This window comes from Glycomyces sp. L485 (assembly GCF_022548875.1).
GTDB lineage: Bacteria > Actinomycetota > Actinomycetes > Mycobacteriales > Micromonosporaceae > Glycomyces.
In genome coordinates this window covers 291-56,260 of the sequence record NZ_JAKZEW010000018.1, presented here as the reverse complement: position 1 = coordinate 56,260, position 55,970 = coordinate 291, and the positions used below count along the sequence as shown (strand labels likewise).

The following is a 55,970-nucleotide window of genomic DNA, read 5'->3' as shown; positions in this document are numbered from 1 at the left end:
CGCTCGCAACGACCACTAGGCGGGTCGGATCTCGGCCCGCACAGACAAAGAAACGAAAGGAACATGAACACCATGATCAAGACCACCACCGCTGCCGCCTTCGCGGCCGCCGGCATCGCCGCTCTCGGAGGCGCCGCGCCCGCCATGGCCCAGGTCTCCCCGGGCGATCTCAGCCTGGTGAACCTGGACGCTTCCGACGCCGCTCAGCTGCAGGTCTGCGGTCAGAACGTGCTGGCGCAGCCCGGCGGCCAGGACTGCGACAACTCGGGCTCGGACGGCGGCGACGGTTCCGGTGTCGACGCCGGCGATCTCAGCCTGGTGAACCTGGACGCATCCGACGCCGCGCACTGGCAGGTCTGCGGCCAGAACGTTCTGGCTCAGCCGAACGGCCAGGACTGCGACAACTCCGACGGCGCGGGCAGCGGCTCGGGCACCGACGCGGGCGACCTGTCGCTGATCAACGCGGACGGATCGGACGCCGCGCAGTGGCAGATCTGCGGCCAGAACGTGCTCACCCAGGTGGACGGCCAGGACTGCGCCAACGCTGAGCAGAACGACGGCCCCGGCAAGCCGTCCAAGGGCGTCGACCAAGGCGACTTCTAGCGTCCGCATTCGCCGTCCGAGTCGGGAACCAGTTCTGTTAGGTCAGAGATCCATGCGATACAAGATTGTTGCCGCGGTTGGACTCGCGGCCGCCGCGGTCGTCCCAGCCTCGGCCGCGGCCTCGACGCCCGATTGGCTGACGGTCGCGTCAGTGGAGACGGGCCCGACGCCGGTGTCGGAGCTGTGCGGCGAGGAGTCCGCAGGTCCGGCCGTCGATCCGGCCTGCCGCAGCGTCTTCGACAGCGGCCGAACCGGTCCCGAGGCGTTCGACCGGGAAGTGCCCGAGGTCTCGGAGGCCCCCGGTGGCATGTCGCCGGTGGCCGACGTCGACCTGAGGAACTTCGCCCGCTGGAAGGTGTGCGGGGTCTCTGTCGGTTCCTCCGGCGGCGTTCAGGATTGCGACAATTCCGTCAGCGACGAGCGTGAACCGGTGGGATCCGACAGCGGGGTCTCACTGGTGAACGTGGACGCCACCGGCGCCTTCCATTGGAGCGTATGCGGCGTCACGGTGTTCGGGCACGAGACAACGACCGCCTGCTGACCCGAGAACAGATCTTCATACCGTTCATACCCAACGGCCGGGACCCTCAGAGGGTCCCGGCCGCCCTTTCGCGTATCAGAGGCTCCAGCGCTCCCCGGCGTCCAGCCGCACCTCGCGTTCGTCAGAGCCGGGCACGGCCACCCGTACGCGGGCCAGAGCCGTGGCCTCGAGTTCGAGTTCGGTGACTTCGCCCGCGGCCCAGCACAGCCGCCGGACGGTGACGCCGCCGCGGGCCCGCAGCCCTTCGACCGCACCGTCCGGCCAGGCGCTCGGCAGCGCCGGCAGCAGCTCGATGAGCGGCACGCCGTCCTTCGAGCGGTGCGACTGCACGAGCATCTCGGCGATCGCGGCGGTCGTCCCGAAGTTGCCGTCGATCTGGAACGGCGGGTGCGCGCACAACAGCGACGCGTAGACCCCGCCGTCGGCGTACTCCACTTCGGACGTGCGGAAGCCGACCGGCGTGAGGAACTCCCCGAGCAGCGCGTGCGCCCGGTCGCCGTCGCGAAGCCGCGCCCACAGTGCCGTCTTCCACGCCAGCGACCACCCGGTCCCGGCGTCGCCGCGAGCCTCCAGGCTCCGCTTCGCCGCCTCCTGCAGCTCAGGCGAGTCCGCGAACGACGTGCCCGGGTAGAGCCCGTACAGGTGCGAGACGTGCCGGTGGTGCACCTCGGCCTCCTCGCGTTCGTCGGCCCACTCCAGGACCCGGCCGTCCGCGCCGATCTTCACCTCGGTCAGGCGCGGCAGCGCTTCCTTGACCTCGGCGACCACGGCGAGGCTCTCGCCGTGGACGGTCTCGGCCACGACGTCGGCGGCTTCGAGCACGAACTCGAACAGCTCGCGCACGAGCGTCGCGTCCATCGCCGTCGTCTCGTCGATCGCCGAGTTGCCCTCCGGCGTGACGAACTCGTTCTCCGGGCTCGACGCCGGACTCGTCACGAGCCGTCCGTCCGCGCCTTCGCTGAGCCGGTCGAGCGCGAACCGCGCGGCGCCGAGGACGACCGGGAATCGGTCGGCGAGGAACTCCTCGTCGCGCGAGAACCGCCAGTGCTCGGCGAGGTGCATGCACAGCCACAGGCCCGCCATCGGCCAGGCCGCCCAGCACGACCTGTCTCCGACCGGCGTGGTCAGCCGCCAGAAGTCGGTGTTGTGGTGGCAGCACCAGCCGCTGGCGCCGTAGAGCTCCCGCGCGGTCCCGGTCCCGGTGCGCGCCAAGTCGTCGACGAGGTCGAACAGAGGCCCGTGGAACTCCGGCAGCGCGCACGTCTCGGCCGGCCAGTAGTTCATCTCCACATTGATGTTGGTCGTGTAGTCGCAGCTCCAAGGCGGCGTTACCTCGTCGTTCCAGATGCCCTGGAGGTTCGCCGCCTGCGTGCCCGGTCGCGACGACGCGGCCAGGAGATACCGGCCGAACTGGAAGGCCAGAACCCCGAGCGCCTCGTCGGCCTCCCCGGCCGCGCGCCGCCGCAGCCGTTCGTCCGTCGCCGCCGTCGGGGAACCGCCGTCGATGGTGAGCCGCACCCGGTCCATGACCTCGCGGTGCGCCGCGACGTGGTCGTCGAAGACGGTCTTCCAGCCGTTCGCGGCGGCGTGGCGCGACTCGCGCTGCACGGTCGGCAGCAATTCATTCGCGTCGATCCCGGAGCGCATCGCCAAGAACACCACGGCTTCGCGGCAGCCGGTGAACCGGTAGCCGCCGTCCCGGGGCGCCAGATCGCCGTCGCAGCGCAGCTGCGCGTTCAGGCAGATGCCGAGCGTCCCGGTCTGATCGGAATAGTCCGGCACGCCGTCGGCGACGCTGCGGGGCGCGTGGCCGGTGAAGGTGAACTCGTCGAAGTCGGCGAGCGTCGAGCCGCTGCGGTGCGGCCATTCGAAGTCCAGTGACAGCTCGAACGCCTCGTCCGCGCTCCAGCGCAGCGCCAGCACCCCGAAACGCTCCGAGGCCAGCGCCTCGCAGCGCACCCGCCCCCGCTCCACGGTGGCGACGCCGTCGTGCAGATCCAGTTCGCGCCGTTCGGGTTCGGCGTCGTCTGAGTGGACGATGCGCAGCGCCCCGGCAGGCTGGTACGCCTGCACGTTCGCGCCCTGCATCCGGGTCAGCAGCTGGTCGGCGGCGAAGTGGTCGCCTCGGCGAACCGCCTCTGCGGCCTCGGCGGCGATGCCCGCGACCCCTGCTGGCACGGCCCAATCTCCCGTGCCCGACCAGAATCCGTCTTCGTTCAGAGTGATCCGGGGTCCGACGAGCATCGCGCCGATGCGGCCGTTGCCGATCGGCAGTCCCTCGTGCCAGGCCCGCGGGGCGCCGTCATAGGTCAGTTTCAGGTCGTCCGACATGCCTCAAGGATTTCACTCCGGAGCCCTCCGGGCGCACCGGGCGGACCACTCCCCATCATCCGAACAGCTCGTTATTCAAACGCAATGCAACCTCATGTGTCTCTCTCGCGTTCACATACTGCCCACATCGAACCCGGCACGTTTGATCCAACGGCAGATCGATAACGGAGAACCCAAACGTGAAAATCAAGCAACCCTTCAAGAGGCTCGGAACGCTGGCCGCAGCAGGAGCGGTCGGAGTGGCAGGAACCCTGATGTTGGCCACCGCCGCGGAGGCCGACGACCACACCATCCCCCTCAACGAAGCCCACAAGGACCAGACCGCGGACTCCGAAGAGTTCGAGCAGCTCTGCGGCGAGGACGAGCACATCCCGGCCGACAAACCCGCCGACTTCGACGGATGGGTCTTCGTCCTGCCCGACAACGGGGACTTCGTCTCAGTGACCGCTACATTCAGCGATGGTGAAGGTTCCACGACGACGGTTGACGCCGAGCTCGTCCCCACCGGCAAGCCAAGCGACCCGAACTACAAGCATGCATACATCGGCCTGCCTGCCGGCTGGATCCTGCTCGACGCCGACGCCGAGGCGGAGACCTCGGCGAAGTTCTTCAACGTCACGCACGCCTGCCCCGGCGAGCCCACCGACGTCGAGACCTCGCCCACGCCCGAGGAGTCCGAGACGCCCGGCGAAGAGACCACTTCCCCCGGCGACGACGAGACCAGCCCCGGCGAAGCCTCGACCACGCCGACCGCCACGCTGCCCACGACCGGCAGCCCGCTGACCGTCACCCTGGTCGCGGCCGCCGCGCTGGCCGGTGCCGGTGCCGTCCTGTTCCTCGTCATGCGTCGTCGTCAGGCCGCACAGGACTGGTAGCAGGGGTTTCACGAATCCCTGCGGCCGTTACCGAAACGTTATGCAACCGAGTGAAGCGCTCCCGCGTTTAGCAACTGTCTCAGGGAAGACATCCCCAGGACTACCGCCCGCTGCTTGACGGTGCGGTCCTTGTCGAGCCCCCGGAATCCTGCCACCGGGGGCTCGGCCCAAGACGCCCCGGAACCGCCCCCCTGGTTCCGGGGCGTCATTTCGTCTCAGATCGCCTCGCACCCAACCAAGGGGCACTCGCCATTCCGCCGCGAACACGGTAGATTACCGGCAGATTCATCGCCGAATCCGATCATCCACCGCTCCCGAGGTGCCAGCTGCCCGGCATCCAAAGCACCTTTCAAGGAGATGCCCGCCTATGGCAACCGAAGAGAAGTCGCGTCCCGCACAGGGCGCGCTCGACCGCTACTTCCGCCTCAGCGAGAACCGGACTTCCTGGAAACGCGAAATCCTCGCCGGCACCACCACCTTCCTGGCGATGGCCTACATCCTGGCCGCCAACCCCGGAATCCTCAGCTTCGGTCTCGCCGAGGCGCTCGGCGAGGGCGATGTCGACGCGGGCTTCGCCACCGGGCTCGTCCCCGACCCCGGCTCGATCTTCACCGCGACAGCTCTCGCCGCCGCGCTCGGGTGCCTGGTCATGGGCCTGTGGGCCCGCTATCCGATCGCGCTCGCACCCGGCATGGGCCTGAACGCGTTCTTCGCCTTCAGCGTCGTGCTCACCATGGGAATCCCTTGGCAGACCGCCCTTGTCGGCACCTTCGTCTCCGGCCTCATCTTCTTCGTCCTCGCGGTCACCGGTGTACGCGAGACGATCATCAACGCCATTCCGGCGCAGTTGAAACTGGCCACCGGGGCCGGCATCGGCCTGTTCATCGCCTTCATCGGACTCCAGGGCGGAGGGATCGTCACAGGCGACGGCGCAACCCTCGTCGCCCTCGGCGACTTCACCTCCGCGCCGGTCCTGCTGACGCTGTTCGGCCTGGTCGCCACCGCCGTCTTCCTGATCCTCGGCTGGAAGGGCGGGGTCCTGTACGGGATGCTCGCGACCCTCGTCCTCGGTGTCGCCACCGGCCACATCCCGCTGGAGCTCCCGGACTCCTCGCCGAATCTCGACGCCTTCGGCGCGGTCTTCTCCGGCATCGACGACGCCTTCACGACGAAGATGATCATCGTCGTCCTCACGATGCTGTTCGTCGACTTCTTCGACACCGCCGGGACTCTGTTCGCCGTCGCCGGACAGGCGGGGATGCTCAAGGACGGCAAGCTCCCTCGCGCCGGCCGCGCGCTGGCGGCCGACTCGATCGCCACGATGGGCGGCGCCGTGCTCGGCACCTCCACGACGACTTCGTACATCGAGTCCTCGGCGGGAGTGTCGGTGGGCGGGCGCACCGGGCTGACCGCGGTCACCACCGCCTTCTGGTTCCTGATCTCGCTGTTCGCCTTCCCGGTGTTCACACTGGTGGCGGGCTACGGCGAGGTCACCGCCCCGGCGCTCATCATCGTGGGCGTGCTCATGGCCAAGCAGCTCGGCGGCATCGACTGGGCCAAGCTCGAATACGCCATTCCGGCGTTCATCACGGTCGTCGCGATGCCGCTGACCTACTCGATCGCGAACGGCATCGCCCTAGGCCTGCTGTTCTACCCGATCACCATGATCGCCAAGGGCCGCTGGAGAGAGGTCCACCCGATCACCTACGGCCTCATGGTGGTCTTCCTCGGCTACTTCTTCTTCCTGGTCGAGTAGTACCCGGACACCGCGGCGGCCCGGCTCCGATGGAGCCGGGCCGCCGCGGTGTCCGCTATGCGGCGCGCCTGAGCGCGTCGGTGAACTTCAAGCGCGAGCCGGTGTGCAGGATGCTGCGCTTGTAGAGGGTCGCGCCGAGGACCAGCGCGCCGAGCGCGCTGACCACGAGCAGACCGATCGACACGGTCACCTCCCAGACCGGAGCCTCGGCGACGGCCATGCGGGTCGGCATCGCGATGGCCGAGAACGGCGGCACGATCGACAGGCCCCGCGCGATCAAGCTGTCGGGGGCGTTGAGCAGGAAGATCGAGCCGAGATAGGCGATCATCAGCGCGGTGGTGAGCGGTGCGAGCACCGACCCGGCCTCCTCCTGGCGCGAGACGAGGGACCCGACGCCGCCGGCGAGCGTGCCGTAGAGCGCGAACGCCAGCACCCACCAGCCGAGCGTCGACAGCGCCGCGGTGGCCGTCCCCTCCGGCAGGTCGGGCAGGAGTCCGGTCGCGGCCGAGACGCCGAGGCCGGTGGCGATGATGGCGACGAGGTTCACCGCCGCCACCACGCCGAGCCCGATGACCTTGCCGCCCAGCAGTTGCCACGGCTTGAGGCTGGTCAGCAGGATCTCCACGATCCGGCTGGACTTCTCCTCGACGACGCCCATCGCGATGTACTGCACCGGCATCATGAGCATGAAGAACATGACGACCGAGATGATCATGCCGGTGAAGTAGTCTAGCGCGCTGTCGACTTCGGCGTCCGACAAGGTGACCGTCTCCAGCGGTTCGGTGGCCAGCGCCTGCTGGATTTGGCTCTGGTCGAGTCCGGCGTCCTCCAGTCGCGTCTGGACCGCCGCGGACTGGTAGACCGATTCGAGGACGGCCCGGAGTTCGCGGTCGGCGCCGCTTTCGACGTAGAGCCTGCCGTCTGCGACGGCTGCGTCGACCTCTGCGTCGCGGACGGCCGTTTCGGCTTCGTCGACGGATCCGTAGACGGTGAGCTCGTAGTCGGGGTTGGCCTCGAGTTGCTGCTCCATCGCCGCGGCCTCATCGCCGGCGAGGCCGATCCTGGTGGTGTCGTCGCCGGAGAGGATCGTCGGAAGGGCGGCGAGGACGCCGACGACGAGGATGGTGACGGCGACGCTGATGATGTTGGCCTTGGACAGGCCGCGCACGCGGATCTCGCGGCCGGCGACGAGCCAGAGGCCGCGCAGGTTCGACGTCTCGGTGTTCTTGGGGCTCATCGGGCGACCGCCTCTCGGAAGATCTCGGCGATGGTGGGCTGGTCGTAGGCGAAGTGCGTGACGCGGCCCGCGCCCATGGCGGCCTGGAGTACGGCCTGGTCGTCGGCGTCTTCGACGAGGTAGTCGTCGCCGTCGCGCACGACGGTCCCGGGGAGGGCCGCGGTCAGGTCCTCGGCGGTCTCGACGCTGACGCGCAGCTGCCTGGTCTCGCGCTTCTTGAGCTCGGTGACGGTGCCGGAGGCGATGATGCGCCCGGAGGCGATGATGGCCACGGAGTCGCAGAGCCGCTCGATGAGGTCGAGCTGGTGGCTGGAGAACAGGACGGGGGCGCCGTCCACGGCCCGCTGCTTGAGGGCGGTGCCCATGACGTCGACGGCGAGGGGGTCGAGGCCGGAGAACGGCTCGTCGAGGATGAGCAGTTCGGGGTCGTGGACGAGGGAGACGGCGAGCTGGACGCGCTGCTGGTTGCCCAGCGACAGGTCCTGGACGTGGTCGTCGGCGCGGTCGGTGAGATCGAGCTGTTCGAGCAGGTCGGCGCTGGACCGCTTCGCTTCGGCGCGGCTCATGCCGTGGAGTTCGCCGAAGTAGGCGATCTGCTCGCCGACCTTCATCTTGGGGTAGAGGCCGCGTTCTTCGGGCATGTATCCGACGCGGACGGTCTTTCCGGGGAGTAGGGGCGAGCCGTTCCACAGGGCCCGGCCCTCGTCGGTGGCGAGCACGCCCATGGCGATGCGCATGGTGGTGGTCTTGCCGGCGCCGTTGGCGCCGACGAATCCGACCACTTCACCGGGTTCGGCGGACAGCGACACCCCGTCGAGGGCAACGGTGTCGCCGAACCTCTTCTTGAGGTCCTGTATTTCGAGCATGTATTCACCCTAAAGTGACGGCAGGGCCCGCACGTCCCCCAAGCGAAGGATTCCCTTCACACCCGTCTCCTTCCCGAGGACGACTTGCATGTCGGCTTGTCACGGAGCGGCTTCGCGCACCGCGGCTCGAGGCTTGGCGTCGATCTCGGCTCATTCGGGGAATCGGACTTGCGTGAAGGATTTTCGCCATAGCATCGGCGCTGAAAGCGCGATTCGAGACCACTGGGAGGATCTATGGCAAGGCTGCCGGCCAGGAGAGGGTCGACGGAGCGGGTGGAACCGATCTCCTACTTCGACGACTTCCCGGCCTACATGAACCGCATGATGGGTTCGTTCTTGCCGTCCATGGACGTCACCGAGCAGGCGTGGACGCCGCTGGCGGACGTGAGCGAGAACGACAAGGAGTACCACGTCGACATCGAGGTTCCAGGCGTCGATCGCGACGAGATCGCGATCGAGATGGAAGGCCAGGAGCTCACCGTGAGCGGCGAGTACCGCAGAGAGTCGCACATGGAGGGCAATGCCCGCCACTCGACTCGGCGCAGCGGCCAGTTCGAGTACGCCGTGCGCCTGCCGCACGGCGTCGACGCGGACAAGTCCAGCGCCGTGCTGGAGCACGGCGTGCTGTGCCTCACCATCCCGAAGACGACGTCTCCGGGCCACAAGAAGATCAAGATCAAGTGAGCACGAAAGCCCGCGGGACCCCGCGGGCTTTCCTCGTGCCCGCAGGCGCCTGTGGCGTCCGCGCCGCACGCGGCCGCCGTCGCTATCCGACGGCGAACTCGTCGATCGCGGCGAGTTCGTCGTCGCCGAATTCGAGGCCGGCGACGGCGCCGACATTGTCCTCGAGCTGAGCGACGCTGCTGGCCCCGATGATGACGCTGGTCATGCGCTCATCGCGCAGCGCCCAGGCCAGAGCGGTCTGGGCCAGCGACTGGTCGCGGCCGGCCGCGACCGCGTTCAGGCCCTTGATGCGCGCGAGCGCGGCCTCGTCGAGGCGGTCCTTGAGCCAGACGTTGGTGTCCATCCGCGAACCCTCGGGGATCCCGTCGAGATAGCGGTTCGTGAGCAGTCCTTGAGCCAAGGGGCTGAACGCGATGCACCCGGCGCCGACCTCTTCGAGGGCGTCGAGGAGCCCGTCGCGCTCGGTCCAGCGGTTGAACATCGAGTACGACGGCTGGTCGATGAGCAGAGGGGTCCCGAGGTCTGCCAGGATCGCCGCGGCCTCGCGCACCTGCTCGGCGTTGTAATTCGAGACGCCGACGTACAGGGCCTTGCCCGAGCGCACGATCGAGTCGAGCGCACCCATGGTCTCCTCGAGCGGTGTGCCCGGGTCGGGCCGGTGGTGGTAGAAGATGTCGACGTAGTCCAAGCCCATCCGCGCGAGCGACTGGTCGAGCGAGGCGACGAGGTACTTGCGCGAGCCGTGGTCGCCGTAGGGGCCGGGCCACATGTCGTAGCCGGCCTTGGAGGAGATCACCAGCTGGTCGCGGAACGGCCGGAAGTCGGCGGCCATGTGGCGGCCGAGGTTCTCCTCGGCCGAGCCGTAGGGCGGCCCGTAGTTGTTCGCCAGGTCGAAATGCGTCACCCCCAGGTCGAACGCCCGGCGCAGGATGTCGCGCTGGGTCTCGAAGGGCCGGGTGTGCCCGAAGTTCTGCCACAGGCCGAGCGAGATGGCGGGCAGCTTCAGGCCGCTGCGCCCCGAGCGGCGGTACGGCATGGACTCGTAGCGGTCGTCCGCGGGAAGGTAGTTCACGACCGACAGCGTATCCGCATCAGGCGTGCGGATCGAACTTGTAGCCGAGCCCCCGGACTGTCACCAGGTGCCTCGGTTTGCCCGGCTCGGGCTCGATCTTGGAGCGCAGGCGCTTGACGTGGACGTCGAGGGTCTTGGTGTCGCCGACGTAGTTGGCCCCCCAGACGCGGTCGATGAGCTGGCCGCGGGTGAGGACCCTCCCCGCGTTGCGCAGCAGCATCTCCAGCAGCTCGAACTCCTTGAGCGGCAGCTGGACGTCGCCGCCGCCGACCGAGACGGTGTGCCGGTCGACGTCCATGCGGACCGGTCCGGCCTCCAGGACGGTCACGATCGGGTCGTCGGGCTCGGCCGAGCGGCGCAGGACCGCCCGGATGCGCGCGACAAGCTCGCGCGAGGAGTACGGCTTGGTGATGTAGTCGTCGGCGCCCAGCTCCAGACCCACCACTTTATCCACTTCCGAGTCCCGTGCGGTGACCATGATGATCGGTACGTTCGAGTTCGCCCGCAGCTCCCGGCACACCTCGGTCCCGGACTTCTCGGGAAGCATGAGGTCGAGCAGGACCACGTCCGCGCCGGTGCGCTCGTACTCCTTGATGGCGGCGTCGCCGTCGGCGGCGACGGACACCTCGAAGCCCTCCTTGCGAAGCATGTAGGACAGGGCGTCGGAGAACGATTCCTCGTCTTCAACTACGAGCACGCGGGTCACGGGTCAACCTTCCCTAGCAGACTTCGTCGGATTTGTTGATTTCAACCGGCTCCGGTGCCTTGGTGTCGGCCGGTAGGGAACGCGCAGGCAACATCAAGGTAAACACTGAACCAGTATCGGGCATACTGGACACCTCTACACGACCCCCGTGATTCACCGCGACGTGTTTGACGATAGCCAATCCGAGACCGGTGCCGCCAGTGGCTCGCGAACGGGCCGCGTCGACCCGGTAGAACCGCTCGAAGATCCGGTCCAGCTCCTCCGGCGCAATGCCGATCCCCTCGTCGCGCACACCGACGCAGACCGTCTGCGACTTGGCCACCGAGCCGCTCGGCCGGCACAGCGACGTCGTCACCTCGACCGACGTGCCCTCGGGTGAATACGCGATGGCGTTGTCCACGAGATTCTTCATCGCCGTCACCAACTGCGACTCCGAACCGAGCACTTCGAGCCCCCAGACGCCGTTCACCTTGAGCTCGATGTCCTTCTTCTCGGCGGCGATCCGCGTCTGGTCGAAGGCCTCGGCGATGATCCGGTCGACCGACACCGGCTCGGGGTCGGGCAGCTTCTCGGCGCCCTGGAGGCGCGAGAGCTCCAGCAGATCGCTGATGAGATGACTCATGCGCGCCGACTCGGTCTGGATGCGGTCGGCGAAGCGGGCCGCCGCGTCGGGGTCCTCGGAGGCGTCCTTGAGCGCCTCGGCCAGGATCTGCATCGCCCCGACCGGAGTCTTGAGCTCGTGGCTGATGTTCGCCACGAAGTCGCGCCGCACCCGCTCGACGCGGTGCAGCTCGGAGATGTCCTGGAGCTCGACCACAGCGATGCCGTCGGCCAGCGGAGTGATGCGCGCCCGCACCGCCGAAGGCTCACCCATCCCCGGGGGAGTGACGTCCAGCTCCGCGTCGCGGAAGCGGCCCGAGCGCCTGGCCTGGGCCAGCAGCGCCCGCAGCGTCAACGACGTGATCTCGGCGTCGTCGACCAGGCCCAGGTCGCGGGCCGCGACGTTGGCGTACAGGACTCGATTGGCCTCGTCGACCAGGCACACGCCGGTGCGCAGCAGGTCGATCGCCGCCGCCCAGGGCCTGCGGTCACGCGGGACGCTCGCACTGTGGCGCGGCGACGGCTTGCGGGCCTTGCCCAGCGCGAACGCCGCCGAGGCGGCGCCGAAAGCCGCGCCGGCGGCCAGGCCCGCCAGCGCGCGTGCGGTGGTCTTGCGGAGTTTCGACCGGCGAGGGCTCGCATCGTTGTTCGGCACGATTCCAGCCTAAACGCGAATCGGCCCGGCGTCGAACGCCGGGCCGATGAGGCAGTCACCCTCCGTTAACCTTCGCGGAAGGGAAACAGCAGGTTACTTCTTGCCCTGGGCGGCGACGGCCGCGGCGGCCGCGGCGGCGGCCTCGGGGTCGAGGTACTCGCCGCCGGGGACGGTCGGCTTGAGCGTCTCCTCGTCGAGCTCGTAGCGCAGCGGCATGCCCGTGGGGATGTTCAGGCCGACGATGTCCTCGTCCGAGACGCCGTCGAGGTGCTTGACCAGCGCGCGCAGCGAGTTGCCGTGCGCGGCGACCAGCACGGTCCGGCCGGCCTTGAGGTCGGGGACGATGCCGTCGTACCAGTACGGGAGCATCCGCTCGAGCACGTCCTTGAGGCACTCGGTCTCGGGCCGGATCTCGGGCGCGAGATCGGCATAGCGCGGGTCGTGGGCCTGCGAGAACTCCGAGTCGGCCTCGATGGGCGGCGGCGGGGTGTCGTAGGAGCGGCGCCAGGTCGTGAACTGCTCCTCGCCGAACTCGGCGAGCGTCTCGGCCTTGTTCTTGCCCTGAAGGGCGCCGTAGTGGCGCTCGTTGAGCCGCCAGTGGCGCTTGACGGGGATCCAGGAGCGGCCGGCCTCGGAGAGGGCGAGCTCGGCGGAGTTGATGGCGCGGCGCAGCACCGAGGTGTGGACGACGTCGGGAAGCAGGTCGGCCTCGGCAAGGAGCTGCCCGCCGCGGCGGGCCTCCTCCTCGCCGGCGGCGGTGAGCTTGACGTCGACCCAGCCGGTGAACAGGTTCTTGGCATTCCATTCGCTTTCGCCGTGGCGAAGCAGCACGAGAGTAGCGGTCATACCCCTATCCTGCCGCGCCGCCGCAGGCAGCGGGGCCGCCTCGCCCACGCGATGTGTCCGGCGTCGCTCTCGGTCCTTGGTGTCGAAAGCGGCGAAACAGTGATTAGCATCGATACCAGGGGGTACACCTCACATGCAGACAATGGACGATCGGCCGCCGCGCGATCCTCAGGCGGACCGGTCGATTCCCCCGCGCATGACCTTGAGGAGACGACAATGGTCTTGCACCGCACTCGCTACTACCCGATGGCAGTCCAGATCCTGACGGTGATCTTCGCCGTCATCGCGACGATCATCCTGGTCTACCTGCTCCTGGTCCTCCTGGACGCCAACCCTGCGAACCCGCTGGTGGACTTCATCGGAGCGATCGCCGACTGGTTCGCCTGGCTGTTCCACGACATGTTCACCGTGGACAACGCCAAGCTCCAGGCGCTCATCGACTACGGCCTCGCCGCGCTGGCCTATCTCGTCCTGGGAGGCTTGGTCCGTGCCCTGGGCCGCCGCACCATCGACTGATTCGCCTCCAGTGACTCCGACCCGACTGTCTCCGGTGCCGGGCCCGTCGGCTGCCCACCGCGGAACGCCGCGCGGTAGACGAGGGCTCCGGCGACCGGGCCCAGCGCCAGGACCAGCACGCGCGCGCAACCAATTGATCCGCTGCTAGGTGGTCCAAGCCGCCAGCACTTGTTCGGCGCCCCACACCAGGTCAGCGGCGACGCCGTCTTCCACACCGGAGAGGCTGACCACCGCCAGTCCGGTTGCGCCTGGCTCGGCGCCGGGGACCCTGGCCGAACCCTTCATGAGTTCGGCGAAGTCGAGGCGGCCGAACGGTGTGCCGAGCCACTTGACAGATCCAGTGTAGAAGACCTGATTGGCGCCCGACTCCCTGTCGACTCCTACGAGGTCGATCTCCGGGTCGAAATTCCGGGGCCACCACCCGCCGACATGAGTGGCCGCCGGCCAAGGGAATCCGTCATCTGCGCCGGCCCGAACCAACGCCTCCCGCACCAGCGGCTCGATGGCCCGGCCTCTCCAACTGCGCCACTGGCGCTGGAACCGGCCGAAGGCGAGATCGGAACGGCCGCGCCGAGCGTCGGCGTGGGAGTCGACGAGCGTGGACAGATAGAGCCGAAGGTAGCTGTCGGCGATGCGGTAGAGACGTCCGGCGTTGCTGCGTACCGTTGAGACCGGCTCGTCCGCGGCGACGGCCCCTTTCTCGACCAGCCGATGCAGGACCGGTGTCAGCGAGCCCGAACTCACCGGGCTGGCCGGTCCCGCTCCGGCAGCGGTGGCGATGTTCTTGAAAGTCCGCGACCCGTGACCGATGGCGGTGAGCACCCGGCGGGTCTGATCAGGGGAGGGGAATTCAGAGGAGACCATTTGGGCGCCGATCGTGAACAGCGGGCTCTCAGGGAATTCGCACTGATCGGCGACGTAGTCCTCAGGTGCCGTCCCTGGGGTCCACGTCCTGCAGAGTCCAGGGAATCCTCCGGTGATGAGATGCGCGTCGAGCGCATCCGAGCCGGTCAGCTCGGTGATCGTCCCGACCTCCATGGGATTCAGCGGCTGGACCACCATGGAATCGGCTCGGCCGTAGAACGGCCGATCGTAACCGAGGAATGCCTTCATCATGTGCAGGTCGCTTCCGACGAGCACGAGGAGCAGTGGTTTGTTCTTGAGTCGGCGATCCCATTCGGTCTGGAGCACCCCCTCCAAGCGGGAGTCTTGTTGAAACAGCCAAGGTAGCTCGTCGATGACGAGGATGGAAGGAACATCGTCGGGGATGGCGAGCGACAGAAGCCGGAAGGTCTCATGCCAGCTGTTCGGGGTGACCCTCGGCAAGTCGTCGGCTCCGGGTAGGTCGGAGTCACGGACGGCATCGAGGAGATCGATCATCGACTGGACCGGACTGTTTCCCTGGTCCGCCTGGAAGAAGGCGTGTGGAATGCCGGAGGTCTGGCAGAAGTGCTCCACGAGACGCGATTTCCCCACCTGGCGACGTCCGCGTATCGCCACGGCGAGTCCATCGCCGAGGCGTTCGATCTCCTCGATCCGGCGCCGCAGCGTCTTGAGTTCGAGGTGTCGACCTATAAACGGACTTTTGATCATATTTTCTCCTGACATAGAAATTTTCTACGTAGAAACATTCTACGTCAAAACGATCTATGTCAGATCGTCCTTCGCCAGTCCGATGGCGGCGTGGACCTGCTCGACTCTCCTGGTGGAGGCGCAAAGCTGCATCCGCCGTACCCTGGATTCAGCTTCGTTCGAACTCGGCCACTCGTCGAGGTCGCAGGTCTTCACCGGCGTTGAACGAAACCTTGATGGCCCTGGCCTGCAGCTCAATTTTCATCCCCTGAACACGCCACTTGGCTAGTGAGATGTGTCCCGCGGTTTGAGGTGTTCGAAGGCCTGGAGGTTGCGGGTGGATTCACCGCGGGAGAGGCGCCAGCGCCATTCCTCTTTGATGGAGGTGGCGAAGCCGAGTTCGAGGATGACGTTGAACGCTTCATCGGCGGCTTCGAGGACGGAGCCGAGGACGCGGTCGAGTTCTTCGGCGTTGACCGAGGCGAGTGGGAGGCGGCCGACGAGGTGGATGTCGCCGTCCTCGTCGATCGCGAAGGCGACGGCGTAGAGCTTGCCGTTGCGGCGCAAGAGCTCGGCCCAGACCGCTTCGTGGTTCTCCTCGGGGCGGCGGGAGACGAAGGCCTCCACGCGCAGAGCGTGGTCTTCGACCACGAGGGAGCACGGGGTCGCCAGTTTGCGTTGGCCCGGCAGCGCGAGCGTCACCGAGCGGGGACCGTCGGCCTGGTACTCCAGGCCGGTCTCGTCGAGCGCGGCGGTCAGGTTCGCGATCACTTCTTCCCCAAGCCTCTGGTCATAATCGAGCGAGCATCTGAGCCAATGATTCCCCGAGATCTCGTCGTTTGTGGTAACCGCGATTCGAGATCAACTCGACTGCTTCGTTCGCCAACTCGATGGCCGACCTCGTGCATCTCGAACGCCGTCCGAAGCCGTTCGGCCGGCGACAAAGCATCCATGCCGCCAGCCTATACGCGTTCAGGGTCTCAGGGTCAGAGCGTGCGCTCGCATGAGGGCCGCCCGCGTATAGGCCGTGTGCAGTCCGTCTGCGGTTGCCCTCCATGAGAACGCGGCGGCGTGGCTCCTCGTGCCTGCGGCGAGGCGTTCTCTCAGGTCGGCGTCGCCGAGGATCTTGCGCAGCGCCCCGGCCCAGTCGTCGGCCGAGTGCGAGTCGACCAGCAGGCCGGACTTGGCCTCGGCGACGGCGGTGGGGAGTCCGCCGACCTTCGCCGCCACGACCGGCGTGCCGCTGGCCTGGGCTTCGAGGGCCACCAGGCCGAACGACTCGTTGTAGCTGGGTACCGCCACGACGTCGGCGGCCCGGTAGACCTGCGCGAGCGCCGCTCCCGAGCGAGGGGTCCGCCATTGCACCTGGTCGCCCAGGCCGAGCTCCGAGGTGAGCTTCGGCAGCCAGTACAGGTCGGTGTTCGACGGCCCGCCCACGAACACGGGCACGATGCGCGCGGCCAGCGCCGGGTCGGTCTCGCGCAGCCGCGCGATCCCGCGCAGCAGCACGTCGGGGGCCTTCGCCGGCTGGATCCGGCCCACGAACGCCACGACGAGCGCGCCTTGGGGGAGGTTCAGCGACTCCCGGGCCGAGCGCCGGTCGCCGGGGGAGAAGACGTCCAGGTCCACGCCCGGGTGGACGACGTCGACGCGCCGTGCGTCGGCTTGGTAGTGGTTCTGGAGCTCCGCCGCCTCGGCGGCGGTGTTGGCGATGAGGAGGTCGGCCTCTGCGGCGACCTGCTCCTCGCCGATGACGCGCGTGTGCGGCTCGGGGCGGTCTCCCTCGGCGAGCTGCGCGTTCTTGACCTTCGCGAGCGTGTGGAAGGTCTGCACCAGCGGCACGCCCCAGCGTTCGGAGGCCACCCATCCGGCCTGCCCCGACAGCCAGTAGTGCGCGTGGATGAGGTCGTAGTGCCCCGCCGGGTTGTGCGCCTCGGCCCTCAGCAGCCCGCCGGTGAAGGCGCACAGCTGGGTCGGCAGGTCGTTCTTCGACAGGCCCTCGAAGGGCCCCGCGGGCAGGTGGTGGACGAGCACGCCCGGCGCCGCTTCTGTGGTCGGCGGTTCCTCGGAGCTGGTGGCGCGCGTGAAGATCTCGACCTCCACTCCGGCGCGGGCGAGTTCCCGCGCGGTGTTGAGGACGTAGACGTTCATCCCTCCGGCGTCGCCGGTCCCCGGCTGGGCGAGGGGGGAGGTGTGGACCGAGACCATCGCGACGCGGCGGACGCCTCGTTGCCGACATCGGGCCCGGAATGCCGGAGTTCGCCTGTTCTTCAATTGCTCGTCCTCTCTGCGTGCCGTTCTCTGGCACAACGCGCAAGGCCTTCGTAATCCTTCCGTCCGATCCCCGACGAAGGCAAGCGCCGTCCGCCTGGAAGTGACCAACCCGTCAGTTCCTCCAGGTCAGCGGGATCGTTTACATGAGGTGACGGCAAGCCAGAAATATGTTCGCGACACGGGGCGGAATGAGCCTCAAATCCGGGCAAGTCGTCCATGATGGGGATACTTGTCATCACGAGGGGGGAGACAACACTATGAGCACGGCCACCGTGCCAGCCGCGAGGCAGCCCACGATGTCGCCGACGCCGAAATTCGGCGCCGCGCACTCGCTTCGCCGCTTGCCCGTCCAGGAGCGCAGCGCCGCTCGCGTCCGCAGGATGCTCGACGCCGCCGCCGACCTGATCGAGGAAGTCGGCTACGACCGCCTGTCGACCACGGCCATCGCCCAACGCGCCGATGTCGCCATCGGATCGGTCTACCAGTTCTTCGGCGACAAGCGCTCGCTCGCCGAGGTCCTCAGCCAGCGCTACATCGACCTGTACTTCGAGCGCCTCACGGCCCGCTTCGACTCCGAGCCGCCCGCCGACTGGCGCGCCGGTGTCGAGGCCGCCGTCGGCGAGTACGTCCACATGTACCGCACCGCGCCCGGCTTCCGGGTCCTGCACCTGGCCGACGCCATCGACCCCGGCGGCAAGGACGGCGGCATCGCCACAGGCGGCGACCACATCGCCGAGAAGATGCGCGCCGGACTGGAGCAGCGCTTCGGGATCGGCGGCGACCAGCGGCTGTCCGAGACCGTCACCGTCGCCGTCGAGACCGGCCAGGCCCTGGTCAGGCTCGCGTTCAGGCGCGACGCCGAGGGCGACGCCTCGGCGATCGCAGAGGCGAAACGGGTCATCTGCGAGTACGTCGCACGACGTCTGTCGTAGAGCACTCAATGCGCGTGCGCCGAGACGTGAGACCGCGCCGGGCCGACTACTCTTCTCAGTAGTCGACCCGGTGCGGCCTTTCGGAACCTGAGGAGTGGCATGGCGAACACGACAGCCGACCTGAAGACGGTGCTGCGGATCCGCCCCTTCAGACGCCTGTGGACCGTTCTCGGTCTCGCCTCCTTCGGCGACTGGCTCGCCCTGTTCGCCACCGCCGGCTTCGCCCAGTCCCTGTTCGACGACCTCGCCGCCAAAGGCGTCGCGTTCTCCGGCGTCATCGTCCTGCGCCTGCTCCCCTCGCTGCTGTTCGGGCCAATCGCCGGGGTCTTCGCCGACCGCTTCGACCGCCGCAAGACCATGGCCGCCTGCGACGCCGCCCGGTTCGCCCTCCTCGCCTCCGTCCCCACCGTCTACCTCACCACCGGCTCGGTCCCGCTGACGGTCACCTGGCTGGCCATCGCCCAGATCCTCATCGAGATCGCCGTCATGATCTGGATGCCCGCGAAGGAGGCGGCCGTCCCCAACCTCCTGCCGCCCTCCAAATACGAGGCCGCCAACCAGCTCACCCTCGCCACCACCTACGGCATCGCCCCGCCGCTGGCCTTCGGCGTCCTCGCGATCCTCGAACGCGGCGCGAACGTCTGGTCCAACCTCGGCACCTGGGCCGAGCCGATGGTCCTAGCCCTGTACATCGACGCGGCCATGTTCGGCACCCTCGCCATCACCGTCTTCTTCTTCATCCCCCAGATCTCCGGGAGAGACGGCACCATCAAGGTCAAGACCGGCACCATGTGGTCCGACTTCGTCGAAGGCTGGACCTACCTGCGCGGCCGTGAACGCGTGCGGGGCCTCGTCCTCGGCATGCTAGGCGCCTTCAGCGGCGCCGGAATCCTCATCGGCGTCGGCACCATCTACGCAGGCACCGTAGGCGCCGGCGACGCCGCGTTCTACCTCCTCGCCGCCTTCCTCTTCCTCGGCCTCGGCCTCGGCATCGCCCTCGGCCCCAAGCTCGTCCGCGACCTCTCCCGCCTGCGCTGGTTCGGCATGAGCATCGTCCTTGCCGGCGCCGGCCTCGCCGTCGACTCGGTCGCCCCCTGGCTGTGGGTCTCCCTGGTCGGCTCGGTCATCATCGGCCTCGGCGCCGGCATGGCCTTCCTCGCCGGGATCACCCTCCTCCAGCGCGAGGTCGAAGACGACATCCGCGGCCGCATGTTCGCCTTCATCGGCGTCAGCGCCCGCGTCATCCTCATGGTCTCCATGACCGTCGCCGCGCCCCTCGCCGGCTGGCAGGCCGCCCGCCGGCTCGACCTCGGCGTCACCACCGTCGAGGTCTCCATGAGTCGCGTCCTCCTGTTCGCCGCCGCCGCCCTCGTCGCCTGGCTCGGCGTCGCGGCCTTCCGCTCCATGGACGACAAGCCCGGCGTCCCCGTCCTCGCCGACCTGTGGTCCTCCCTGCGTGGGCGCCCCCTCAGCGCACCGGTTGCCACCTCCTCCAGGGGCTTCTTCGTCGTCTTCGAAGGCGGCGAGGGCGCCGGCAAGTCGACCCAGGCCGTCAAGCTGGCCGCCTGGCTCAAGCTCCGCGGCTACGAGGCCGTCCTCACCCGCGAACCCGGCGCCACCGACATCGGCATGCGCATCCGCACTCTCCTGCTCGACTCCGGCGGCGACGCCGCCCCCGCACCCCGCGCCGAAGCGCTCCTGTACGCCGCCGACCGCGCCCAGCACGTCGACAAGGTCATCCGGCCCGCCCTCGAACGCGGCGCCGTCGTCGTCTCCGACCGCTACGTCGACTCCTCGATCGCCTACCAGGGCTCCGGGCGCAGTCTCGGCAAGGACGAGATCGCGTGGGTCTCCGCCTGGGCCACCGGCGGTCTCAAACCCGACCTGACCGTCGTCCTCGACGTCGAGCCCGAGCAGGGCCTACTGCGCGCCAAGGCCGGCGGCACCGGCGACCGCCTCGAACAAGAGAACCTCGACTTCCATGAGCGGGTCCGCCAGACCTTCCTCGACCAAGCCGCGGCCCACCCCGACCGCTACCTCGTCGTCACCTCGGGAGGCGCGCCCGACGAGATCGCCGCCACCGTGCGCGAAGCCGTCGCAGCCCGCCTCGACATCCGCTCCGAGACCTCCCGCACCGAGACCAGCTGGCCCGGCCTCGACCACGACAAGCCCGACAACGCGTGGAACAGCGTCGCCGAGGAGGCCGGACGGCCATGATCGGAGGCGTCTTCGACGAGCTCGTCGGCCAGACCGAGGCCCGGCGGATCCTAGCCGACGCCACGCGCGGCGACGGCATGACCCACGCGTGGCTGTTCACCGGCCCGCCCGGCTCCGGCCGCTCCACCGCCGCCGTCTCCTTCGCGGCCGCCCTCCAATGCGAGAGCGGCGGCTGCGGCGAATGCCACGCCTGCCGCACCACCCTCGGCGGCTCGCACCCCGACGTCACACGTGTCATCCCCGAAGGGCTCTCGCTCGGCGTCGACCAGGTCCGCAGCCTCATTCTTGAAGCAGGACGCGCGCCCACCTCGGGGCGCTGGCAGATCCTCATCATCGAAGACGCCGACCGGCTCACCGAGGCGGCCGCGAACGCCCTGCTCAAGGCCGTTGAAGAGCCGCCCTCCCGGACGGCGTTCCTGCTGTGCGCGCCCTCGACCAACCCCGCCGAGATCTCGGTGACGATCCGCTCGCGCTGCCGCGTGCTCGTCCTGCGCCAACCACCCGCCGGGGCCATCGCCGACCTCCTCGTCGCCCGCGACGGCCTGGACCGGCACGAGGCAGAGATGTACGCCGCCGCGGCCCAAGGCCACGTCGGTCGCGCCAGGCGCCTCGCCACCGACCCCGAGGCCCGCGCCAAACGCCACGACGTCCTCCAGATCCCCCGGCGCCTCACAGGACTCGGCGCCTGCTTCACCGCCGCCGTCGAACTCATCGAGGCCGCCGAGACCGAAGCCGCCGGCACCTACACCGAGCGGTCCACCGCCGAGAAGGAGGCTCTGGAGACCGCGCTCGGCAAGGGCGGCACCGGCAAGGGCGCCTCGAAGGCCTCCCGCGGCTCGGCCGCCGCCATGAAGGAGCTGGAGAAGCGCCAGAAGACCCGCGACACCCGCGCGAAGCGCGACTCGCTGGACCGGGCCCTGGTCGATCTCGCCGCGTTCTACCGTGATGCTCTCGCCGCCGGATTCGGCGCCCGAGTACCCGCGATCCACCCGGACATGGCGGACACCACCAGAGCCGCCGCGACGAAGCTCAGCGCCGAGTCGCTGCTGCGCCGCATTGACGCGATCCTGGAGTGCCGCAAAGCCATCGAAGCGAACGTGCGCCCTCGCATCGCCGTCGAGGCGATGATGACCAGGCTTTGGCAAGCGTTAGAGCCGGGCCGGGTTCCCGGCCGGCAGCGGACGAGGTTCACTCTCAAGGGATCCAAGCTCGCGAATCTCAAGAAGCGATACGCGGACACCTCGGTGCGACAGGGATCGGGGGACACCGCGCTGATCATCCAGCCGAAGTCGTCGACTCATCGAAGTGTCCGGCCTGCTGAGCCAGGTACCGGCCGTAGGACCGGAGCAGCTGGCGGTAGTGCTCGGGGTCCGGGGCCTCGCCGGGGCGCGTCAGGGCCAACTGGAAGATGTAGGACACGAGACCGTCGCCGGGGTAGCTGAAGCCGTCGGTGACGCTGTCGTTCAGCCAGTCCAGCCAGGGCTTGAGCGCGTCGCGAACGGCCTGGGTGACGTGCTCGGCATAGTCCCGTTGGGCGGTTGGGCCCTCGAAGCCGGGCCGGCGTTCCACTTCCTCTCTGATCGCATTGGCGACAGCCAGCGTCAGCCCCTGCTTGAACTTGGAGTCGACCACCCAGTCCGGCAGCGGATACCGGGCCTGCAACGTCCCTTTCCCATAGGGAATTGTTCGATCATGGCTCATCACGCGCTCTTCCGTTTGCGCGCCGTCGCCTTCTTCGCCGCCTTCTTGCGCGCCGTCGCTTTCTTCGCCGTCTTCTTGCGAGTGGCCGCCTTCTTCGCCGGCCTCCGCTTGCCCTCCTTCGCCTCGACGCTCTGCTTCAGCGCGTCCATCAGATTGATGACATTCGCCTTCGGCTTCTCCTTCGACGACTTGGCTACTTCTGTGCGGCCGTCCTTCTTGGCGACGATGAGGTCCTGCAGGGCCTCCTGGTAGGTGTCGCTGTACTCCTCGGGTCGGAAGTCGCCGGTCATGGTGTCGATGAGCGTGCCCGCCATGTCCAACTCCTGCTGCCGCGCTTCGCCGCCGAGGTCGCCGACCTCGGGCCGGCGGATCTCGTCGGGCCAGAGCATCGTGTGCAGCACCAGTACCTCGTCGCGGGGCCGGAGGGCGGCGAGGCTCTCCCGCCGCCGCAAAGTGACTTTCACGATGGCGATCTTGCCCGAGTCGAGCAGCGCCTCGTGCAGCAGCGAGTACGGCTTGGCCGCGGCCTTGCCGGGCTCGACATAATATGACTTCTCATAATGGATCGGATCGATCTGCTCGCCGCTCACGAACTGGACTACCTCGATCGTCTTCGACGAGCTCACCGGCAGGTCCTCGAGGTCGTCCTCGTCGAGAAGGACCACCTCCCCGTCCTCGGCCTCCACGCCCTTGACGATCCCCTCGGGCTCGACGGCCTCATCGTCGAGTTCGCAGATCTTCTGGTAGCGGATCCTGCCCCCGTCGGCCGCGTGGTACTGGTGCATCGAGATGTCGTGGCTGCTCGTCGCGGAGCGCAGGCTGACCGGGATGCTCACCAGCCCGAACGCGATCGAACCCTTCCAGATCGCCGGCATGCCCACAGCATGACACCGACAGTAGCCGAGCGTGTTCTATACGTGATCTTTCCTCGTTTGTTGCGGCCGACTACCGGGTATCTCCCGCGCATGACGCGGGGCGACAAGCTGGACAGATACCGGGCGAAACGGGACCTGTCGAAGTCCGGCGAACCTTCGGGCGGACGCAAGGTGGGCAAGGGCGACCGATTCGTGATCCAGCGCCACAAGGCGTCAAGACTGCACTTCGACTTCCGGCTGCAGGTCGAGGACGTGCTCGTATCCTGGGCCGTGCCGAAGGGGCCCTCGCTCGACCCCTCGGACAAGCGGCTCGCAATCCATACCGAGGACCATCCGCTGGACTACGCCGAGTTCGAGGGCCGGATACCGGAGGGCGAGTACGGCGGCGGCACCGTCGTCGTCTGGGACGCCGGCACCTACCGCAACCTCACCGAGAAGCGTGGGAAAGCGGTCCCGATGGCCGACGCAGTCGATCACGGCCACGTCGTGGTGTGGCTGGACGGCGAGAAGCTCACCGGCGGCTTCGCGCTGTCGAGGATGGGCGAGGACGAGGAGTGGCTGCTGGTCAAGCTCGACGACGAGGGCGCCGACCGGCGTCGCAAGCCAGCCAAGACGCAGCTCGAGTCGGTGCTGTCCGGGCGCACCAACCAGGACTTCGCGGACCAATGACCGGATTTCAGCAGCCTATGCTCGCGACGCTCACCGAGCGCCGGTTCTCGAACGCGGACTGGCTGTTCGAGCGGAAACTCGACGGCATGCGCGCCCTGGCAGTCCGGGATCGGGGCACGCCGCAGCTGTGGTCGCGCAACGAGCGGCGTCTCGACGAGCGATTCCCGGAGCTCGTCGACGCACTGGGCGAACTCGGCGGCCCCCGGTTCGTCGCCGACGGCGAGATCGTCGCGTTCGACGGCAAGCTGATGAGTTTCGCACGCCTCCAGGCGCGCATCCACCTCACCGGCGCCGCACGCATCGCCGCGACCGGTGTCGACGTCTACTACTACCTGTTCGACCTGTTGTCCTACGACGGGAGAGACCTGACCCGGCTGCCGCTGCGGGACCGCAAGCGGTTCCTGAGGGACGCGTTCGACTTCCGCGACCCGCTGCGGTACACCGCCTACCGCAACACCGAAGGCGAGGCGTACTTCGAGGACGCCTGCAGCAGAGGCTGGGAGGGGCTGATCGCCAAGCGCGCGAACTCGCCGTACCGCAGCGGCCGGTCGAAGGCCTGGCTCAAGTTCAAGTGCGTGCGAGACCAGGAGTTCGTGGTCGGCGGCTTCACCGAGCCCCAGGGCTCGCGCACCGGCTTCGGGGCGCTGCTCGTCGGCTATCACGAAGGCCGTGGCGAGCTGCGGTACGCGGGCAAGGTCGGCACCGGGTACGACGAGCGAACCCTGCGCGAACTGCGCGAGCGGATGGACCGACTGGCCCGGGACGAGAGCCCGTTCGCCGACCCGGTCCGCGAGAGGGGCGCACACTGGATCCACCCGGAGGTGGTGGTGCAGGTCGGTTTCGGCGAATGGACCGCCGACGGCATGCTGCGCCATCCGCGATACCGAGGGGAGCGCCCGGACAAGCCGGCCGAGGACGTGGTGAGGGAGACGATCTGACATGGCGCCACCGACGATCCACGTGGCCGAACGCGACATCAAGGTGTCCAACCTCGATAAAGAGCTGTTTCCTGAAGACCATTTCAGCAAGGGCGACATGCTCCTCCATTATTGGGCGGTCGCCGAGGCGATGGTCCCGCATCTGGCCGGACGCCCGCTGACCATGCGCCGCTACCCGGACGGGATCGGGACCGACGGGTTCTTCCAGAAGGACGCGTCCGAGTACTTCCCCGACTGGATCGAGATCGTCGAGGTGCCGCATCGGCGCGCCGAAGGCGCCGTCCGGTACGTCGTGTGCGACGACGCCGCGACGCTGCTGTACCTGGCGAACCAGGCCACCATCGAGTTCCACATCTGGACCTCGACGGTGGACGCACTCGGTTACCCAGACCGCTTGGTGATGGACCTGGACCCGCCCTCAGGCGTCTCGGCGGCCACGCTCCGCTCGGTCGCCAGGCGGGCGAGAGACCTGTGCACCGAGCTCGGACTGACGCCGTTCGTGCAGGCCACAGGCGGACGTGGCTTTCACGTGGTCGCGCCGCTCGACCGCTCGGCCGATTTCGCGGTCGTGCGCGAGCTGGCCGGCGGCATCGCCGAACACCTCGCCGCGGACGACCCCGACCTGCTCACGACCGCGCAGCGCAAGAATCGACGCGGTGACCGGATCTTCCTCGACGTCAACCGCAACGGCTTCGGGCAGACGTTCGTAGCGCCGTACTCGCTGCGTGCCAGGCCCGGCGCCTCGGTCGCGACTCCGCTGGACTGGGGGGAACTGAGCCGCTTCACGCCGAACGGCTTCACCGCGGCGTCGATCAGCAGGCGCCTCGCGCAGAAGACCGACCCGTGGGCGGACATGGACGAACACGCCGCCGCCCCGGCCTCCGCCCTAGAGCGTCTGGAGGCCATGGGCGGCGAATCCGGGAATGTGGGCTTACCGGACCTGCGGCAGCGGGGGGGGCGGCAACGGTCTCCGAGTCAAGAATCAAGAGAGGAATTCACTGCGTCCACAGGTGGTGGATGAACGCGTCGGTCGCTTTCGGCGGCTGCCCGGTTCGCTGCCACCGGTACCACCCGGCCTCATCCACCACGCGCACGCAGAAGTCCCCGTCGACCTCGAACGGTTCTGAGACGCAGCGGAAGTCGTCGCGGAACTCTCCGCCGTGCCAGTACCAGACCCGCAGCCCCGTCAGCCCCGGGACGTCCGAGGCCGGGTACGGCTTGCGCACCGGCGGCGCGTCCGGGTCGGTCAGCCGGTCGATGAGGTAGCCCGGCGGGGGAGTTGAGGTGTCCGGGTTCGGCTCGGCCTGCTGCACCCACACGTCCTCGGCCGGAACGAGGCTCGCGTAGGCGTCCCCGTCGCCGTCCACGGCCCGGTAGTAGTCGGCCTCGGTTATCAGCGGCACCAGCAGTTGGCCCTCGCGTGTCACCGGGTCGTCGGCCCGCAGGTCGAACTGCCATCCGCTCCCGGGCGCCCCGCTCACCACCCTGGCGGAGTGCATGTCGAAGACCCGTATCGCCGGAACGGGGACCAGCACCGGCGGCGGGTCGGGGATGTCGAAGGCGTTGTCGGCAAGGCCCACCAATACTCCTGGCAAATCAGACAATCGCGCATAGAACAGCGCTCGCGAGCGCTGGAATAAGGATAGGCGGTTGGCACACTCTGGGGATTCAGGACCCTGGTGGCTGCCATAGAGTCGTATCCATAAGCACGGAGCACTTCTCACGAAGCACTGATCGAAAGAGGACAGAACGATGAGCGAGTACGACGACACCGCGGTCGACGCCGACGTCGAGACCGACGAGTACGGCGCCGAAGAGGACACCTACGAGACGGTCGAGACGTTCGACCTCGACGGCGACGGCGTCGAGGACGCGACCTTCGAGGCCGACGGCAACACCTATGTGGACTCCAACCACGACGGCGTGGCGGACGCCGTCGCGATCGACACCGACGGAGACGGCGTCTCGGACGAGCTCCATCTGGACATGGACGGCAACGGCACCTTCGAGTCCGAGGCCATGGACACCAACGGCGACACCTACATCGACACGATCGCCTCCGACACCTCCGGCGACGGCCTCGTGGACCAGGTCAGCTCCGACACTGATGGCGACGGCTGGATCGACCAGGTCGCCTCCGACACCACCGGCGACGGCTACGCCGACACCATCATCTCCGACACCGACGGCGACGGCTACGTCGACGAGGTCAGCATCGACTCCGACGGCGACGGCTACGCCAACACCGTGATGACCGACACCACCGGCGACGGCTACCTCGACCAGGTCGAGACGACCCCCGAGGCCTACAACCCGAACCCGGGCGACCCGAACGCCCCCTCCGGCACCGACGGCAACTTCCAGTCGGCCACCGGCGAAGCCCTGTAGCAAGAGCCTCCTGTGGTCGGCGAACCGCAGACCCCTGGGACTCGCGTCAGTTCAACCGAAGAGCGATGAGGCCGGATGCACGATGCGCATCCGGCCTTTCGACTGCCCTGGTTCAGCCGGTGCCGCGCAGCAGCGACATCGCCTCGGCGCGAGTCCTCGCATCCGACTGCATGAGGCCCCGCACCGCCGAGGTCACCGTCGTCGAGCCCTGCTTGCGGATGCCGCGCATCGACATGCACGTGTGCTCGCATTCGACGACGACGATGACGCCGCTCGCTTCGAGCGACTTGTACAACTGGTCGGAGATCTGGCTCGTCAGCCGCTCCTGTACCTGCGGCCGCCGCGAGTACACCTCGACGAGCCGGGCCAGCTTCGAGAGCCCGGCGACCCGCCCGGCGGCGCCGGGGATGTAGCCGACGTGCGCGACCCCGGTGAACGGCAGCAGGTGGTGCTCGCAGAACGACTGCACCTCGATATCGCGCACGAGGATGAGCTCGTTGTGGTCCTCGTCGAACGCGGTCTTCAGGACTTGGTCGGGGTCGACGCGGAGCCCGGCGAACAGTTCGGCGTAGGCGCGGGCGACGCGCCGCGGGGTCTCCTTGAGGCCCTCCCGGTCGGGGTCCTCGCCTACGGCGGTGAGGATTTCGCGGACGGCGGCTTCGATGCGGGGCAGGTCGACCGCGGCCTCGACGGGACTGCCGTTGATGCGGCCGTCGAGGAGGCGGGCGGCCAGGTGGTCGAGTTCAGCCATCGAACAAGCTTACGACTGCGGCTCGGCTTCTTCGGTGGGCTCGGTCACGCTGATGGGTTTCGACCCGTTCGGCGTCGACACGGGCGGCTTTCCCGAAGGCTTGCGGCTGGAGGTGCCGTTGTACGGCGACATCGGCGGGCGCTTCTCGACGCGCTCGGCGATCACGGCCAGGTCCTCCTGGTTGAGCGTCTCCTTTTCGAGCAGCTCGACGACCATCTGGTCGAGCACGTCGCGGTACTCGGTGAGGATCGCGTAAGCCTCGTCGTGGGCGATCTCGATGAGGGCCCTGACCTCGGCGTCGATCGTCGCGGCGATATCGTCGGAGTAGTCACGGGCGTGGCCGTACTCCTTGCCGAGGAACGGCTCGGAGTCGGCCGAGCCGTACTTGACGGCGCCGAGCTTGGCGGACATGCCGTACTCGGTGACCATCGCGCGGGCGACCTTGGTGGCCTTCTCGATGTCGTTCTGCGCGCCGGTGGTCGGGTCGTGGTAGACCAGCTCCTCGGCGGCCCGCCCGCCGAGGGCGTAGGCGAGGGTGTCGATCATCTCCGAACGCGACTGCGAGTACTTGTCCTCGGTGGGCAGCACCAGCGTGTGCCCGAGGCTGCGACCGCGCGGCAGGATCGTGAGCTTGTGGACGGGCGCCGCGTGCGGCAGCGCGTGGGCGACCAGGGCGTGACCGGACTCGTGGTAGGCGGTCATCTTCTTCTCTTCTTCGCCCATGACGCGGCCCTTGCGCTCGGGGCCGGCGATGACGCGGTCGATGGCCTCTTCGAGCGAGTCGTTCGAGATGGCCTTCTCGTTGCGCCTCGCCGTCAGCAGCGCCGCTTCGTTGATGACGTTCTCGAGGTCGGCACCGGAGAATCCGGGGGTGCGGCGAGCGATGGTGTCGAACTTGACATCGGGGACGAACGGCTTGCCCTTGGCGTGGACGGACAGGATCGCCGCGCGGCCCTCCTTGTCGGGGGCGTCCACGGGGATCTGGCGGTCGAAGCGGCCCGGACGCAGCAGCGCGGGGTCGAGGATGTCGGGGCGGTTGGTGGCGGCGATGAGGATGACGCCGCCGCGGGTGTCGAAGCCGTCCATCTCGACGAGCAGCTGGTTGAGGGTCTGCTCGCGCTCGTCGTGGCCGCCGCCCATGCCGGCGCCGCGGTGGCGGCCGACGGCGTCGATCTCGTCGACGAAGACGATCGCGGGGGAGTTCTCCTTCGCCTGCGTGAACAGGTCACGCACGCGGGAGGCGCCGACGCCGACGAACATCTCCACGAAGTCCGAACCCGAGATGGAGTAGAACGGCACGCCGGCCTCGCCGGCGACGGCGCGGGCCAGCAGGGTCTTGCCGGTGCCGGGAGGGCCGAACAGCAGGACGCCCTTGGGGATCTTCGCGCCGAGCTCCTGGTACTTCTTGGGGTCCTCCAGGAAGTCCTTGATCTCCTTGAGTTCCTCGACGGCCTCGTCGGAGCCGGCGACGTCGTCGAAGGTGGTCTTCGGGGTGTCCTTGGAGACCATCTTGGCCTTGGACTTGCCGAAGCTGAGGACGCGCGAGCCGCCGCCCTGCATCTGTGACATGAAGAACAGCAGAAGCAGGACGATGAGGACGATCGGCAGGAGGCTCAGCAGGAACGAGACGAACACCGACGTCTCGTTGACTTCGGTGTTGAAGTCGACGTTGCCCTCTTCGAGGGTCTGGGCGACCGTCTCGGTCATGCCCGAGGGCACGTAGGCCTCGATCTGGTCGCCGCTGCCCAGATCCAGCTGGACCAGCTGCTCCTTGTCGAGGATGGTGGCCTCAGAGACGTTTCCGGAGTTGATCTCGCTGAGGACCTCGGAGGTCGTCGCCTCCTCGTAGTCGGAGCCGCCGGAGAAGAACGTGCCGATGAGTACCGCGATCACTGCGATGAGCAGGATCCAGACCAACGGTCTCCGGAAAAACCGCTTCCGCTCAGGTGTGGGTTTCCCGGCGTCGACCACTCGCTTCCTCCTGCGTTCATCGCGATTTCGCATAATCGACCACTAGGGGTCGGTAATTCGAAAGTACACGGCAGGGGCCTGGCACGTCCGTTCAGAGCCGCTGGACCGCCGCGCATTGTGATCCGTAATTACTACCACGGGCGGATTGACTTCGCCCACCCAAGCCAGCGCCGCCGGGAGGCGGGTGGCACCCTTGTTACATGACGTCGGAGCTAGCCAGCCCAGCATCAGTGCCGTCCCAAGCCGCCGAGGCCGCGGTGTTCGACCCGGATTCGTGGTACGCCGAGGAGATCGAGCGCACCATCATCACCGAGGACGAGCTCCGTGCCAAGGTCGCTGAACTAGCCGACCAGGTGTCCCGCGACTTCGCCGACACGGACGAGCTGCTGCTCGTGGGCGTGTTCAAGGGCGCGGTCATGTTCATGGCCGACTTCGCCAGGGCCTTGAGCGTCCCGGTGAAGATGGAGTTCATGGCCCTGTCCTCGTACGGGAACTCGACGAGCTCGTCTGGCACGGTGCGGATCCTCAAGGACATCGACTCGGACGTGACCGGGAAGCACATCGTGGTCGTCGAGGACATCATCGACTCCGGGCTGACCCTGTCGTGGCTGCTCAAGTACCTCGAGGGCCTGAATCCGGCGTCGGTGCGCGTCGTCGCGATGCTCCGCAAGCCGGGCATGCAGCGCGCGGACATCGAGGTCTCCTACCTGGGCTTCGACATCCCGAACGAGTTCGTCGTCGGCTACGGCCTGGACTACGCCGAGCGCTACCGGGAGCTGCCGTTCATCGGGGTGCTCAAGCCCGAGGTCTACCGGAAGCCCTGAGCTTCCCGTCACGTCTGGACACCTCTACGCCCCCCGGCAGGAACGCCGGCCCCTGGCCGTGCCAGGCCGTCACGAGCGCGTCGAGCGCGCCGAGATGATGGTGGTTCAGGTCCGCGCCGTTCACTCCCAGCTGAAAAATCCACGTCCTGAGGACCCGCTGCCGCAGTGGTGCGGGGAGCTCGGCGAGCCGGTCGGTGCGGAGCACGCCCTCGCCGTCGAGGCATTCGCCGTGGACGGCGGCCGCCTCGGCGTCGAGCAGGTCGTTGTCCGCGGCAACGAGCGCCGCGGTGCGGGCGAGGTTCGCGACGATGTCGTCCCCGAGAGTGCCGGTGAGGATCTCCATCGACTGCCGCAGCGCCGAGCGCTTGAACCGCGGGTCGGCGTTGTGCGGGTCGGTCCACGGCTTGAGCCCGCGCTCCTCGCACACGGCGTGGGTGTCGGCGCGGGCGATGTCGAGCAGCGGTCTGCGGTAGCGTCCGCGCACCGCCCGCATGCCCGCGATGCCTCTGGGCCCGGCGCCGCGGGTGAGCGCGAGCAGGACCGTCTCGGCCTGGTCGTCCCTGGTGTGCCCCAGCAGGATCGTCCGCGCGCCGTGGCGTTCGGCGGCCCAGTCCAGTGCGGCGTAGCGCGCCTGCCTGGCCGCGGCCTCCGGCCCGCCCGAGCCCAGGACCCGAGCCGTCGCGGTCTCCGAGGGGTCGAGCCCGACCGCGCGTCCCCACTCTGCGACGTCGGCGGCCCGCTCGGCCGATCCCTCCTGGAGACCGTGGTCGACGGTCACGAGTCCGGCCCGGAGCCCGGCTCTCGGGGCGACGAAGGCGAGCGTGTCGGCGAGCGCCAGCGAGTCCGGCCCGCCCGAGCAGGCGGAGAGCACGAGTGAGCCGCGCGGCAGGTCGGTGAGGGCGTCGCGTACGGCCGTGCGCATTCGCGCGACCGCTTCCGGCAGCCTGGCCATGTCAGTTCTTCGCTTCTAGGACGCGCGCGATCCACGCCTCGGGCCGGTCGATCTCGGCCTCGGTCGGCAGGTGCTCGGGACGTTCCCACACCCGGTTGAACCCGGCGACGCCCCGTTCGGCGACGATCTGGTCGACGAAGCGGCGCCCGGCGGCGTACTGCCGCATCTTCGCGTCCATGCCGAGCAGCTGTCGTAGGAACCGCTGGAGCGCGCCGGGGTGGGCCCGGCGGCGGTCGAACCGCCGCCGCAGGAGCGCGACGTGGTCGATGTGCTGCTGCCCGACGCCGTCCATGACCGATTCGGCGTGGCCTTCGAGGAGGGTCATGAGCGCCTGGATCCGCGTGATGACGTCGCGCTGCTCGGGGCTGGTCATCGCCGCGACGACGTCGGAGTTCGGCAGGTCGCCGACCGGCGGTTCGCCGGAGGCCTCCTCGCGGGCGGCACTGAGGGCGCGACGCACGGCCCGGCCGAGCTGCGAGGTCGAGGACTCCTCAGGTTCGGCGGCGTCGAAGAAGGTGTGGATGAGCCCGTGGAAGTGGGCCCGCATCCACGGCACGGCGGTGAACTGGGCGAGGTGCGCGGCCTCGTGGACGGCGATCCACAGCCGGAACTCGCGGGAGGGGAGCCGAAGACGCCGTTCGACCTCGACGATGTTCGGGGCCACGAACAGCAGCCGTCCGGATTCGGTGGAGAACGTCTCGAACTGGCCGAGCACTCGTGAGGACAGGAACGCCAGCACGGCCCCGGCCTGGACGCCGGTGACCTTCGCGGCGGTGCCGAGCTGCCGTTCGGGGTCGGCCTCGGCGTCGGCGGCGCCGAGCTCGACGAGCAGCCGCCGGAGCCCGGCGATGTTGGCGTGGCTCCAGCGGACCCGGTCGACGACGTCTACCGGCGCCTCGAAGCCGGGCGTCAGTCCGGTGTAGTCGGTGACGAGGTCGATGGCGTTGCGCGCGTGTCGGTGCAGGTCTGCGACGACGTCGAGCGCCCCTTCGGGGCTCATGCGGGGGCCGCCACGGCTGAAGGCGCGTGAGCACGAGGCGGCGGTGCGCCAGTCGACGGACGGCAGCATCGGATTGCTCACGGGCGGTGCCATCGGTCCAGCCTATCCAGAGCGCAGTCGCCTCGCCACCGTCACGCGCACTGCGCGTGGGAATCATGCGGATCCGGACGCACGAGACAAATTCATGCATCGAAAATCTTGAAACTTGTGACGTTGTGATGTCAAGTTCTTGCTACATCGGCAAATTCTTGCAAAAGCATGTGCAGAACTTCAAACGGAGGCGAGACCGGCCGCCGCTCGCACTGCCCACCGCCATGCAGGCGAGCTCGGCGCCTGGAGCCCGGCCTCAAGCCCCGAGCTGTCGACACGCCGGCAGGCCGGATCGCCGAGTGCGAGTACACGAAGATCGACGACTCCGGAGTCGTCGCGTGGGCGCGGGACCGTGGCCGTCCCCGAGGAAGGCCGCGCGATCGTCAGCGATCCGCGGAGCTAGCAGCCGCACTGCGAGACCGAGGCGGTCACCTCGTCCATCGCGGTCTCCACCGCCGACCCGTTCGCGTGGTCGTTGCTGATGATCGAGTACACGACCAGCCTCCCGTCGGCGGTCGTGAGCGACCCGGTCAGCGACGACACGCCGCTGAGGGTTCCGGTCTTCCCCCGTACGACGCCGTTGGCGTCGGTGGCGGTGCCGAAGCGGTCGAGCAGCGACCCCGAGTAGCCCGCCACCGGCAGCGCCTCGAACACCAGGCTCGCCTTCGAGCCCGCCGCTCCGATGAGCAGCTGGGTGAACGCGTTTGCCGTCATGCGGTTCGTCGACGACATGCCCGAGCCGTCGTTGAGGACCAGGCCCGTCGTGTCCACGCCCATCGACTCCAGCGTCGCCATGTGGGCCCGGCCTAGGGCGTCCCAGGTCATCTCGCCCTCTACGGCCAGCGCCGTCTGAAATGCGACCGCGTCGGCCAGTTCGTTGTCCGAGGAGAGGACCAAGGCGTCCACCAGGGCCGCGACCGGCTCGGAGTGGACCGCGGCGAGCTCGGCCGCGCCCTCGGCGGCGGTGCCGTCGGCGACCTCGTCGGCGCCGAGCAGCTCGGCGAAGACCTCCCCGACCCTCGCGGCCGGGTCCGGATAGTGCGGCGTGTAGTGGACCGTGTTGTCGATGCGCCCGCCGTCGAGCATCATCGGCGCGGCCGGGGCGGTGTAGAGGTTCAGGTCCGCCTTGGATACGCCGTCGGCGTTGACCGAGTCGGAGAAGAGGCTGGTGTCCAGGTAGAGGGTGCTGGGGGCGTCACCGCCGCGGGCATCCAGGACCGCGTCGGCGAGATCGGTGAGGCTGGCGCCCCCGCCGTAGTAGCCCTCGCCGTCGACGGTGAGGGCGACGTCGCCGCCGCCGACCAGCACGACCGAGTCGTCGTCGGGGCCCTCGACCACGGTCGTCGGGATGCGGTACTCGGGGCCGAGGTGCTCGAACGCGGCGACGGCCGTGACCACCTTCATGGAGGACGCGGGCGTCATCGCCTCCGAGCCGTCGCGCTCGTACAGGACCTCGCCGGTGACCGCGTCGGCGAAGACCGAGGAGAGGTCTCCGGAGAAGCGCGGGTCGTCCAGCAGGTCGGGGAGGACCGAGGCGAGGTCGGGGACGGGCGCGTTCCGGTCGGTGCCTGCCAAGACCTCGGCGGGCTCGGCCGGCGGGTACGCCTCGGGCGGCGCGAACGTCCCCTTCTCGGGCTCGGCCGCGGCCCCGATCTGCCAGACGAGGCCTCCGGCCGCGGCTACGGTGGCCACGACTGCGAAGATCGAGAAGACCCATGTCAGTGCTTTGTGGCGGCGTCTGCTCCGCGCGCTCGGGGGTGCTCCCTCAGGTCGTGCGTGTGGCGTAGTACTCGCGACTCTGGGGTCGTCGTTGTCACTGAGGGCCATGCACAGAGACTAGGCCATCAAGAGCACTGTAATCACGCCTGGAGGAAGGTCGGCCGATGGAGTTCGACGTAACGGTGGAGATCCCGAAAGGGAGCGCCAACAAGTACGAAATCGACCACGAGACCGGACGGATCCGCCTCGACCGGACCCTGTTCACCGCGACGGTGTACCCGGCCGACTACGGTTTCATCGATGACACCCTCGGGCAGGACGGCGACCCGCTGGACGCCCTGGTGATGGTGGAGCCCACGTTTCCCGGCTGCGTGATCCGCTCGCGGGCGATCGGCATGTTCCGCATGCGCGATGAGAAGGGCGTCGACGACAAGGTCCTGTGCGTCCCGGCCGACGACCCGCGCAAGGACAAGTACAAGGACATCGCGGACGTGCCGGAGTTCGACCGCCTGGAGATCCAGCACTTCTTCACGGTCTACAAGGACTTGGAGCCGGGCAAGAGCGTCGAGGGCGCGACCTGGACCGGCCGGGCCGAGGCCGAGGAAGAGGTGCGCCGCTCGTTCGAGCGCGCGAAGTCCGCTGGATACTACGACAACCACTGACGAGTGATCGCTGAGCGGCCCGGGCGTGCCCGGGCCGCTTCCCTCATGTCCTGAGGACGTCGAGGAGCCACGGCTTGGAGCGCGTGGCGGGCTCGGAGAGCTCGACCTTCCAGCCGCGGGAGGCGAGGAAGTCGCCCAGTTCGGCGGGGGTGGTCGGCTGGACGGTGCTGGCGAGGAGCGCGCGGGCGACCTCGCCGCGGGTGGCCTTGGCCATGTGGGTTACGACCGTGCGCTTGCCGGAGGCGTCCTCCTTGAAGACTCGGACGGAGACGCCACGGTCCTTCGGGCCCCACACCTGGGTGTAGGTGCCGGAGCGCATGTCGACGATGAGCTCGTCGAGGGCGCCGAGCGTCTCGGCGACGGCTGGGCGCCAGAGTTTCGCGAGCCGCTCGGTGCCGGGCAGCTGAGCGGACATCGGCATCCTGTATGGCGGGACGCGGTCGGAGGGGCGCAGGAGGCCCCAGAGCGGGGAGGCGATGAGAACCTGGTTGCCGTCGGGGAGGTCGCCGAGCCCGAGGCGGTCGTAGAGGACGCCGTTGTAGAGCTCCCACGCGGCGAGGGTGGGGGCGGTGCGAAGCTCGCGGTTCAGCTTGACGTAGTGCCGTTGGCGGGCAGTGAGCTTCAGGGTCTCGGCGGCGGTTTCCTCATCGGAGCAGAGCTCGGTGAGGCGGTCGACGAGGAGCTCGCGGACGGGGTTGAGCGCCGGGGAGGAGAGTCGCCCGATGTCGAGGGGAGGCCCGTCTCCTCGACCGGCCTTCCCTTCAGACGGAGGCAGCAGCATAAGCACAGCAGGCGAGTCTACCTGCTCCGACTCCCGGCTTCACAGCGGCGCGCGGATGGTTTATAGTACATGTGTTCGATCAAGCGGGAGCGGGCCCGAATCCCACCGAGGGCAACGTGCGACGCTGATCGAATAGGCGCGGCGGCGGCACCTTCGCAGCACGCCGCCGCGCCGTCCACCCCGAGCCTCCCACGATCCCCCGACAAGCCGAGTGCCGCAGGCCATCACCGCCCGCCTCAACTCAACGCATCGGGCCGAATGCGGTAGGGTCGCGCGTGGGCCGCTAGCTCAATTGGCAGAGCTGCGGACTTTTAATCCGTAGGTTGTGGGTTCGAGTCCCACGCGGCCCACCAAAACCCCAGCAAGGACCCGCGCGAACCCAAGGCGTGGTTCCGCCAACGAGTCCGCTCGGCAATCGCCACCGCCTGCTGGGCCCATCTCGTCGGCGCTGAAGATTTCGAAGCCCAAGGCCATCGAATGATCACCGCAGTTCTCGCCGAAGCCTCTCGACGAGCGTCCGGTCCCTTCGGCTCAGGTTGCCCGAGCCCGGAGAACCATTCCGGAAGAAGCAGCAGACTACTTCACCCTCTCTGGATCACCCTCACCCCCGAAGATCCTTACGGTCGCAGCGACGATCAGGCTGAGGCTCTCCGTCTACAACCCCCGACCACTGCAACCCCGAACTCCGCGGAACTCGAGCTCAGAACACGCCCCTGAAGGTGGTGAACGAGATGCGCGCGTGGAGGTTCGCCGCTGCGCCGTCGAAGTCGTAGCAGCGCACCCCGACATTCTCGTTCCCACCGTATGACCACCAGTACGCCACATGGCAGTAGCCGACAGGCCAGCTTCCGGCAGCACTGGCGTTGCCTCCCACCGGGTTGACCAGGGCGTGCCCGTTGCCGGTGCCCAGACCGTCGAAGGTGATCTGGTATTTGCCGGTGCCCTGGTAGGTCCCGTGCACCCCCGGAGAGCCGGTGGACACGTACGAGTCGCCGTTGATGATGTCGTCGTGAATGGTGTCGGCGTACCGGGCGGTGCTGCCGAATCGGCTGGTGGTACGCCCGAGCAGGTCGACCTTCACACCGTAGGTGAGGGTGAATCTCGAGTCGGTCGGTGCGCCATTGTGATCGACGCAACGCACCTCCCAGCGGTCGGGCCAGGCGATCTGGCAGATGACCGCGCTGGTGTTGTACGCCGTCACGTGCACCATCGGGAAGGCCCGCAGGTCCGGGTTGTCTGGCATGTCGAAGCGGTACCGGCCGGTGCTGATCCGCTCGTAGGTGATCGGCCCGCCCTGTGAGTCGAACTGGTAGTCGTGGGTCAGCGTACGTTCGCCGACCGGTATGGCCCGGTCGGTCCAGAAGTACGCCAACCGGCCGTCGTCTCCCTCGAAGACGGCGTTGGTGTAGTTGGCTACGAACCGGGTGTCAGCCGGCGCACCGTTCGGCGCGAAGCAGCGGACGTGGGCCAGGAGGTCGTCGCCGCCGAAGAGGGGCGGACCCCAACTGGCGACGGTGCAGAAGGCGTTGCTGTATGACCCGTACGCACTCGTGTGCACCACGCCGCCGTTCGCCCACCGGACGGGTGCGGCGCCTTCGAAGACCACGGTGTAGGAGCCGGTTCCGTGGCGGGACACCTGCACCCCACCAGTGCTGTTGTAGGCGTAGCCGGGGGCCGGCTCGTAGTCGTCGACCGTGGGTCGGTTCGCCCAGACGTAGGCGGAGACCTCGTCGGACCAGTCGTCGAACTGGCCGTGGGCGACGCCCGGCCCGGGCTCGTCGAGTCCAATGGCGGCGGGGTCGTCGCCCGCAGGGACCGAAGGCTGGCCGCCGAGCAGGCCCGCCAGCATGACCGGGGCGACCACCGCGCTCAGGCTCGTGACATGAAGTCGCAGCAAGGTCGACTCCCTTCTGCGGACCGCTCGCCGATCCGCTCAATTGACGGTCGGGGGCGGCGGGCGAGTGCCGCGACCCCACCGAGGCGGATGGGAGGTGACGTTCGTGGTCGATGGGCGGTGACGACGACACCTTCCTGAATGCACTATAGGCCACAACGGCAATACGCAAGGGACGCTCAATAGGAGGCATCCTCCTCGGCTCGACGCGGGGTGTACTGGCGGCGCACGGAGAGCGGGTCGCACTGGACGCCGGCTTCCAGTGCCTCAGTGCGATCGTCGACATCTACCTGCAAGGCCTCGGCCATCGCTTCTTCGTGGAGGGGCGGCCCGCTCGAACCCATCCAGGCGGTCTCGGTGGGCCAGTACCGTGACACCCCTCCGCCGCAGCCAACTCAGTGCGGCTCTATCGATGTTCATCGAAGGCGATGTTGCCCTGCGAACCGCAACTGAACTTGACGTAGCTCGAGCTCATCATCGCTGAGCTGACTCAAATGCCCTCCAAGCCGAACGGCCCCAGCCGATTCTCATCGTGATCCGATTCCGCGCGGCGAAGCGCTCGAGCACGTGGAGAACATCGCTCGTGCGATGTTCAACGCTCCGTCGCCTGCCCACTGCCATGATCGACTTGACCGGCACCCTGCTCATGGATGCTTTCCAGTAGATTCCTGAGGGTAGAGTGCGCGCCCAGATCTCCGGGTCGTCGGTCCTCGCCGGTCCTCGCCCGTCGCGGCGCGCCAAGCCCCCAGCCGCCGTCCGTGGCGGCCCCTGATCGAACGGAGTCGCAATTGAGCGTCGACAGACGGGTCCGGATGAGACGATTTGAGCGGATCGGCACCCGCGTAGCGGTATCCACTGTCATCTTCGGTTTCGTCGCGATGATCGTCGCCGTAGCACTCGGAGCCGCGGAGGTCTACCCATACGAGTACGCCGTGGCAGTGTCCCTGGTCGCATTCTGCGTGCCGGTCGGTCTGGCGTTGCTGTTCGGTGCGGTGGCCGGCATGTACATCCTGGGCGGTTGGCGGCTCGCCCCGCTAGGTGTGGTGTTCACCGCCGGATTCGCCGGACTGGTCCTCGGCGTGGCGCTTCCGCACACCGGGCTGCGAGACCTCTCCGTTGCGGTGTTCGGTGTCCTCGGTGGACTCCTTTGCTACCTCGGGTCCCGATCCGGCCGTGCCCCGGCCTCGAAGGCGCTCCGTTGGAGCAACATCGGCATGATCGTCGTCGGTACCCCCATGGCCGTGTTCTCCTATGCGGCGGACTTCTGGGCGGGCCTGCTCGGTGGCGTGATGGCGGCCTCGTGCGGTATCGGCGCCAGCTTGTCCGGATACGGCGACCGCGGCGACAGCGACTGACGAAGAGTCAAGGGGCGACCACTTCTGGTCACTGTCGTATTTCGCCGCTTCCTGCGGCGGCGCACCACTGGCGATCGTCAAGGAGTACATCGAGAACCAACGGCCCGAGCGTTGGCCCCGGTCAACCCAGCCCCGCTCCGCGGGACTGCGAGCAGGCAATCGCCCCGAAATCCTCCAGGCTGCAAACGACCTGAGTTCCTTCGGGAAACCTGCTGAAGCTCTGGCGGATCGAACTTGACGCCTCGACAAGCGGGCTTATCGAGGCTCTCCCGGATTGAGCAGGTAGTCCATCTCAGCGGAGGAAGCCTCGTCGATGAACCGGGAGAGCGCGGGCGTCGGCTGCGGCCCGTTCTCCGCGTCGCGTTTCGACGCGTACCGAGACCCCCACACGATCTCCCCCTTGACTGTTGCCATCGCCACGCCGGACGCTCCGGACATCGGGGGAGACTCGAGGTCCCCGCAGATCCAGAGGACTCCCATGCCGTGGGCGATGCGCTTCAATGCATGCTCGGGAATCGGAGCCTTGAAGGCTCGCACCACCTGCTGGTCCGGCGACATGAGGTACACGAGTTTCGTCTTGGAATCCGGATTCCCCCGCACGCCTTCCACACGGCAGGGCCATGCCTGCCACGGTCCGGTACTCAGCGTGAAGATCAGCTTCGATATCGGCGGCTCCTTGCGCGACCGCAACGCGTTGGCGATGTACATCGCACACAACAGTAGGACGCCCAGAATGATCAGCGGCCCGAACTGGAGCGAAACGAAATACGTCAACAGCAAGCTGAGCACCAGAAACGCGAATGCGGCACCATTGGACCGCAGTGTCTTCTTGATCTCCGCATCGTTCCACTTCAGCCCTCCTTCAGAAGCAGCCTGCGTGCCATCGGCAGCGAGCGCGTAGTCGAGCGAGACCTGGTACCCGTATTCGAGAGCCTTCACGATTCCTCCAGTGATGGACCCTGAGCGGTCAACGTCGAATCATACCGTCAAGTGTGGATTCTTGGATCTCGGGCTCGGGGCGGTCGCAATGGTGTGATTCCATGAGCAGCGACCTATTCAAGGATTCCGAGCGGCCGGGCGGCTTGGCGATGTCGTCGGTCTCGTGATGAGGAGAGCGCCGATGGCCTGCCACGATCGGCGGCCCGGGTGCTTCATCCATTATGTCGTTTATGTTGATCGTCTGGTGATGTCTGATCGACCATGATATGCGCCTTGCATCATGGCTTGACTGGATCACAATAGGGTGGATGAGATGCCAGATCGTCCTTCGGACATACGGATAGGACAGAACTCGGGACCGGCACTCTCAAGCGGACGTTCGTGGCCGCGGGCCTGTTCCTGCTCAACCCGCCCGGCTCCTCGGCCCAGGCGACTCGCCCTACGTGCTGAACTTCGACGGCGAGTTCTACCGGCATGTGGAGATCGTCGAGGCGATGGTGCGTGACGGCCTGTGATCAGGCCTGCTCGAGCCCCTCTCCGACTAAATTGAGACGCTTTCAGCTTCGCGTCGTCGCCTCGGAGCGGCTGTGAGCACCGCCATTTCCGCGCACCAGGTTTTTACCGAGAGTTGCCGCCGGTTTCTTCAGGTGTAATGCGTCGGAGACACTGGGGCCGCATGGTTGGAGCCGAGGCCCGGAGGCACCATCGCCGGACTCACCGCCGCACCGGCGCGGCACGCATCTCGCATCACCGCCCGGAAGGAACACCACAATGGATCCACTTGCGATCGTGGCCCTGCAGCTGATGAACCAGGAAGCGCACTCGGCCCTGCCGAACGCTCCGGTAGTCGACGACAGTCCCTCGCTCTTCAGCCGCCTGGTCGGCTCCGTCGCGTCCGCGCGCCGCGGCATGGCCGGTCGCCTCGTGCGGGACGCGGCCCCGGCCATACCGCAGCGGGCAGACGTCCGCCGGGCCGCCTAGGCCGTGTCCCGCTGAGACAGGAGGGGCCCTCAGCCGCGAGGCTCCGGGTCCCTCCGCTCGCTAACGCACCTGCCGGCCGTCGATGAACGCCCGCTCGACCCTGGAGTAGATGTCGAGCGGGTCGCCCGACCAGACGCAGAAGTCGGCGTCCTTGCCCGCCTCCAAAGAGCCGATCCGGTCTTCGACGCCCATGATCGTCGCCGGGTTGATCGTGACGGCCCGCAGCGCAGTGTCGCGGTCGAGGCCCTCCTTGACGCACAGCATCGCCTGGATGGCGAGGTGCTCGATCGGGACGACCGGGTGGTCGGTGGTGATCGCGATGGTCACGCCCGCGGCGGCGAGCTTCGCGGCGTTCTCGGGGAACCGGTTGGCGGTCTCGACTTTGGAGCGCGCGCACAGCAGCGGGCCGAAGATCACCGGCACGCCGCGCTCGGCGACGACGTCGGCCAACAGGTGCGCCTCGGTGCCGTGGTCGAGTACCAGGTCGTAGCCGAACTCCTCGGCCACGCGCAGCGCGGTGGCGATATCGTCGGCGCGGTGGCAGTGCTGGCGCCACGGGATCTCGCGATTCAGCACCTTCACGAGCGTCTCGAGCTTGAGGTCGCGCTCGGCGTCGTCGTCGGACCGGTAGTTCTCGGCTTCGACGAACGCCTGGCGCAGCACCCCGGCGATGCCCATGCGGGTCGACGGGGTCCGCTTCTGCTCGCCGTGGACGCGCTTGGGGTTCTCGCCGAGCGCCGACTTGACCCCGGCGGGGGAACGAAGCACCATCTCCTCGACGTAGCGGCCCGCGGTCTTCACCGCGACGGTCTCGCCGCCGATGACATTGGCCGAGCCGGGGTTGACGCAGGCGGCCAGGACACCGCCCTCGACGGCCTCGGCGAAGCCGCGCTCGGCCGGGTTGATGCCGTCCAGTGCCCGCACGTACGCCGTGTTCGGGTCGGTCTTCTCGTTGCCGTCGGCGCCGGCCCAGCCTTCGCCGATCTCGACGACGCCGAGGTGGGTGTGGGCGTCGACGAGGCCGGGAACGATCCACTCGCCCGCCGCGTCGCTCACCGGAACGCCTTCGGGCACCGGCAGGTCGGGGCCGCCGACGGCGCTGATGCGGCCGTGCTCGACGACGATGACGCCGTCCTCGATCGGGGGCGCGGTGACGGGCAGGATCGTCGCTCCGCGCAGGGCGAAAGAGGCCTCGGACATGTGATCGCCTTCCGGTAGTCGGGTCCGGATCATCCTGCACCGGAAACTAGCCGCACGGCTAGCCGGCCCAGCGGATGATCTCCTTGGTCACCGTCTCGGCGGCCTCCTGCTGCGGGAAGTGGCCGACCCGGTCGAGGAGCTTCCATTCGTAGCGGCCGTGGATGTACCGGCCAGAGCCCTGGGCGGTGCGAGGCAGCACGCACGAGTCCATCGCCCCGTGCAGTTGGAGCGTCGGCACCGGCGTCGTCCGCTGGAGCAGCTTGACGAAGCGCCGCCCGGCCAGGCCTATCGCGGTGCGGAACGGCCACCGGAAGGCCTCCAGGGCGCAGAAGGCGGCCTGCGGGATCTGGATGACGTCCCGGCACGCCCGCACGTACGTCTGGAAGTCCTTGGTGGTGCGCCACTGCGGGCCCGACCACCAGTACATGAGGTCGGCGACCTTGCGCGCGTCCCAGGCGGTCAGCTTGTGCTCGTAGCGCGGCATCTGGAAGGCGAACAGGTGCTTCGACGCCGACAGCTGGCCCTTCGGGTCGACCGCGATCGCGGCCCGCTGGCGCAGCGGGTGCGCCGCGCCGAGGACCACGAGCGACCGGAACTGCTGCGGGTGGAAGGCCGCCGCGGCGAAGCCGAGGATGCCGCCAAGGTCGTGCCCGACGACCGTGGCGTCGCGTTCGCCGAGGGCTCGTACGATGCCGACGACGTCGGCGGCCATCGTGTAGGCGTCGTAGCCTCTCGGCGGCTTGTCGGAGGCGCCGTAGCCGCGCAGGTCGGCGGCCACGACGCGGAAGCCGGCGCCGGCGAGGGCAGGGATCTGGTGGCGCCAGGCCCACCAGAACTCGGGGAAGCCGTGCAGCAGGAGGATCAGGGGGCCCTCCCCGGCCTCGACGATGTGGAATCGCGAGCCGTTGGCGTCGATGTGCCGGTGCGTCCACGGCCCGGCCTTGATAGCGGCGCTGTCGGCGAAAGTCCTGCGGTTCACGAGCAAGAGCGTACGAGGTCAGGCCGCGCTGCGCTCACGCCGGACGGCGCGCGAGCGGATGTTGAGCACGGCGGCGCCGACGAGCGCCGAGACCGTCGACCCGGCCAGGACGCCGGTCTTGACCAGGTCCTGTTGGGCCACATCGGTGAAGGCGAGTTCGGCGATGAGGAGGCTGACGGTGAAGCCGCAGCCGCACAGGATCGCGACGCCGAGGATGTCGCCCCATTTCAGGTCGGGTGCGAGGCGTCCCCAGCCGAACTTGTGGGCGGCGTACGCCCCGAGCGTCACGCCGACCATCTTGCCGAAGAACAGCCCGGCGACGACGGCGAGCGCGACCCGGTCGGCCGCGAAGGCCGTCAGCGCCTCCCCGTCGAGGGCGACCCCCGCCGAGAAGAAGGCGAAGATCGGGACGGCGACGCCGGCGCTGAACGGCTGGAGCGCGTGCTCGACGGCGAGTGCGGGGGCCTCGCGTTCGCCATTGTCGGGCCTGACGCGGGTGGCGAGGCCGAGGGCGACGCCGGCGATGGTGGCGTGGACGTCGGCCTCGTACAGCGCGACCCAGGCGGCGAGCCCGAGCGGAATGTAGATCCACAGGCTCTTGACGCGCTTGGCCTGCAGGAAGAACCACAGGGCTATGACGACGACGAAGACGAGGAGCGGGATGAACTGCGGCTCGGAGTAGAGGACCGCGATCATGGCGATCGCGCCGATGTCGTCGGCGATCGCGAGCGTCAGCAGGAAGATTCGCAGGCTGGAAGGCAGGCTGCGGGCGCACAGGGCGAGGACGGCGAGCGCGAAGGCGATGTCGGTGGCGACCGGGACGGGCCACACGTCGGCTCCGCCGGGCTCGCCCCAGGCGATGGCGATCGCGACGGCGGCCGGGACGACGACGCCGCCGGCGGCGGCGATCACCGGGAGCATCGCCTTCTTGATCTCGCGCAGTTCGCCGACGACGAGTTCGCGCTTGAGTTCGAGCCCGACGACGAGGAAGAAGAACGCCAGGAGGAAATCGGCCGCCCAGTGCTGGACGTTGAGCATGAAGACGTCTTCGATGCCGATGTAGGTGTGTCGGATCTGCTCGTAGAGGTCCGACAGCGGCGAGTTCGCGGCGATGAGCGCGAGCACGGCCCCGATGAGGAGCAGGATGCCGCCGGTCGTCTCGATGCGGAGGAACCGGATGATCTCGTGAGGCGCCTGGCGGGCCTTGCGCACGATCCGCTTCCTGGGCATCGGCGGCATACGCCTCATCTCTGGCATTTCCGGCGTCTCTGGCATGAGGCTCCTCCCAGTAGGGGCGCATGTTGTGGGGGTGACGAAACCCTATCGGAAAGAAAGCGCTCGACGCTAGTCGGTGACGGGGCGACTACCAGCCGTCCCGCCACCGTTCTACTAGTTTCTATGTGTCACTCCAGGCGCACCGTATTGGTGGCGGAGATCACTTTCTGTAGGGTCTTCCGAGGGGTGCTCAGTCCTCCGGTGCGGCCTGGAGGCCGTCCTTGATCCTGGCCATCACCGAACTGTCCTGAAGCGTCGTCACGTCGCCCAGCTGCCGGTCCTCGGCGATGTCGCGCAGCAGCCGGCGCATGATCTTGCCCGAACGCGTCTTCGGCAACTCCGAGACCACCATGACCTGGCGTGGCTTCGCGATCGGCCCCAACGTCTTCGCGACGTGGTTGCGCAGATCCGCGAGGTGTTCTGGGCTCGACTCGACCCCGCCGCGCAAGATCACGAACGCCACGATGCCCTGGCCGGTCAGCGGGTCCGCCGCCCCGACCACGGCGGCCTCGGCCACCGTGTCGTGGCCGACCAGCGCTGACTCGACCTCCGTCGTCGAGATGTTGTGGCCCGAGACGAGCATGACGTCGTCGACGCGGCCCAACAGCCAGATGTCGCCGTCGGCGTCGCGCTTCGCGCCGTCGCCGGCGAAGTACATGTTCGAGAACCTCGACCAGTACGTGTCCAGGAACCGCTGGTCGTCGCCCCAGATGGTGCGCAGCATCGACGGCCACGGGTCGCGGATCGTCAGGAACCCGCCCCCGCCGTTCGGCACCGAACTCGCCTCGTCGTCGACCACGTCGACGGTGATCCCCGGCAGCGACCGCTGCGCAGAACCCGGCTTCGTGGCCGTGACGCCCGGCAACGGGGAGACCATGATCGCGCCGGTCTCGGTCTGCCACCACGTGTCCACGATCGGGCACCGGCTGCCGCCGATGTGCTCGCGGTACCACATCCACGCCTCGGGGTTGATCGGCTCGCCGACGCTGCCGAGCACGCGCAGGCTCGACAGGTCGTAGCGCGCCGGGACGTCGTCGCCCCACTTCATGAACGTGCGGATCGCCGTCGGCGCGGTGTACATGATCGTCACCCCGTACTTCTGGACGATCTCCCACATCCGACCGGTGTGCGGCGTGTCCGGCGTGCCCTCGTACATCACCTGCGTCGCCGCGTTCGCCATGGGGCCGTAAACGATATAGGAGTGCCCGGTGACCCAGCCGATGTCGGCGGTGCACCAGTACACGTCGTTCTCCGGTTTGAGGTCGAACACCGAGCGGTGCGTGTACGACGCCTGCGTCAGATACCCGCCCGAGGTGTGCAGGATGCCCTTCGGCTTGCCGGTCGTGCCCGAGGTGTAGAGGATGAACAGCGGGTGCTCGGCGTCGAAGGCCTGCGCCTCATGGTCATTCGAGGCGTTAGCGACCGTCTCGTGCCACCACAGGTCGCGGTCGTTCCAGTCGACGTCCTGTTCGGTGCGGCGCACCACCAGGACCTTCTCAACGGACGGGCAGCGGTCCACCGCTTCGTCCACAGTCGGCTTCAACGCGTTCGCCTTGCCTTTGCGGAAACCACCGTCCGCGCAGATCACGAGCTTCGCACCGGCGTCGTCGATCCGGCTCGACAGCGCCTCGACGCTGAAGCCGCCGAACACGACCGAGTGCGGCGCGCCAATGCGCGCGCACGCCAGCATCGCCACGGCCGCCTCAGGGATCATCGGCATGTAGATCACGACCCGGTCGCCGGCCTCGACACCCAGATCGGTCAGGGTGTTCGCAGCCCGCTTCACCTCGTCGAGCAGTTCTGCGTACGTGACCGCGCGCGTGTCGCCCGGCTCGCCCTCGAAGTGGATCGCGACCCGGTCGCCCAGGCCCGCTTCCACGTGCCGGTCGAGGCAGTTCGCGGCGACGTTCAGCTCGCCGCCGACGAACCACTTCGCGAACGGGGGATTGGACCAGTCCAGCGTCTGGTCCCAGTCCTTCGACCAGTCCAGGCGGCGGGCCTGCTCGTCCCAGAACGCGAGCCGGTCGGCGTCGGCCTTCTCATAGGCCTCCGCCGAGACGTTCGCCGATCGAGTGAACTCAGGGGGAGGGGGAAAGGTCCGGTCTTCGGTGAGGAGGTTCGCCAGAGTCTCCTGCGGGGCTTCATTCACGGGTATTGCTCCTTACAGATCGACGCGCCGATGCGCTGCTGTGAGGTGGGTCTATGTTCCGCCACACTACCGCGAAACATGCACTTCACGACTCGTGACCTTGCGGACATCGACGGACGGGCGGCGAACGAACGCCAGGCGGTCGGCGAACGGAAACGCGGTCCGACCTGTGCTTTCCCGGGCGAAATGACAGGCAAGATCGAAAAGAGCGGCAATGCGCGACCCCATGTACCATTTGTGGTCGCCCTCTAGCCCGACCGGTGCGGCGTATCCGCTTCACCTCCAACCGGTAAGGTTCCGCCCGTGGATCCTCTCGCGCCTCTCCTCGAGCTTGCCGAGGTCGCCGACGCCCTTGAAAACGCCAGAGCCAATGTCGACCGCATGCTCTGGCACGAGGCGCTCCGCAGCGACAACACCCATGTCGCCGCCGAAGTCGCCCTGCACGACGCCTCGGCCACCCTGGCGCTGGAAGGCTACGACTGCGACGTCGAACGCCTGCGCGCCGGCGACTTCACCGACCCGATCGTCTCCGGCGCCGTCCGCGTCACCGAGGCGCTCCCCTCGCTCGTGGACGTCTGGGCCATCTCCCCGCGCTACGTCCTCGCGAAGCTCCACCTGCTGGCCTCCCGCGACTTCCCCGACTCCGGGCACGACTTCGAGCCCGGCCGCATCGAGGTCGACAAGTCCGGCTCGGCCCGCATCGACGCGATGTGCGCTTTGGTCGCCAGCCCCACCAAGGAGATCCCGGCCGCGCTCACGGCGGCGGTCGTCCACGGCGAGCTGATCGCCGTCAAGCCGTTCCCGGTCGCGAACAACATCGTCGCCCGCGGCGCGGCCCGGCTCGCGCTGGCCGGCAAGGGCCTCGACCCGAAGCTGCTCATCACGGCGAACGCCGGTCACCTCGACCGGCACCCCGAGTACGTCGGCGCGCAGCGCGCCTGGTCGACCGGCACCCCCGACGGGGTCCGGTCCTGGCTGAAGCACTACGGTAAGGCGCTCGAAGCGGGCGCCGCGGAGACGCTGCAGATCTGCACGGAGCTGATGCGCTCCTAGCCGTCTTCCCGCAGTTCGGCGCGGAGCTGCTTCTTCTCTTCGCGGCGCTGCTTCACGCGCGCGTCGATGTGGTCGATCATCTCGGTGCGCATGCCCTTGAGCAGCACCATCGACAGCAGCATCGAACCGACCAGGCCGATCGCGAGCGCGAGCAGCAGGTTGATGACGAAGCTGAGCGGCACCGCGATCGCGGCCAGGAGGGCGAGGCGCCCCAGGAAATACTTGGCGACCGGATTCATGGCCGTTCCTCTCCATAAGTCTTGATCCCTGCGTACCACAGGGTCGCGTACACGAGTGCGGCCGCCAGGCCGCCGATGCCGCCGGTCGCCAACGGCGGCCACGTCAGCGGCAGCAAGACCGTCGCACCGATCCCGGCGCCGATGCCGAGGGCCGCGCCGGTGAGCGCGATCGCCCACCGCGAACCGCCGATGTAGCGGCGGAACTGGTCGGAGAACACGAACACGCTCGGCACCGCCGCGATCCACCCGGAGATCCGTCCGAAGTTTCCGCCGCCGACGAGGATGAACAGCAGGTCGATGACGACCAGTGCGATCGCGCCCATGACGACGTAGGCGAGCACGGTCCCGAGCAGCTGGGCGAGGGTCTCGATCCGCGGCTTGCCGTCGGTCCTCTCGTCGGCCACTTAGAACCTCACCGACTGCGGTTTTGAGCGCCTCTCGGCGATCGTCTCGGGGCGGTCGTATTCGCGCACGATCTCGTACCTGGTGTTGCGTTCGACCGGCTGGAAGCCGGCGTCGCGGATGAGTTCGAGGAGGTTCTCGCGGCTCATCTTGTCCGGGGTGCCGTAGTCGTCGGCGTCGTGCGTGATCTTGTACTCCACGACCGAGCCGTCGAGGTCGTCGGCGCCGAACGACAGCGACAGCTGAGCGACGTCGAGGCCGTGCATGACCCAGAAGCACTTGACGTGGTCGAAGTTGTCGAGCAGCAGCCGGGAGACCGCGAAGGTCTTGAGCGATTCCGCCGGACTGGCCATGGTGGTGCGGGCCTGGAGTTTGTTGCGGACCTTGCCGTCCTTGGAGTCGACGAAGTCGTGCTGGTAGCGCAGGGGGATGAACACGGCGAACCCGCCGGTCTCGTCCTGGAGTTCGCGCAGGCGCAGCACGTGGTCGACGCGGTGGCGGGGCTCTTCGATGTGGCCGTAGAGCATCGTCGCGGGGGTGCGCAGGCCTTTGGCGTGGGCGAGGCGGTGGATGCGAGACCAGTCCTCCCAGTGGCAGTCGTGGTCGACGATGTGCTGGCGGACCTCCCAGTCGAAGATCTCGGCGCCGCCTCCGGTGAGGGACTCGAGTCCCGCCTCGATGAGTTCGTCGAGGATCTCGGAGGCGTCGAGGCCGGAGATCCTCTCGAACCACTGGACTTCGGTGGCGGTGAAGGCCTTGAGGTTGACCTGCGGGAGGGTTTCCTTGAGCGCCTGGAGGACCCGCGGGTAGTAGCGCCACGGGAGGGTGGGGTGGAGGCCGTTGACGATGTGCAGTTCGGTGGGCGCGTCGCCCTTCATCTGCTCGGCGAGGGCCACGGCCTGCTCGACGCGCATCGTGTAGGCGTCGGTCTCGCCGGGCTTGCGCTGGAAGGAGCAGTAGGCGCAGGAGGCGGAGCAGACGTTGGTGAGGTTGAGGTGGCGGTTGACGTTGAACATGGTCCGGTCGCCGTTCTTGGCGGTGCGGACGCCGTGCGCGAGGCGCCCCAGCCAGGCGAGGTCGTCGATCTCGTAGAGCGCGACGCCGTCCTCAAAGGTCAGACGCTCGCCGGCTGCGAGCTTCTCCTCGATCCCGGTTTTGAACGCTGCGGTGTCATCCATCGGGCCAGAGTAACTCCATCGACACTGAAGGCGCTGCTGCCTCAAGGCACGTGTGACGGCCGTGAATGCGAAGCTTGCGCGACTTCGGTAGAGTATCCGTGGCATCCCCCACAGAAGGACACCTCATATGCGCGCAAATCGGTCCGGCGTCAGAGCGCTCGTCGTCGTTGGGGCCGCGGCTGTGCTGTTCGGCGGCGCCCTGCCTGCGTTCGCGCAGCCCGGGGACACGACGCCCAACGAGGGCGCGCGCCCGCTCGGTGAAGCCACCGACGACGCCCCGGTGACCAATCCCGAGACCGCCGAAGGTCCCCTCGCAGCTGAGATCAACGAGCTCACCGTCGAAGTCGCGCAGCTCGCCGAGGAGACCACGGCAGCCGAGGAGGAGTGGCTCGCCCGCACCGAGCGCCTCGCCGAGGCCGGTACCGCCTGGGCCGAGGCCATCGACGCCCTCGAAGCCGCGCAGGACGCCTTCGACCGCGCCGCCGGTGAGGCCTATGCCGAGGTTTCCGGGGTGCCCGACACCGAGCTTCCCGACCTGACGGGCCTGACCCCGCTCGGCGGGGAATGGGACCTGCCCGGTCTCACCCACGAGCTCGAAGAAGCCGACACCGCCGAGGCGGTCGCGCACGCCTCCTATGACGCGGCGGATCTCTCGGCCGAGCGCGCCGAGGGCCGCTACACGGTGCTCGACGACGAATACCAGAAGGCCCAGGCGGAGCTCGACGAGCTCATCGAGGACAACTTGGAGGAGATCGAGGAGCTCGAAGAGCGGCGCGAGACCGAGGCCCGCGAGCACTCCGACGAATTCTCCTCCGAGGTCGACGGCTGGGACGCCGCCCCCGAAGCCAAGAAGGCCGTCGAGTACGCGCTCGCGCAGCTCGGCAAGCCCTACGAGTGGGGTGCCGAAGGGCCGAACACCTTCGACTGCTCCGGCCTGACCCAGTCGGCCTACGCCTCCGCCGGCGTCTCGCTGCCGCGCGTCGCGGCCGACCAGTTCAGGGCCACCCGCGACAAGCCCGTGGACACCGAGATGCTGCTCCCCGGCGACCTGCTGTTCTGGTGGGACAACCCGGGTGACTGGACCTCGGTCTACCACATGGGCATGTACCTCGGGGACGGCAAGATGGTCCAGGCCCCCCGTACGGGTGATGTCGTCAAGATCAGCAGCATCTGGTTCAAGAACTTCGCGGGCGCCCACCGGGTCGTCGACGCGATCAAGACCGACCCGAACGCCAAGCCGCCCAGCAGCGGGAACGGCGGCGATGACGACCCCGTGAAGCCGAGCCCGCCGACGGATGAGGAGCCGCCGGAGCCGACTCCGAGTCCCACCCCGAGCCCGACTCCGAGTCCCACCCCGAGCCCGACGCCGAGCCCGAGCCCCACGCCGGACGAGCCCACGCCTGACGAGCCCACGTCTGAAGAGCCGTCTGAAGAGCCGTCTGAAGAGCCGACTTCCCCCGAGGACGACAAGCCGGACAGTCCGACTCCCACCGATCCGGATTCGGGGACGTTGAGCCGGAGCCCGGAGCCCGAAGAAGCATCGGCGAGTTAGCGGAAGGCGGATACCGGGTGCTACCGGGTGATGGCACGATGGTTGCTAGGTTGCCCGATTAACGACGACGCTCCATCCCCGAGGAGGCTTTCGTGGACGACAACAGCTGTAGCTCTTGCGGCCAGCGCCTGACGTCCAGGCTCCGGCGCTGCCCGCAGTGCGGTGCGCCGCTGCCGCCGCCGATCGGGGGATTCCCGCCGGAGCCGCAGTATCCGCCGCCGTCGTCGTACGGTCCGCCTGCGGCGTCGCCGTACGCGCAGCCGGTGCAGCCGCCGATGGCTCAGCCGCCGCAGCAGCCGCACGCGGCGTCCGCTCCTGTGCCGCCTCCGCCGCCGCGCGTGAATCCGCCGCAGCAGCCCCAGTACCGGCAGCCGCCGCAGCCGCCGCAGGTCGCGCCGCCTATGGCGTCGGGTTCGGCCGCGGTCCGGCCGCCGATGGTCCCTCCGGCGGCTCCGCAATCGGCGCAGTCGCTGCCGCCGGTGACGCCCGTGGTCGCTTCGCCGCCGTCGTTCGCGGCAGTCCCGTCGCCTCCGCCGCCCGCGGCCGTCCCCTCGCCGCCTCCTGCGGCCCCTTCGCCTCCGCCCATGCCGGAGTTGAGCCTGCAGAGCGAAGTGGCTCCGCCTCCCGCAGCCCGGGCCGAGGACGAGGACACGCCGCTCTGGGACGGCGTGCCCGAACCCGAGTCGATCGACGACTCCGTCGAGCTTTCAGCGGAGGACGAGTCCGCGATGGCCGACCTCGAAGCCGACGTCCCCGGAGAATCGCTGCCTCCCGCTCCGCCTTCGAACGAGGCGTCTGAGACTGAGGAGAGGAACGCCGAAGACGAGCCCGAGGACGAGGCCGCGGCGGAACCCGCGAAGGAATCAGCGGAGGCGCCCGAAGCGGAGCCTGATGCGGAGCCCGAAGGCGCAACCGAGGAGCCTGAGGCCACGACTGATGCGGAGCCCGAAGGCGCAGCTGAAGTCGTACCCGAGGAGCCTGAGGCCGCGCCTGAGGAACCCGAGACCGACGAGCATGAGACCGTCGACGCCGGCGAGGCCGTCCACGAACCGGTCGATCCCGAGCCGGACCTCGAATCCGATCCCGAGCCGGAGCCCGGACCCGTCCCCGAACCCGAGCGCCCCGATCCCACACCCGAGCCGGGCCCGCCGCCGGAACCCGAGCCGGCTCCCGAGCCCGAGCCGGCCCCGCCGTTCCCGCAGCCCGAGCCGGACCCGGTGCCGCCGCCCGAACCGGTCCCGAACCCCGAGCCCCGCCCGCCGGTCGCCGCCGAGCCGCTCTCGCCGATCGCCGAGGCCGCGCCGCCAGAGTTCGAGCCGGAATCGGAGGCCGAAGCCGAGCCCGAACCCGTCGCCGAGTCGACGCCCCCGCAGGGACCCGAGGCCAAGCCGACCTCCGATTCGGTCGCGTCCAAGAAGATCATCGACGCGCCCGACATCAGCCTGTTCGAAGAACCGTCCAGCAAGAAGAGCCTCGCAGGAACCACGAAGCCTCCGCCCGCGGCTTGGCCGCCGCCGGAGGGCGACTCCTCGTCGTACAGGGCAGGTCGCGCCAAGGTCAGGAACCTCGTCGTCGAGCGCGGCGACCTGCCCGAGCACATGCCCCTGCCCCGGCCGACCGTCTACGGGGGAGCGAAACCCGGCGAAGAGGAACCCGCTTCATAAACGTCGCTCTAAACCGGGTAAGTCCCTCGAATAGGCAGAAAACTCAGGCATGACACGGCGTCACAGTCCATGCTGATCACGGAGGTGATCAGCATGGCAGAACGCCGTGTGAAAGTGACCACGGAAGTCGGAATCCAAGCCCGGCCCGCCACCGCATTCGTCGACGTCGCCGCCGAGACCGCGGCCGAGGTCACGATCGCCAAACCCGGAGTGGAACCGCACGACGCCAAGTCGATCCTCCAGGTTCTGACCCTGGACGTGCGTTCAGACGACGAGATCTTCCTCGTAAGCGACGACGAAGACGTCCTCGACCGACTCGTCGCACTCGTCACCGGCGACAGCGAAGTCGGCGAGGCCGACGTCAAGATCGTCGACACCGGTGACGCCGACGACGAGGACTGATCGCGAGCCGTCACCGGACCGAGGCGACCGGCTACGGTCGAGAGCGTGAACATCGCACGGCGCCCCCGGGTCGGCCACATCGCATTCCTCAACTGCCTGCCCATCTACTGGGGACTGGCCAGGTCGGGCGCGCTGCTCGACGTCGACCTGCACCGCGCCCCACCGGACGAGCTCAGCCGCCGCCTCGTCGAAGGCGACCTCGACATCGGCCCCATCACCCTGGTCGAATACCTGCGCCACGCCGACGAGCTCCTCCTCGTGCCCGACATCGCCGTCGCCGCCGACGGCCCGGTCCTCAGCGTCAACCTCGTCTCCAAGGCCCCGATCGACGACCTCCCGACAACCGCGAAGGTCTCACTCGCCTCCACCTCCCGGACCGGCGTCCTGCTCGGCCGCATGCTCCTCGAACAGCGCCACGGACTCACCCCCGAGTTCGCCACCGCGCCGCCCGACCTCGACTCCGCACTCGACGGCGCCGACGCCGCCGTCCTCATCGGCGACGAGGCCCTCCGCGTCCACCACGACCCGCGCGGCCACCACGTCCTCGACCTCGCCGCCGCCTGGAAGGAATGGACCGGCCTGCCCATGGTCTTCGCCGTCTGGGCCGTCCGCCGCGAATACGCCGAGGCCAACCCCGGCCTCGTCAAGGACGTCCACCTCGCGTTCTGCGAGTCCGTGCGCCGCTGCCGCGAAGAGATCGACGAGGTCGTCGCCTCCGCCGCACGTTGGGAGCCCTTCGAACCCGCCGCGCTCGCCGAATACTTCGAGCGACTCCAGTTCACCCTCAGCGAGAGGCACCTCCGAGGACTGCGGGAATTCGCCGCGCGCGCCGCGGGTTATATGGAAGTGCCCGGCCTCCCCGAGGGCGGGCCAGAGTTCTTCCCCGCAGGAAAGGGAGTCGCATGGGCGTAGAGCTGAAGCGGTCCAAACGCCGACCCGCATGGCACAAGCTCGCCGTCAGCCAGGTCAGGCATCTCACCGACGACGCCCTCGAAGTGACCCTCACCGTCCCGCCGAACCTGCGCGAAACCTTCGACTTCCAACCCGGCCAGCACATCACCTTCCAGCGCGTCGAGGCCGACGGCAGCGAGGTCCGCCGCTCCTACTCGCTCGCCTCCACACCCCGCGAACTCGCCGAGCAGGGCACCCTCAGGCTCGGCATCAAATTCATCCCCGAAGGCAGCTTCTCCGCCTACGCCAAGAGCAGCCTCGCGCCGGGAGACGTCCTCGAAGTCCTCCCGCCGCTCGGCGTCTTCCGCGCCGACATCGAACCGGACCGTCACTACGGCTCGATCGTCGCAGGCTCGGGCATCACCCCGATCCTGTCGATCGCCGCCGCCGCACTGGACACCGGCGCGACCGTCACCGTCCTGTACTCCAACCGCACCGAAGCCTCCACCATGTTCGCCCCCGAACTGGCCGAACTCCAGGAACGCCACGGCGACCGGTTCCGCCTCCACCACATCCGCACCCGCTCCGAAGCAGCGAGCCCGCTGCTCACCGGTCGGCTCACACCCGAACGCCTCCGCGACGTCCTCGCCGAACTGGTCGATCCGCGCGAGATCGACGAATGGTTCCTGTGCGGACCGTACGAGATGGTCCTGGGCGTCAAAGAAGTCCTCGAAGAGACCGGGGCTTCAGCGATTCACACCGAGCTGTACTACGTCGAGTAATCCGGTTACGCTTCGTCCATGGCCGAGATTGACGATGTCCTCGCCCGCGCCGCCGACGGCGGCCGCATCAGCGCCGAGGAAGCAGAGCTGCTGTACACCGAAGCGCCGTTCCACGCGCTGGCCGAGGCCGCCGACACCGTTCGCAGGCGTGTCATCGGCGACAACATCGTCACCTACCTCATCGACCGCAACATCAACTACACCAACGTTTGCGTGACGGCCTGCAAGTTCTGCGCCTTCTACCGCGCCCCGGGCCACCGAGAGGGCTGGGATCACTCGCTCGACGAAGTCCTGCGCCGCTGCGGCGAGGCTGCCGACCTCGGCGCCACCCAAGTCATGCTCCAGGGCGGCCACCACCCCGAGTTCGGCGTCGAGTACTACGAGGAGCTCTTCGGCGCAGTCAAACGCGAGTACCCGCAGCTGGTCATCCACTCGATCGGCCCCTCCGAGATCGCCCACATGGCGAAGGTCTCGGGCGTGGAGATCGAAGACGCGATCAAGCGCATCAAGGCCGCCGGTCTCGACTCGATCGCCGGCGCCGGCGCCGAGATGCTCCCCGAGCGGCCGCGCAGGGCCCTCGCTCCGCTGAAGGAAGCGGGGGAGCGGTGGCTGGAGATCATGGAGACCGCCCACGAACTGGGGCTCGAATCCACGGCCACGATGATGATGGGCACCGGCGAGACCGCGTCGGAGCGGATCGAGCACCTGCGCATGATCCGCGACGTCCAGGACCGCACCGACGGCTTCCGCTCGTTCATCCCCTGGACCTACCAACCGGAGAACAACCACCTGAAGGGCCGGACGCAGGCGACGGCGATGGAGTACCTGCGCCTGCTCGCCACCGCCCGTCTGTACTTCCACAACGTGAGGCACCTCCAGTCGTCGTGGCTGACGACCGGCAAGGCCGCCGGGCAGCTGAGTCTCCACCTCGGCGTGGACGACCTCGGGTCGATCATGCTGGAGGAGAACGTGATCTCCTCGGCGGGCGCCCGGCACTCCTCGCGCCTGTCGGAGCTCATCGAGCTGATCCGCACCGCGGACCGGATTCCGGCTCAGCGCGACACACTCTACGAGCGCATGGCGATCCACTGGACGCCCGAGGACGACCCGAGCGACGACCGCGTGCGGTCGCACTTCTCGACGATCGTGACGCAGCTCCAGAGCAGCTGAGGCGTAGGAAGCTGCCGGCTGGCAGCTGGTGGCTTGGTGCCTGGTGAGGCCGGAAATGGCCCTTGGGCGCTGGCGGCATCTTTCACGTGGATGGTCGATCTGCGCCAAGGGCGGCGGCGACGAAGGCGTGTGGTTGGGCGGGCTCGGTCTCGGGCCGCCTGGCCGAGTGAGGTCGGGCGAGACTTCCTCGTGTTGTGTTGTGCGGCAGGCGGTCCGGGCACGAACATGAGGGGTTTCTCCCCCTATCGGGTGATGATTTCA

At 68.4% G+C, this 55,970-nt stretch carries 52 protein-coding genes, 1 tRNA gene and 2 pseudogenes; 26 read left to right on the top strand and 29 right to left on the bottom strand.

The genetic code is table 11. The features are described 5' to 3' along the window. Positions 1–63: 63 nt before the first annotated feature. Entirely contained in the window at positions 64–603 is a 540-nt protein-coding gene (locus L0U85_RS11105) for a hypothetical protein (RefSeq protein ID WP_241377824.1), read from the top strand. A 52-nt stretch (positions 604–655) separates the two neighbouring features. Then, positions 656–1,144, top strand: coding sequence for a hypothetical protein (locus L0U85_RS11100; RefSeq protein WP_241377823.1), 489 nt, complete (start codon positions 656–658; stop codon positions 1,142–1,144). A 75-nt stretch (positions 1,145–1,219) separates the two neighbouring features. Here the strand turns inward: L0U85_RS11100 and L0U85_RS11095 are convergent, their stop codons facing one another. After that, positions 1,220–3,475 (bottom strand): glycoside hydrolase N-terminal domain-containing protein, encoded by a 2,256-nt coding sequence (locus tag L0U85_RS11095; RefSeq protein ID WP_241377822.1) that lies wholly within the window; start codon positions 3,473–3,475, stop codon positions 1,220–1,222. Positions 3,476–3,654: 179 nt separating this feature from the next. Here L0U85_RS11095 and L0U85_RS11090 point away from each other — a divergent pair, with 179 nt between their 5' ends. Continuing rightward, positions 3,655–4,350: an LPXTG cell wall anchor domain-containing protein gene (locus L0U85_RS11090; protein ID WP_241377821.1), complete on the top strand. Its 696-nt coding sequence runs from the start codon at positions 3,655–3,657 to the stop codon at positions 4,348–4,350. A gap of 367 nt (positions 4,351–4,717) precedes the next feature. Further along, the gene (locus L0U85_RS11085; protein WP_241377820.1) at positions 4,718–6,106 is read left to right on the top strand and encodes an NCS2 family permease; all 1,389 of its coding nucleotides are present in this window, start codon (positions 4,718–4,720) and stop codon (positions 6,104–6,106) included. Positions 6,107–6,161: 55 nt separating this feature from the next. Here the strand turns inward: L0U85_RS11085 and L0U85_RS11080 are convergent, their stop codons facing one another. Both L0U85_RS11080 and L0U85_RS11075 read right to left on the bottom strand, forming a co-directional pair. After that, positions 6,162–7,343, bottom strand: coding sequence for an ABC transporter permease (locus L0U85_RS11080; RefSeq protein WP_241377819.1), 1,182 nt, complete (start codon positions 7,341–7,343; stop codon positions 6,162–6,164). Continuing rightward, positions 7,340–8,209 (bottom strand): ATP-binding cassette domain-containing protein, encoded by an 870-nt coding sequence (locus tag L0U85_RS11075; protein WP_241377818.1) that lies wholly within the window; start codon positions 8,207–8,209, stop codon positions 7,340–7,342. The genes L0U85_RS11080 and L0U85_RS11075 overlap by 4 nt, the downstream gene beginning before the upstream one ends. 234 nt (positions 8,210–8,443) lie before the next feature. On the opposite strand from L0U85_RS11075, the gene L0U85_RS11070 reads away from it, so the two are divergent. After that, positions 8,444–8,893 carry an Hsp20/alpha crystallin family protein gene (locus tag L0U85_RS11070; protein WP_241377817.1) on the top strand — a complete coding sequence of 150 codons (450 nt, stop codon included), beginning with the start codon at positions 8,444–8,446 and terminating at the stop codon, positions 8,891–8,893. A gap of 82 nt (positions 8,894–8,975) precedes the next feature. Here the strand turns inward: L0U85_RS11070 and mgrA are convergent, their stop codons facing one another. From mgrA to L0U85_RS11050, 4 genes are all read right to left on the bottom strand, one after another. After that, positions 8,976–9,965, bottom strand: a complete 990-nt coding sequence (gene mgrA, locus L0U85_RS11065; protein WP_347177419.1) for an L-glyceraldehyde 3-phosphate reductase — start codon at positions 9,963–9,965, stop codon at positions 8,976–8,978. A gap of 19 nt (positions 9,966–9,984) precedes the next feature. Beyond that, entirely contained in the window at positions 9,985–10,671 is a 687-nt protein-coding gene (locus L0U85_RS21310) for a response regulator transcription factor (protein WP_026932309.1), read from the bottom strand. A gap of 13 nt (positions 10,672–10,684) precedes the next feature. Next, positions 10,685–11,926: an ATP-binding protein gene (locus L0U85_RS11055; protein ID WP_241377816.1), complete on the bottom strand. Its 1,242-nt coding sequence runs from the start codon at positions 11,924–11,926 to the stop codon at positions 10,685–10,687. Positions 11,927–12,019: 93 nt separating this feature from the next. Beyond that, on the bottom strand, positions 12,020–12,772 hold the full coding sequence (locus L0U85_RS11050) for a phosphoglyceromutase (RefSeq protein WP_241377815.1): 753 nt from the start codon (positions 12,770–12,772) through the stop codon (positions 12,020–12,022). A gap of 216 nt (positions 12,773–12,988) precedes the next feature. Here L0U85_RS11050 and L0U85_RS11045 point away from each other — a divergent pair, with 216 nt between their 5' ends. Further along, positions 12,989–13,288 carry a hypothetical protein gene (locus tag L0U85_RS11045; RefSeq protein ID WP_241377814.1) on the top strand — a complete coding sequence of 100 codons (300 nt, stop codon included), beginning with the start codon at positions 12,989–12,991 and terminating at the stop codon, positions 13,286–13,288. Positions 13,289–13,432: 144 nt separating this feature from the next. On the opposite strand, the gene L0U85_RS11040 is transcribed toward L0U85_RS11045, so the two are convergent. From L0U85_RS11040 to mshA, 3 genes are all read right to left on the bottom strand, one after another. Then, entirely contained in the window at positions 13,433–14,881 is a 1,449-nt protein-coding gene (locus L0U85_RS11040; RefSeq protein ID WP_241377813.1) for an ATP-binding protein, read from the bottom strand. Between the two features lie 264 nt (positions 14,882–15,145). Further along, on the bottom strand, positions 15,146–15,631 hold the full coding sequence (locus tag L0U85_RS11035; protein WP_241377812.1) for a YbjN domain-containing protein: 486 nt from the start codon (positions 15,629–15,631) through the stop codon (positions 15,146–15,148). A gap of 201 nt (positions 15,632–15,832) precedes the next feature. After that, a complete protein-coding gene (mshA, locus tag L0U85_RS11030; RefSeq protein ID WP_347177420.1) occupies positions 15,833–17,068 on the bottom strand; it encodes a D-inositol-3-phosphate glycosyltransferase in 1,236 nt (411 codons plus the stop codon). A gap of 323 nt (positions 17,069–17,391) precedes the next feature. Here mshA and L0U85_RS11025 point away from each other — a divergent pair, with 323 nt between their 5' ends. The 3 genes and pseudogenes from L0U85_RS11025 to L0U85_RS11015 form a co-directional block, all read left to right on the top strand. After that, positions 17,392–18,066, top strand: coding sequence for a TetR/AcrR family transcriptional regulator (locus tag L0U85_RS11025; RefSeq protein WP_241377810.1), 675 nt, complete (start codon positions 17,392–17,394; stop codon positions 18,064–18,066). A 99-nt stretch (positions 18,067–18,165) separates the two neighbouring features. Continuing rightward, the gene (gene tmk / locus L0U85_RS11020) at positions 18,166–20,283 is read left to right on the top strand and encodes a dTMP kinase (RefSeq protein ID WP_241377809.1); all 2,118 of its coding nucleotides are present in this window, start codon (positions 18,166–18,168) and stop codon (positions 20,281–20,283) included. Then, a pseudogene (locus L0U85_RS11015) lies at positions 20,280–21,428 on the top strand (DNA polymerase III subunit delta'); the annotation flags it as partial. The gene tmk and the pseudogene L0U85_RS11015, both read left to right, overlap by 4 nt. Before the next feature lie 555 nt (positions 21,429–21,983). On the opposite strand, the gene L0U85_RS11010 reads toward L0U85_RS11015, so the two are convergent. Beyond that, positions 21,984–22,859, bottom strand: coding sequence for a Ku protein (locus L0U85_RS11010; RefSeq protein ID WP_241377807.1), 876 nt, complete (start codon positions 22,857–22,859; stop codon positions 21,984–21,986). Between the two features lie 90 nt (positions 22,860–22,949). On the opposite strand from L0U85_RS11010, the gene L0U85_RS11005 reads away from it, so the two are divergent. Genes L0U85_RS11005 through ligD (L0U85_RS10995) form a run of 3 tightly spaced genes read left to right on the top strand, consistent with a single transcriptional unit; the run spans position 22,950 to position 25,487 of the window. Continuing rightward, positions 22,950–23,528: a DNA polymerase ligase N-terminal domain-containing protein gene (locus L0U85_RS11005; protein ID WP_241377806.1), complete on the top strand. Its 579-nt coding sequence runs from the start codon at positions 22,950–22,952 to the stop codon at positions 23,526–23,528. Next, the gene (ligD, locus tag L0U85_RS11000) at positions 23,525–24,466 is read left to right on the top strand and encodes a non-homologous end-joining DNA ligase (RefSeq protein ID WP_241377805.1); all 942 of its coding nucleotides are present in this window, start codon (positions 23,525–23,527) and stop codon (positions 24,464–24,466) included. The genes L0U85_RS11005 and ligD (L0U85_RS11000) overlap by 4 nt, the downstream gene beginning before the upstream one ends. Position 24,467: 1 nt before the next feature. Next, positions 24,468–25,487 carry a non-homologous end-joining DNA ligase gene (gene ligD / locus L0U85_RS10995; protein ID WP_241377804.1) on the top strand — a complete coding sequence of 340 codons (1,020 nt, stop codon included), beginning with the start codon at positions 24,468–24,470 and terminating at the stop codon, positions 25,485–25,487. On the opposite strand, the gene L0U85_RS10990 is transcribed toward ligD (L0U85_RS10995), so the two are convergent. Next, entirely contained in the window at positions 25,462–26,046 is a 585-nt protein-coding gene (locus L0U85_RS10990; protein WP_241377803.1) for a hypothetical protein, read from the bottom strand. The genes ligD (L0U85_RS10995) and L0U85_RS10990 overlap by 26 nt on opposite strands. A 172-nt stretch (positions 26,047–26,218) precedes the next feature. On the opposite strand from L0U85_RS10990, the gene L0U85_RS10985 reads away from it, so the two are divergent. Next, complete coding sequence (locus tag L0U85_RS10985; protein WP_241377802.1) at positions 26,219–26,854, top strand: hypothetical protein; 636 nt, start codon at positions 26,219–26,221, stop codon at positions 26,852–26,854. 112 nt (positions 26,855–26,966) lie between these two features. On the opposite strand, the gene folE is transcribed toward L0U85_RS10985, so the two are convergent. Then, a complete protein-coding gene (gene folE, locus L0U85_RS10980) occupies positions 26,967–27,605 on the bottom strand; it encodes a GTP cyclohydrolase I FolE (RefSeq protein WP_241377801.1) in 639 nt (212 codons plus the stop codon). A gap of 9 nt (positions 27,606–27,614) precedes the next feature. After that, positions 27,615–29,609 carry an ATP-dependent zinc metalloprotease FtsH gene (gene ftsH / locus L0U85_RS10975; RefSeq protein ID WP_241377800.1) on the bottom strand — a complete coding sequence of 665 codons (1,995 nt, stop codon included), beginning with the start codon at positions 29,607–29,609 and terminating at the stop codon, positions 27,615–27,617. A gap of 167 nt (positions 29,610–29,776) precedes the next feature. Here ftsH and hpt point away from each other — a divergent pair, with 167 nt between their 5' ends. After that, the gene (gene hpt, locus L0U85_RS10970; RefSeq protein ID WP_241377799.1) at positions 29,777–30,400 is read left to right on the top strand and encodes a hypoxanthine phosphoribosyltransferase; all 624 of its coding nucleotides are present in this window, start codon (positions 29,777–29,779) and stop codon (positions 30,398–30,400) included. Here the strand turns inward: hpt and tilS are convergent. The 3 genes from tilS to dacB form a co-directional block, all read right to left on the bottom strand. Then, positions 30,372–31,352, bottom strand: a complete 981-nt coding sequence (gene tilS / locus L0U85_RS10965) for a tRNA lysidine(34) synthetase TilS (protein ID WP_241377798.1) — start codon at positions 31,350–31,352, stop codon at positions 30,372–30,374. The genes hpt and tilS overlap by 29 nt on opposite strands. A 1-nt stretch (position 31,353) precedes the next feature. Then, on the bottom strand, positions 31,354–32,445 hold the full coding sequence (locus L0U85_RS10960) for a zinc-dependent metalloprotease (RefSeq protein ID WP_241377797.1): 1,092 nt from the start codon (positions 32,443–32,445) through the stop codon (positions 31,354–31,356). 396 nt (positions 32,446–32,841) lie between these two features. After that, complete coding sequence (gene dacB, locus L0U85_RS10955; RefSeq protein WP_241377796.1) at positions 32,842–34,134, bottom strand: D-alanyl-D-alanine carboxypeptidase/D-alanyl-D-alanine-endopeptidase; 1,293 nt, start codon at positions 34,132–34,134, stop codon at positions 32,842–32,844. 191 nt (positions 34,135–34,325) lie between these two features. Between dacB and L0U85_RS10950 the strand changes: the two genes are divergently transcribed. Beyond that, positions 34,326–34,823, top strand: a complete 498-nt coding sequence (locus L0U85_RS10950) for an inorganic diphosphatase (protein WP_241377795.1) — start codon at positions 34,326–34,328, stop codon at positions 34,821–34,823. A gap of 43 nt (positions 34,824–34,866) precedes the next feature. On the opposite strand, the gene L0U85_RS10945 is transcribed toward L0U85_RS10950, so the two are convergent. Beyond that, the gene (locus L0U85_RS10945) at positions 34,867–35,604 is read right to left on the bottom strand and encodes a peroxide stress protein YaaA (RefSeq protein WP_241377840.1); all 738 of its coding nucleotides are present in this window, start codon (positions 35,602–35,604) and stop codon (positions 34,867–34,869) included. A gap of 277 nt (positions 35,605–35,881) precedes the next feature. Here L0U85_RS10945 and L0U85_RS10940 point away from each other — a divergent pair. Then, positions 35,882–35,957: transfer RNA gene (locus L0U85_RS10940), tRNA-Lys, on the top strand. Positions 35,958–36,304: 347 nt separating this feature from the next. On the opposite strand, the gene L0U85_RS10935 is transcribed toward L0U85_RS10940, so the two are convergent. Together L0U85_RS10935 and L0U85_RS10930 are read right to left on the bottom strand one after the other, a co-directional pair. Further along, positions 36,305–37,501 (bottom strand): hypothetical protein, encoded by a 1,197-nt coding sequence (locus tag L0U85_RS10935; RefSeq protein WP_241377794.1) that lies wholly within the window; start codon positions 37,499–37,501, stop codon positions 36,305–36,307. A 176-nt stretch (positions 37,502–37,677) separates the two neighbouring features. Continuing rightward, a complete protein-coding gene (locus L0U85_RS10930) occupies positions 37,678–37,875 on the bottom strand; it encodes a hypothetical protein (protein WP_241377793.1) in 198 nt (65 codons plus the stop codon). A gap of 435 nt (positions 37,876–38,310) precedes the next feature. Between L0U85_RS10930 and L0U85_RS10925 the strand changes: the two genes are divergently transcribed. Both L0U85_RS10925 and L0U85_RS10920 read left to right on the top strand, forming a co-directional pair. Further along, positions 38,311–38,853, top strand: coding sequence for a hypothetical protein (locus tag L0U85_RS10925; RefSeq protein ID WP_241377792.1), 543 nt, complete (start codon positions 38,311–38,313; stop codon positions 38,851–38,853). Positions 38,854–38,863: 10 nt separating this feature from the next. Further along, positions 38,864–38,956 (top strand): annotated as a pseudogene (locus L0U85_RS10920) (transposase); the annotation flags it as partial. 152 nt (positions 38,957–39,108) lie between these two features. On the opposite strand, the gene L0U85_RS10915 reads toward L0U85_RS10920, so the two are convergent. Beyond that, a complete protein-coding gene (locus L0U85_RS10915) occupies positions 39,109–39,792 on the bottom strand; it encodes a hypothetical protein (RefSeq protein ID WP_241377791.1) in 684 nt (227 codons plus the stop codon). A gap of 771 nt (positions 39,793–40,563) precedes the next feature. On the opposite strand from L0U85_RS10915, the gene L0U85_RS10910 reads away from it, so the two are divergent. After that, positions 40,564–40,773 carry a hypothetical protein gene (locus tag L0U85_RS10910; RefSeq protein WP_241377790.1) on the top strand — a complete coding sequence of 70 codons (210 nt, stop codon included), beginning with the start codon at positions 40,564–40,566 and terminating at the stop codon, positions 40,771–40,773. Positions 40,774–40,833: 60 nt separating this feature from the next. Here the strand turns inward: L0U85_RS10910 and L0U85_RS10905 are convergent, their stop codons facing one another. The 4 genes from L0U85_RS10905 to acs form a co-directional block, all read right to left on the bottom strand. Next, complete coding sequence (locus L0U85_RS10905) at positions 40,834–41,973, bottom strand: amidohydrolase (protein ID WP_241377789.1); 1,140 nt, start codon at positions 41,971–41,973, stop codon at positions 40,834–40,836. A gap of 58 nt (positions 41,974–42,031) precedes the next feature. Next, positions 42,032–42,952: an alpha/beta hydrolase gene (locus L0U85_RS10900; protein ID WP_241377788.1), complete on the bottom strand. Its 921-nt coding sequence runs from the start codon at positions 42,950–42,952 to the stop codon at positions 42,032–42,034. Positions 42,953–42,970: 18 nt separating this feature from the next. Further along, positions 42,971–44,182: a Na+/H+ antiporter NhaA gene (gene nhaA, locus L0U85_RS10895; protein WP_241377787.1), complete on the bottom strand. Its 1,212-nt coding sequence runs from the start codon at positions 44,180–44,182 to the stop codon at positions 42,971–42,973. Between the two features lie 235 nt (positions 44,183–44,417). Continuing rightward, positions 44,418–46,376 (bottom strand): acetate--CoA ligase, encoded by a 1,959-nt coding sequence (acs, locus tag L0U85_RS10890; protein WP_241377786.1) that lies wholly within the window; start codon positions 46,374–46,376, stop codon positions 44,418–44,420. 303 nt (positions 46,377–46,679) lie between these two features. Here acs and L0U85_RS10885 point away from each other — a divergent pair, with 303 nt between their 5' ends. Further along, positions 46,680–47,429 (top strand): oxidoreductase, encoded by a 750-nt coding sequence (locus L0U85_RS10885; protein WP_241377785.1) that lies wholly within the window; start codon positions 46,680–46,682, stop codon positions 47,427–47,429. Here L0U85_RS10885 and L0U85_RS10880 read toward each other — a convergent pair. Genes L0U85_RS10880 through mqnE form a run of 3 tightly spaced genes read right to left on the bottom strand, consistent with a single transcriptional unit; the run spans position 47,426 to position 49,248 of the window. Next, the gene (locus L0U85_RS10880; RefSeq protein WP_241377784.1) at positions 47,426–47,668 is read right to left on the bottom strand and encodes a DUF4229 domain-containing protein; all 243 of its coding nucleotides are present in this window, start codon (positions 47,666–47,668) and stop codon (positions 47,426–47,428) included. The two genes, L0U85_RS10885 and L0U85_RS10880, sit on opposite strands and share 4 nt — an antisense overlap. Further along, positions 47,665–48,072: a hypothetical protein gene (locus L0U85_RS10875; RefSeq protein WP_241377783.1), complete on the bottom strand. Its 408-nt coding sequence runs from the start codon at positions 48,070–48,072 to the stop codon at positions 47,665–47,667. The genes L0U85_RS10880 and L0U85_RS10875 overlap by 4 nt, the downstream gene beginning before the upstream one ends. Further along, positions 48,073–49,248, bottom strand: coding sequence for an aminofutalosine synthase MqnE (gene mqnE, locus L0U85_RS10870; RefSeq protein WP_241377782.1), 1,176 nt, complete (start codon positions 49,246–49,248; stop codon positions 48,073–48,075). Positions 49,249–49,375: 127 nt separating this feature from the next. Between mqnE and L0U85_RS10865 the strand changes: the two genes are divergently transcribed. Continuing rightward, entirely contained in the window at positions 49,376–50,800 is a 1,425-nt protein-coding gene (locus tag L0U85_RS10865) for a C40 family peptidase (protein ID WP_241377781.1), read from the top strand. 280 nt (positions 50,801–51,080) lie between these two features. On the opposite strand, the gene L0U85_RS10860 is transcribed toward L0U85_RS10865, so the two are convergent. Then, a complete protein-coding gene (locus L0U85_RS10860; RefSeq protein WP_241377780.1) occupies positions 51,081–51,386 on the bottom strand; it encodes a hypothetical protein in 306 nt (101 codons plus the stop codon). Here L0U85_RS10860 and L0U85_RS10855 point away from each other — a divergent pair. The 5 genes from L0U85_RS10855 to mqnC all read left to right on the top strand — a co-directional run bounded on the left by L0U85_RS10855 (position 51,385) and on the right by mqnC (position 55,709). After that, positions 51,385–52,464 carry a hypothetical protein gene (locus L0U85_RS10855; protein WP_241377779.1) on the top strand — a complete coding sequence of 360 codons (1,080 nt, stop codon included), beginning with the start codon at positions 51,385–51,387 and terminating at the stop codon, positions 52,462–52,464. The genes L0U85_RS10860 and L0U85_RS10855 overlap by 2 nt on opposite strands. A 93-nt stretch (positions 52,465–52,557) precedes the next feature. Next, positions 52,558–52,866 (top strand): HPr family phosphocarrier protein, encoded by a 309-nt coding sequence (locus L0U85_RS10850; protein WP_241377778.1) that lies wholly within the window; start codon positions 52,558–52,560, stop codon positions 52,864–52,866. A gap of 45 nt (positions 52,867–52,911) precedes the next feature. Then, on the top strand, positions 52,912–53,778 hold the full coding sequence (locus tag L0U85_RS10845; RefSeq protein WP_241377777.1) for a menaquinone biosynthesis protein: 867 nt from the start codon (positions 52,912–52,914) through the stop codon (positions 53,776–53,778). Continuing rightward, the gene (locus L0U85_RS10840) at positions 53,769–54,539 is read left to right on the top strand and encodes an FAD-binding oxidoreductase (protein WP_241377776.1); all 771 of its coding nucleotides are present in this window, start codon (positions 53,769–53,771) and stop codon (positions 54,537–54,539) included. Before L0U85_RS10845 ends, L0U85_RS10840 begins: the two co-directional genes overlap by 10 nt. An 18-nt stretch (positions 54,540–54,557) precedes the next feature. Further along, positions 54,558–55,709 (top strand): cyclic dehypoxanthinyl futalosine synthase, encoded by a 1,152-nt coding sequence (mqnC, locus tag L0U85_RS10835; RefSeq protein ID WP_241377775.1) that lies wholly within the window; start codon positions 54,558–54,560, stop codon positions 55,707–55,709. The last annotated feature ends 261 nt before the right edge of the window (positions 55,710–55,970 follow it).

Bases quoted from the DNA above. Each gene is read 5' to 3' on its own strand.
- L0U85_RS10950 (WP_241377795.1), top strand. From the start codon at position 34,326: ATGGAGTTCGACGTAACGGTGGAGATCCCGAAAGGGAGCGCCAACAAG.
- L0U85_RS11040 (WP_241377813.1), bottom strand. From the start codon at position 14,881: ATGATCAAAAGTCCGTTTATAGGTCGACACCTCGAACTCAAGACGCTG.
- L0U85_RS11095 (WP_241377822.1), bottom strand. From the start codon at position 3,475: ATGTCGGACGACCTGAAACTGACCTATGACGGCGCCCCGCGGGCCTGG.
- L0U85_RS11075 (WP_241377818.1), bottom strand. From the start codon at position 8,209: ATGCTCGAAATACAGGACCTCAAGAAGAGGTTCGGCGACACCGTTGCC.
- L0U85_RS10880 (WP_241377784.1), bottom strand. From the start codon at position 47,668: ATGAATCCGGTCGCCAAGTATTTCCTGGGGCGCCTCGCCCTCCTGGCC.
- L0U85_RS10865 (WP_241377781.1), top strand. From the start codon at position 49,376: ATGCGCGCAAATCGGTCCGGCGTCAGAGCGCTCGTCGTCGTTGGGGCC.
- folE (WP_241377801.1), bottom strand. From the start codon at position 27,605: ATGGCTGAACTCGACCACCTGGCCGCCCGCCTCCTCGACGGCCGCATC.
- L0U85_RS10855 (WP_241377779.1), top strand. From the start codon at position 51,385: ATGCCGGAGTTGAGCCTGCAGAGCGAAGTGGCTCCGCCTCCCGCAGCC.
- L0U85_RS11070 (WP_241377817.1), top strand. From the start codon at position 8,444: ATGGCAAGGCTGCCGGCCAGGAGAGGGTCGACGGAGCGGGTGGAACCG.
- ligD (WP_241377804.1), top strand. From the start codon at position 24,468: ATGGCGCCACCGACGATCCACGTGGCCGAACGCGACATCAAGGTGTCC.
- L0U85_RS11080 (WP_241377819.1), bottom strand. From the start codon at position 7,343: ATGAGCCCCAAGAACACCGAGACGTCGAACCTGCGCGGCCTCTGGCTC.
- L0U85_RS11050 (WP_241377815.1), bottom strand. From the start codon at position 12,772: ATGACCGCTACTCTCGTGCTGCTTCGCCACGGCGAAAGCGAATGGAAT.
- L0U85_RS11045 (WP_241377814.1), top strand. From the start codon at position 12,989: ATGGTCTTGCACCGCACTCGCTACTACCCGATGGCAGTCCAGATCCTG.
- L0U85_RS10945 (WP_241377840.1), bottom strand. From the start codon at position 35,604: ATGCTGCTGCCTCCGTCTGAAGGGAAGGCCGGTCGAGGAGACGGGCCT.
- L0U85_RS10905 (WP_241377789.1), bottom strand. From the start codon at position 41,973: ATGTCCGAGGCCTCTTTCGCCCTGCGCGGAGCGACGATCCTGCCCGTC.
- L0U85_RS10850 (WP_241377778.1), top strand. From the start codon at position 52,558: ATGGCAGAACGCCGTGTGAAAGTGACCACGGAAGTCGGAATCCAAGCC.
- L0U85_RS10840 (WP_241377776.1), top strand. From the start codon at position 53,769: ATGGGCGTAGAGCTGAAGCGGTCCAAACGCCGACCCGCATGGCACAAG.
- L0U85_RS11105 (WP_241377824.1), top strand. From the start codon at position 64: ATGAACACCATGATCAAGACCACCACCGCTGCCGCCTTCGCGGCCGCC.
- L0U85_RS10960 (WP_241377797.1), bottom strand. From the start codon at position 32,445: ATGGCACCGCCCGTGAGCAATCCGATGCTGCCGTCCGTCGACTGGCGC.
- mqnC (WP_241377775.1), top strand. From the start codon at position 54,558: ATGGCCGAGATTGACGATGTCCTCGCCCGCGCCGCCGACGGCGGCCGC.
- L0U85_RS10860 (WP_241377780.1), bottom strand. From the start codon at position 51,386: ATGGGCGGAGGCGAAGGGGCCGCAGGAGGCGGCGAGGGGACGGCCGCG.
- tilS (WP_241377798.1), bottom strand. From the start codon at position 31,352: ATGGCCAGGCTGCCGGAAGCGGTCGCGCGAATGCGCACGGCCGTACGC.
- ftsH (WP_241377800.1), bottom strand. From the start codon at position 29,609: ATGCGAAATCGCGATGAACGCAGGAGGAAGCGAGTGGTCGACGCCGGG.
- ligD (WP_241377805.1), top strand. From the start codon at position 23,525: ATGACCGGATTTCAGCAGCCTATGCTCGCGACGCTCACCGAGCGCCGG.
- L0U85_RS11085 (WP_241377820.1), top strand. From the start codon at position 4,718: ATGGCAACCGAAGAGAAGTCGCGTCCCGCACAGGGCGCGCTCGACCGC.
- L0U85_RS10910 (WP_241377790.1), top strand. From the start codon at position 40,564: ATGGATCCACTTGCGATCGTGGCCCTGCAGCTGATGAACCAGGAAGCG.
- tmk (WP_241377809.1), top strand. From the start codon at position 18,166: ATGGCGAACACGACAGCCGACCTGAAGACGGTGCTGCGGATCCGCCCC.
- nhaA (WP_241377787.1), bottom strand. From the start codon at position 44,182: ATGCCCAGGAAGCGGATCGTGCGCAAGGCCCGCCAGGCGCCTCACGAG.
- L0U85_RS11005 (WP_241377806.1), top strand. From the start codon at position 22,950: ATGACGCGGGGCGACAAGCTGGACAGATACCGGGCGAAACGGGACCTG.
- hpt (WP_241377799.1), top strand. From the start codon at position 29,777: ATGACGTCGGAGCTAGCCAGCCCAGCATCAGTGCCGTCCCAAGCCGCC.
- mqnE (WP_241377782.1), bottom strand. From the start codon at position 49,248: ATGGATGACACCGCAGCGTTCAAAACCGGGATCGAGGAGAAGCTCGCA.
- L0U85_RS10925 (WP_241377792.1), top strand. From the start codon at position 38,311: ATGAGACGATTTGAGCGGATCGGCACCCGCGTAGCGGTATCCACTGTC.
- L0U85_RS10985 (WP_241377802.1), top strand. From the start codon at position 26,219: ATGAGCGAGTACGACGACACCGCGGTCGACGCCGACGTCGAGACCGAC.
- L0U85_RS11100 (WP_241377823.1), top strand. From the start codon at position 656: ATGCGATACAAGATTGTTGCCGCGGTTGGACTCGCGGCCGCCGCGGTC.
- L0U85_RS11010 (WP_241377807.1), bottom strand. From the start codon at position 22,859: ATGCCGGCGATCTGGAAGGGTTCGATCGCGTTCGGGCTGGTGAGCATC.
- L0U85_RS11025 (WP_241377810.1), top strand. From the start codon at position 17,392: ATGAGCACGGCCACCGTGCCAGCCGCGAGGCAGCCCACGATGTCGCCG.
- mshA (WP_347177420.1), bottom strand. From the start codon at position 17,068: ATGGTCTCGGTCCACACCTCCCCCCTCGCCCAGCCGGGGACCGGCGAC.